General features: G+C 61.9%; 46 protein-coding genes, 2 tRNA genes and 1 pseudogene (1 of these 49 running past the window's edge). 39 read left to right on the forward strand and 10 right to left on the reverse strand.

Translation table 11 applies throughout. The features are described from left to right. Positions 1-351: 351 nt before the first annotated feature. From ASC85_RS03145 to ASC85_RS03170, 6 genes are all read left to right on the forward strand, one after another. Positions 352-960 (forward strand): YqiA/YcfP family alpha/beta fold hydrolase, encoded by a 609-nt coding sequence (locus ASC85_RS03145; protein ID WP_057448243.1) that lies wholly within the window; start codon positions 352-354, stop codon positions 958-960. 42 nt (positions 961-1,002) lie between these two features. Then, a complete protein-coding gene (gene parE / locus ASC85_RS03150) occupies positions 1,003-2,907 on the forward strand; it encodes a DNA topoisomerase IV subunit B (protein WP_057448244.1) in 1,905 nt (634 codons plus the stop codon). Continuing rightward, entirely contained in the window at positions 2,907-3,893 is a 987-nt protein-coding gene (locus tag ASC85_RS03155; RefSeq protein ID WP_057448245.1) for an esterase-like activity of phytase family protein, read from the forward strand. The genes parE and ASC85_RS03155 overlap by 1 nt, the downstream gene beginning before the upstream one ends. Then, positions 3,890-4,411, forward strand: a complete 522-nt coding sequence (locus ASC85_RS03160; protein WP_057448246.1) for a retropepsin-like aspartic protease family protein — start codon at positions 3,890-3,892, stop codon at positions 4,409-4,411. Before ASC85_RS03155 ends, ASC85_RS03160 begins: the two co-directional genes overlap by 4 nt. A 10-nt stretch (positions 4,412-4,421) precedes the next feature. Beyond that, positions 4,422-6,686, forward strand: a complete 2,265-nt coding sequence (gene parC, locus ASC85_RS03165) for a DNA topoisomerase IV subunit A (RefSeq protein WP_003197182.1) — start codon at positions 4,422-4,424, stop codon at positions 6,684-6,686. 179 nt (positions 6,687-6,865) lie between these two features. Further along, positions 6,866-7,573, forward strand: coding sequence for a PqiC family protein (locus ASC85_RS03170; protein ID WP_046065562.1), 708 nt, complete (start codon positions 6,866-6,868; stop codon positions 7,571-7,573). 239 nt (positions 7,574-7,812) lie between these two features. Here the strand turns inward: ASC85_RS03170 and ASC85_RS03175 are convergent, their stop codons facing one another. Next, on the reverse strand, positions 7,813-9,327 hold the full coding sequence (locus tag ASC85_RS03175; protein WP_057448247.1) for an AhpA/YtjB family protein: 1,515 nt from the start codon (positions 9,325-9,327) through the stop codon (positions 7,813-7,815). A gap of 133 nt (positions 9,328-9,460) precedes the next feature. Between ASC85_RS03175 and serB the strand changes: the two genes are divergently transcribed. After that, complete coding sequence (serB, locus tag ASC85_RS03180; RefSeq protein WP_003197189.1) at positions 9,461-10,675, forward strand: phosphoserine phosphatase SerB; 1,215 nt, start codon at positions 9,461-9,463, stop codon at positions 10,673-10,675. Positions 10,676-10,836: 161 nt separating this feature from the next. On the opposite strand, the gene ASC85_RS03185 is transcribed toward serB, so the two are convergent. The 4 genes from ASC85_RS03185 to ASC85_RS03200 all read right to left on the reverse strand — a co-directional run bounded on the left by ASC85_RS03185 (position 10,837) and on the right by ASC85_RS03200 (position 16,085). Continuing rightward, entirely contained in the window at positions 10,837-12,597 is a 1,761-nt protein-coding gene (locus tag ASC85_RS03185) for a hypothetical protein (RefSeq protein ID WP_057448248.1), read from the reverse strand. Positions 12,598-12,808: 211 nt separating this feature from the next. After that, entirely contained in the window at positions 12,809-13,669 is an 861-nt protein-coding gene (asd, locus tag ASC85_RS03190; RefSeq protein ID WP_057448249.1) for an archaetidylserine decarboxylase, read from the reverse strand. A 19-nt stretch (positions 13,670-13,688) separates the two neighbouring features. After that, positions 13,689-14,504 carry a rhodanese-like domain-containing protein gene (locus tag ASC85_RS03195; protein ID WP_057448250.1) on the reverse strand — a complete coding sequence of 272 codons (816 nt, stop codon included), beginning with the start codon at positions 14,502-14,504 and terminating at the stop codon, positions 13,689-13,691. A gap of 42 nt (positions 14,505-14,546) precedes the next feature. Beyond that, positions 14,547-16,085 carry an HDOD domain-containing protein gene (locus ASC85_RS03200; protein WP_057448251.1) on the reverse strand — a complete coding sequence of 513 codons (1,539 nt, stop codon included), beginning with the start codon at positions 16,083-16,085 and terminating at the stop codon, positions 14,547-14,549. Between the two features lie 166 nt (positions 16,086-16,251). Here ASC85_RS03200 and motA point away from each other — a divergent pair, with 166 nt between their 5' ends. Both motA and motB read left to right on the forward strand, forming a co-directional pair. Next, positions 16,252-17,103, forward strand: a complete 852-nt coding sequence (gene motA / locus ASC85_RS03205) for a flagellar motor stator protein MotA (RefSeq protein ID WP_014336292.1) — start codon at positions 16,252-16,254, stop codon at positions 17,101-17,103. 164 nt (positions 17,104-17,267) lie between these two features. Then, positions 17,268-18,314, forward strand: a complete 1,047-nt coding sequence (gene motB / locus ASC85_RS03210; RefSeq protein WP_057448252.1) for a flagellar motor protein MotB — start codon at positions 17,268-17,270, stop codon at positions 18,312-18,314. 136 nt (positions 18,315-18,450) lie between these two features. Here motB and rsgA read toward each other — a convergent pair whose 3' ends face one another. Next, on the reverse strand, positions 18,451-19,482 hold the full coding sequence (rsgA, locus tag ASC85_RS03215) for a small ribosomal subunit biogenesis GTPase RsgA (RefSeq protein ID WP_014336294.1): 1,032 nt from the start codon (positions 19,480-19,482) through the stop codon (positions 18,451-18,453). A 109-nt stretch (positions 19,483-19,591) separates the two neighbouring features. Here rsgA and orn point away from each other — a divergent pair, with 109 nt between their 5' ends. Then, positions 19,592-20,134, forward strand: a complete 543-nt coding sequence (gene orn, locus ASC85_RS03220) for an oligoribonuclease (RefSeq protein WP_057448253.1) — start codon at positions 19,592-19,594, stop codon at positions 20,132-20,134. Between the two features lie 236 nt (positions 20,135-20,370). Next, complete coding sequence (locus ASC85_RS03225; protein WP_177343157.1) at positions 20,371-20,985, forward strand: trimeric intracellular cation channel family protein; 615 nt, start codon at positions 20,371-20,373, stop codon at positions 20,983-20,985. Here the strand turns inward: ASC85_RS03225 and queG are convergent. Next, positions 20,967-22,046: a tRNA epoxyqueuosine(34) reductase QueG gene (queG, locus tag ASC85_RS03230; RefSeq protein ID WP_057448255.1), complete on the reverse strand. Its 1,080-nt coding sequence runs from the start codon at positions 22,044-22,046 to the stop codon at positions 20,967-20,969. The two genes, ASC85_RS03225 and queG, sit on opposite strands and share 19 nt — an antisense overlap. Positions 22,047-22,109: 63 nt before the next feature. Between queG and ASC85_RS03235 the strand changes: the two genes are divergently transcribed. The 13 genes and pseudogenes from ASC85_RS03235 (at position 22,110) to ASC85_RS33720 (ending at position 37,118) form a co-directional block, all read left to right on the forward strand. Then, a complete protein-coding gene (locus ASC85_RS03235) occupies positions 22,110-23,609 on the forward strand; it encodes a bifunctional ADP-dependent NAD(P)H-hydrate dehydratase/NAD(P)H-hydrate epimerase (protein WP_057448256.1) in 1,500 nt (499 codons plus the stop codon). Further along, on the forward strand, positions 23,597-24,064 hold the full coding sequence (gene tsaE, locus ASC85_RS03240) for a tRNA (adenosine(37)-N6)-threonylcarbamoyltransferase complex ATPase subunit type 1 TsaE (protein WP_003197219.1): 468 nt from the start codon (positions 23,597-23,599) through the stop codon (positions 24,062-24,064). Before ASC85_RS03235 ends, tsaE begins: the two co-directional genes overlap by 13 nt. Before the next feature lie 3 nt (positions 24,065-24,067). After that, complete coding sequence (locus ASC85_RS03245) at positions 24,068-25,498, forward strand: N-acetylmuramoyl-L-alanine amidase (RefSeq protein WP_057448257.1); 1,431 nt, start codon at positions 24,068-24,070, stop codon at positions 25,496-25,498. Beyond that, complete coding sequence (gene mutL, locus ASC85_RS03250) at positions 25,495-27,408, forward strand: DNA mismatch repair endonuclease MutL (RefSeq protein WP_057448258.1); 1,914 nt, start codon at positions 25,495-25,497, stop codon at positions 27,406-27,408. The genes ASC85_RS03245 and mutL overlap by 4 nt, the downstream gene beginning before the upstream one ends. After that, the gene (gene miaA, locus ASC85_RS03255) at positions 27,408-28,379 is read left to right on the forward strand and encodes a tRNA (adenosine(37)-N6)-dimethylallyltransferase MiaA (protein WP_024618856.1); all 972 of its coding nucleotides are present in this window, start codon (positions 27,408-27,410) and stop codon (positions 28,377-28,379) included. The genes mutL and miaA overlap by 1 nt, the downstream gene beginning before the upstream one ends. Before the next feature lie 91 nt (positions 28,380-28,470). Next, complete coding sequence (gene hfq, locus ASC85_RS03260; protein WP_003186419.1) at positions 28,471-28,731, forward strand: RNA chaperone Hfq; 261 nt, start codon at positions 28,471-28,473, stop codon at positions 28,729-28,731. Between the two features lie 12 nt (positions 28,732-28,743). Continuing rightward, positions 28,744-30,045 carry a ribosome rescue GTPase HflX gene (gene hflX, locus ASC85_RS03265; RefSeq protein WP_057448259.1) on the forward strand — a complete coding sequence of 434 codons (1,302 nt, stop codon included), beginning with the start codon at positions 28,744-28,746 and terminating at the stop codon, positions 30,043-30,045. Between the two features lie 85 nt (positions 30,046-30,130). Continuing rightward, positions 30,131-31,303, forward strand: a complete 1,173-nt coding sequence (hflK, locus tag ASC85_RS03270; RefSeq protein WP_057448260.1) for an FtsH protease activity modulator HflK — start codon at positions 30,131-30,133, stop codon at positions 31,301-31,303. Next, a complete protein-coding gene (hflC, locus tag ASC85_RS03275) occupies positions 31,303-32,172 on the forward strand; it encodes a protease modulator HflC (protein ID WP_003197230.1) in 870 nt (289 codons plus the stop codon). Before hflK ends, hflC begins: the two co-directional genes overlap by 1 nt. A gap of 325 nt (positions 32,173-32,497) precedes the next feature. Beyond that, positions 32,498-33,685, forward strand: coding sequence for an ATP phosphoribosyltransferase regulatory subunit (locus tag ASC85_RS03280; RefSeq protein WP_003197238.1), 1,188 nt, complete (start codon positions 32,498-32,500; stop codon positions 33,683-33,685). A 54-nt stretch (positions 33,686-33,739) separates the two neighbouring features. Next, positions 33,740-35,032, forward strand: coding sequence for an adenylosuccinate synthase (locus tag ASC85_RS03285; protein ID WP_003186407.1), 1,293 nt, complete (start codon positions 33,740-33,742; stop codon positions 35,030-35,032). A 967-nt stretch (positions 35,033-35,999) separates the two neighbouring features. Next, positions 36,000-36,260, forward strand: a pseudogene (locus ASC85_RS33715) (HAMP domain-containing protein); the annotation flags it as partial. A 108-nt stretch (positions 36,261-36,368) separates the two neighbouring features. Next, on the forward strand, positions 36,369-37,118 hold the full coding sequence (locus tag ASC85_RS33720) for a methyl-accepting chemotaxis protein (RefSeq protein WP_373419639.1): 750 nt from the start codon (positions 36,369-36,371) through the stop codon (positions 37,116-37,118). Between the two features lie 247 nt (positions 37,119-37,365). Here the strand turns inward: ASC85_RS33720 and ASC85_RS03295 are convergent. Together ASC85_RS03295 and ASC85_RS03300 are read right to left on the reverse strand one after the other, a co-directional pair. Then, positions 37,366-37,452 (reverse strand) — tRNA-Leu (locus tag ASC85_RS03295). 176 nt (positions 37,453-37,628) lie between these two features. Beyond that, positions 37,629-37,715: transfer RNA gene (locus ASC85_RS03300), tRNA-Leu, on the reverse strand. Positions 37,716-37,941: 226 nt separating this feature from the next. Between ASC85_RS03300 and rnr the strand changes: the two genes are divergently transcribed. The 15 genes from rnr to ASC85_RS03375 all read left to right on the forward strand — a co-directional run bounded on the left by rnr (position 37,942) and on the right by ASC85_RS03375 (position 57,440). Then, positions 37,942-40,578, forward strand: a complete 2,637-nt coding sequence (rnr, locus tag ASC85_RS03305) for a ribonuclease R (RefSeq protein ID WP_057448262.1) — start codon at positions 37,942-37,944, stop codon at positions 40,576-40,578. Continuing rightward, positions 40,575-41,333: a 23S rRNA (guanosine(2251)-2'-O)-methyltransferase RlmB gene (gene rlmB, locus ASC85_RS03310; RefSeq protein ID WP_057448263.1), complete on the forward strand. Its 759-nt coding sequence runs from the start codon at positions 40,575-40,577 to the stop codon at positions 41,331-41,333. Before rnr ends, rlmB begins: the two co-directional genes overlap by 4 nt. A 315-nt stretch (positions 41,334-41,648) precedes the next feature. Beyond that, positions 41,649-42,077 (forward strand): 30S ribosomal protein S6, encoded by a 429-nt coding sequence (rpsF, locus tag ASC85_RS03315; RefSeq protein ID WP_003186395.1) that lies wholly within the window; start codon positions 41,649-41,651, stop codon positions 42,075-42,077. Between the two features lie 28 nt (positions 42,078-42,105). Beyond that, the gene (gene rpsR, locus ASC85_RS03320) at positions 42,106-42,336 is read left to right on the forward strand and encodes a 30S ribosomal protein S18 (protein ID WP_002551829.1); all 231 of its coding nucleotides are present in this window, start codon (positions 42,106-42,108) and stop codon (positions 42,334-42,336) included. Between the two features lie 36 nt (positions 42,337-42,372). Then, the gene (locus ASC85_RS03325; RefSeq protein WP_057448264.1) at positions 42,373-43,263 is read left to right on the forward strand and encodes a hypothetical protein; all 891 of its coding nucleotides are present in this window, start codon (positions 42,373-42,375) and stop codon (positions 43,261-43,263) included. An 18-nt stretch (positions 43,264-43,281) separates the two neighbouring features. Continuing rightward, positions 43,282-43,728, forward strand: coding sequence for a 50S ribosomal protein L9 (rplI, locus tag ASC85_RS03330; protein WP_003197251.1), 447 nt, complete (start codon positions 43,282-43,284; stop codon positions 43,726-43,728). A 117-nt stretch (positions 43,729-43,845) separates the two neighbouring features. After that, positions 43,846-45,243: a replicative DNA helicase gene (dnaB, locus tag ASC85_RS03335; RefSeq protein WP_027911801.1), complete on the forward strand. Its 1,398-nt coding sequence runs from the start codon at positions 43,846-43,848 to the stop codon at positions 45,241-45,243. A gap of 202 nt (positions 45,244-45,445) precedes the next feature. Next, positions 45,446-47,746 carry a YgiQ family radical SAM protein gene (locus tag ASC85_RS03340; protein WP_057448265.1) on the forward strand — a complete coding sequence of 767 codons (2,301 nt, stop codon included), beginning with the start codon at positions 45,446-45,448 and terminating at the stop codon, positions 47,744-47,746. A gap of 335 nt (positions 47,747-48,081) precedes the next feature. Further along, positions 48,082-49,002, forward strand: coding sequence for a hypothetical protein (locus tag ASC85_RS03345; RefSeq protein ID WP_057448266.1), 921 nt, complete (start codon positions 48,082-48,084; stop codon positions 49,000-49,002). Next, complete coding sequence (locus ASC85_RS03350) at positions 48,999-49,448, forward strand: hypothetical protein (protein ID WP_057448267.1); 450 nt, start codon at positions 48,999-49,001, stop codon at positions 49,446-49,448. Before ASC85_RS03345 ends, ASC85_RS03350 begins: the two co-directional genes overlap by 4 nt. Positions 49,449-49,558: 110 nt before the next feature. Beyond that, positions 49,559-49,840, forward strand: a complete 282-nt coding sequence (locus ASC85_RS03355) for a hypothetical protein (protein WP_177343156.1) — start codon at positions 49,559-49,561, stop codon at positions 49,838-49,840. Between the two features lie 174 nt (positions 49,841-50,014). Beyond that, entirely contained in the window at positions 50,015-53,305 is a 3,291-nt protein-coding gene (locus tag ASC85_RS03360) for a transglutaminase family protein (RefSeq protein ID WP_057448269.1), read from the forward strand. Positions 53,306-53,555: 250 nt separating this feature from the next. Continuing rightward, on the forward strand, positions 53,556-56,042 hold the full coding sequence (locus tag ASC85_RS03365) for a circularly permuted type 2 ATP-grasp protein (protein WP_057448270.1): 2,487 nt from the start codon (positions 53,556-53,558) through the stop codon (positions 56,040-56,042). Continuing rightward, a complete protein-coding gene (locus tag ASC85_RS03370; RefSeq protein ID WP_057448271.1) occupies positions 56,042-56,935 on the forward strand; it encodes a transglutaminase family protein in 894 nt (297 codons plus the stop codon). Before ASC85_RS03365 ends, ASC85_RS03370 begins: the two co-directional genes overlap by 1 nt. 127 nt (positions 56,936-57,062) lie before the next feature. After that, a complete protein-coding gene (locus tag ASC85_RS03375; RefSeq protein WP_057448272.1) occupies positions 57,063-57,440 on the forward strand; it encodes an NUDIX hydrolase in 378 nt (125 codons plus the stop codon). A gap of 73 nt (positions 57,441-57,513) precedes the next feature. Here the strand turns inward: ASC85_RS03375 and ASC85_RS03380 are convergent, their stop codons facing one another. Next, positions 57,514-57,671 carry the 3' portion of a hypothetical protein gene (locus ASC85_RS03380; RefSeq protein ID WP_057448273.1) on the reverse strand. It continues 31 nt past the right edge of the window, so 158 of the gene's 189 nt are visible here — the last part of the coding sequence; its start codon lies off the right edge, out of view; it ends in the stop codon at positions 57,514-57,516.

Consider the following 57,671-nt stretch of genomic DNA (forward strand, 5'->3'; position numbering starts at 1 on the left):
GGGAGCCGATAGGAACGGTGCTGCTAAACCCGGATCGGGAACAGCAGACCGAGAAAAAAGCGGCATAGCAAAACGGTTGACGCGACAACTACCTTGAAAAACGCCGTACTTTCGCTTTTCGAAAGTGACCCGCCGTCAGGGCGGAACCCTAAGCAGCCGTTACCGCAGCAATGGATATGTACCCAGCCAACAAAATCCTGGTCGGCTGTCAGACCGCCATCGCGAGCAAGCTTTGCTCCCACAGGTGCTGTGATCGACGATTCATGGGAGGCGATAACACGGTCAAATCCCCCCAACCACCGCAATCTCCCTGTAAACTCCGGCCTTTGCCCAACACCCAGGGAGTCGGCAATGTCGGGTTCGATCCTTTATATCCATGGCTTCAACAGCGCCCCGGCGTCGACCAAGGCCAGCCAGTTGACCGAGGTGATGGCACGCCTGGGCCTGAGCGACCAGTTGCAGGTGCCCGCCTTGCATCACCACCCCCGCCAGGCCATCGGTCAGTTGGAGCAGGCGATTACAGAACTGGGGCGCCCGCTGCTGGTCGGCAGCTCGCTCGGCGGCTACTATGCGACTCACTTGGCCGAGCGCCACGGCCTCAAGGCCCTGTTGATCAACCCTGCCGTCAGCCCGCATCGGATGTTTGACGGTTACCTGGGCACGCAAAAGAATTTGTACACCGACGAAACCTGGGAATTGACCCACGACCACGTCACGGCCCTGGCCGAGCTGGAAGTGCCGGCGCCCCGGGATCCACAGCGGTATCAGGTATGGTTGCAAACCGGTGACGAAACGCTGGATTATCGCCACGCCCAGCAGTATTACCGCGCCTGTGCCTTGCGCATCCAGGCCGGCGGCGACCACAGTTTCCAAGGGTTTGCCCAGCAGTTGCCGGCGCTGTTGAGTTTTGCCGGCATTGGCGCCGATTTGTACCAGGCGATCGACTTCACGTCGCTGTGAGCCCATCGCCCCTTTTTCATTGAACACTGACGACGAGACCCCATGGCCACTCCCAGCGCTAGCTCTTATAACGCAGACGCCATCGAAGTCCTCTCGGGCCTCGACCCGGTGCGCAAGCGCCCCGGCATGTACACCGACACCAGTCGGCCGAACCACCTCGCCCAGGAAGTCATCGACAACAGTGTCGACGAAGCCTTGGCCGGGCACGCCCGTTCGGTGCAGGTCATCCTGCACGCCGATCACTCGCTGGAAGTCAGCGACGATGGCCGCGGCATGCCGGTGGACATTCACCCCGAAGAGGGCGTGTCGGGCGTCGAGCTGATCCTCACCAAGCTCCACGCCGGCGGCAAGTTTTCCAACAAGAACTACCAGTTCTCCGGCGGTCTGCACGGGGTGGGTATTTCCGTGGTCAACGCTTTGTCGACCCAGGTACGGGTGCGGGTCAAGCGTGACGGCAACGAATACCAGATGACCTTCGCCGACGGCTACAAGGCCACCGAGCTGGAAGTGGTCGGCACCGTCGGCAAGCGCAACACCGGGACCAGCGTGTATTTCGCTCCGGACCCGAAGTATTTCGATTCGCCGAAGTTTTCCGTCAGCCGCCTCAAGCATGTGCTCAAGGCCAAGGCCGTGCTGTGCCCGGGGTTGCTGGTCAGTTTCGAGGACAAGGCCACTGGCGAGAAAGTCGAGTGGCATTACGAAGACGGCCTGCGCTCCTACCTGGTGGACGCGGTCAACGACTTCGAGCGTCTGCCCAACGAGCCGTTCTGCGGCAGCCTGGCCGGTAACAAGGAAGCGGTGGACTGGGCGCTGTTGTGGTTGCCCGAAGGCGGCGAAAGCGTTCAGGAAAGCTACGTCAACCTGATCCCCACGGCCCAGGGCGGCACCCACGTCAACGGCCTGCGTCAAGGCTTGCTCGATGCGATGCGCGAGTTCTGCGAGTTCCGCAACCTGCTGCCCCGTGGCGTGAAGCTGGCGCCGGAAGACGTCTGGGAACGCATCGCCTTCGTGCTGTCGATGAAGATGCAGGAACCGCAATTCTCCGGCCAGACCAAGGAGCGCCTGTCGTCCCGCGAAGCCGCGGCGTTTGTCTCCGGGGTGGTCAAGGATGCGTTCAGCCTGTGGCTCAACGCCAACCCGGAAACCGGTTTGGCCCTGGCAGAACTGGCGATCAACAACGCCGGCCGTCGTCTCAAGGCCAGCAAGAAAGTCGAGCGCAAGCGCATCACCCAAGGGCCGGCATTGCCGGGCAAGCTCGCCGATTGCGCCGGGCAGGACCCGATGCGTTCCGAGCTGTTCCTGGTGGAAGGTGACTCCGCCGGCGGCTCGGCCAAGCAGGCGCGGGACAAGGAGTTCCAAGCGATCCTGCCGCTGCGGGGCAAGATCCTCAACACCTGGGAAGTGGACGGCAGCGAAGTGCTGGCCAGCCAGGAAGTGCATAACATCGCCGTGGCCATCGGTGTCGATCCGGGCGCCGAGGACATGAGCCAACTGCGCTACGGCAAGATCTGCATCCTCGCCGACGCCGACTCCGACGGCCTGCACATCGCCACGTTGCTCTGCGCCTTGTTCGTCCAGCATTTCCGCCCGCTGGTGGATGCCGGCCACGTCTATGTGGCGATGCCGCCGCTGTATCGCATCGACCTGGGTAAGGAAATCTACTACGCCCTGGACGAAGCCGAGCGCGACGGCATTCTCGATCGCCTGGTGGCCGAGAAGAAACGCGGCAAGCCGCAGGTCACTCGATTCAAAGGCCTGGGCGAGATGAACCCGCCGCAACTGCGTGAAACCACCATGGATCCGAACACCCGCCGACTGGTGCAGTTGACCCTGGATGATTTCGAAGCGACGTCGGAAATGATGGACATGCTGCTGGCGAAGAAGCGTGCCGGCGATCGCAAGTCCTGGCTCGAATCCAAAGGGAACCTGGCCGAGGTGCTGGCCTGATGCGCAACGGTTTCGCCCTGGCGTTGTTGCTGTGGGCGGGGGTTGTGGTCGCAGGGCCTGCACCGGAACTGAAGTTGCTGTCCGAGCATGCCGTCGATGGCATGCGCGGCGGTAATCTGTCCGGTTTGGCGCTGTGCGGCAGCGAAATGTGGACGGTATCCGATCGCGACGATGACCGGATCTATCGCCTCGTGCCCTCCGAGTCTCCGCTCTGGCAGGCCGAGGTGGTTGAAATCGAGGTGCCGGATGTTCCCGACAGCGGTTTGCCCTGGGGCTTGAAGTCCCGAACCTGGGCAGCCTCGTTCCTGCGTGGTGGCGAGCTGGATTTCGAAGGCATCAGTTGCGACAGTGCTGGCAATCGCTATGTGGTCAGCGAATCCCATGCCGCCGTGTTGCAGGTGCCGCCGATGGGGCCGGCGTCGTGGTTGAAAATTGCACCAACAATGATCCGTCAGGCCCGCGCGAGCGGCATGTTGTTGCATTTCAATGCGCTATTCGAAGGCTTGGCGGTCAACCCGGCCGGTGACCAACTGTGGTTGGCGGCCGAGCGTGAGCGTCGCGGGCTTTTGTTGGTCAAGCGCCAGCAAACGGTGTGGGACTGCGATGGCAATTGCGTGCTGCTGAGCGAAGCGGGGCTGGAGATGCAGCCGGCGCAATTCCCCAAGGCCAAGGCGGTTTCGCGGGATTTTGCTGATTTGTCATTGTTCAATGGCAAGCTGTTTACCCTGGAACGCAACGCCTTTCAGATCTGCCGGCGTGACCCGCAGACCGCCCAAGTGGAGCGGTGCTGGTCGTTCGCCGCCGAGGCGCTGCAGGACAATCGCCGTTACCCGCAGGCCTATGGGTTGGCCGAAGCGCTGGTGGTGGACGCCGAGGGTGCCTGGGTTGGCCTGGACAACAACGACGGTGCCCGCGCCGACGGCGAAACGCGGCCGATCGTCTGGCGCTTTGCTGCGCCCGAGGGTGGCTGGAGCGCCGCGCCATGAGTCAGTCGCCGCCGGGCAAGCGTGCTGGCCGGGTGTTGATGATATTGGCCTGGTGCGCGGCGCTGTTTCTGGCGACGCGGTTTTTTGCTCAATGGGAGCAGCGCCAGCAAAATCCCAATACCCAGGTGTATTCGCAAAAAGGCGAAGGTTTTATCGAGGTGAAGCTGGTCGGCAATCAACAGGGGCATTTTGTCGCCAGCGGCCAGATCAACGGCCAGCCGGTGGACTTCATGCTCGACACCGGCGCCACCGACGTGGCGATTCCGGTGGAGTTGGCCGAGCGCCTCAAGCTGGAAAAAGGTTTCGGCGTGACGTTGAGTACCGCCAACGGTTTGAGCGAGGGCTATCGCACTCGCATCGACCGGCTGCAATTGGGTGACATCGTCTTGCGCGATGTCCGTGCCCTGGTGGCGCCAGGCCTGGGTGGCACGCAAGTGCTGCTGGGCATGAGCGCCCTGAACAAACTTGAATTTACCCAGCGCGACGGCACCATGCTGCTGCGCCAGACAACGAACTGATGAGGCCCGCATGAGCGACATTCTTGCAGACAGCTTAGACGGCGTAGAACGCCGATCGCTGGCTGACTTCACCGAAAATGCCTACCTCAATTACTCCATGTACGTGATCATGGACCGCGCCTTGCCGCACATCGGCGACGGTTTGAAGCCGGTTCAGCGGCGGATCATCTATGCCATGAGTGAGCTGGGGCTGGATGCGGATTCCAAGCACAAGAAATCGGCGCGTACCGTCGGTGACGTGCTCGGTAAGTTCCATCCCCACGGCGACTCGGCCTGCTATGAAGCCATGGTGCTGATGGCCCAGCCATTCAGCTATCGCTACACGCTGGTGGACGGGCAGGGTAACTGGGGTGCGCCGGACGATCCCAAGTCCTTTGCGGCCATGCGTTACACCGAGGCGCGGCTGTCGCGCTATTCCGAAGTGCTGCTCAGCGAGCTGGGCCAGGGCACCGCGGACTGGGGACCGAACTTCGACGGGACCCTCGACGAACCCCTGGTTTTGCCGGCGCGTTTGCCGAATATTCTCCTCAATGGCACCACCGGCATTGCCGTGGGCATGGCCACCGACGTGCCGCCTCACAACCTGCGGGAAGTGGCCACGGCGTGCGTGCGTCTGCTGGACGAGCCCAAGGCCACGGTGGAACAACTCTGCGAACACATCCAGGGCCCGGACTATCCGACCGAAGCGGAAATCATCACCCCGCGTGCCGACCTGCTGAAAATCTACGAGACCGGTCGCGGTTCGGTGCGCATGCGCGCCGTGTATCACGTTGAAGACGGCGACATCATTGTCACGGCGCTGCCGCATCAGGTCTCCGGGGCCAAGGTCTTGGAGCAAATTGCAGCGATGATGCAGGCAAAACCGTCGAAAGCACCGCAAGTGGCTGACTTGCGCGACGAATCCGACCACGAAAACCCGTGCCGCATCGTCATCATCCCGGTCAACAGCCGGGTCGACCACGACGCGCTGATGCAGCACCTGTTCGCCAGCACCGACCTGGAGTCCAGCTACCGGGTCAACATCAACATCATCGGCCTGGACGGCAAGCCGCAGTTGAAAAACCTGCGGGCATTGCTGGTCGAGTGGCTGGAGTTCCGGGTCAAGACCGTGCGCCGGCGCCTGCAATTCCGCCTGGACAAGGTCGAGCGTCGCCTGCACCTGTTGGACGGTTTGCTGATTGCCTACCTCAACCTCGATGAAGTGATCCACATCATCCGCACCGAGGAGCATCCCAAGGCCAGCCTGATCGCCCGTTTTGCCCTGAGTGAAATCCAGGCCGACTACATCCTCGACACCCGCCTGCGGCAGTTGGCGCGGTTGGAAGAGATGAAGCTGCGTGCCGAACAGGATGAACTCCTCAAGGAACAGGCCAAGCTGCAAGCCCTGCTGGGCAGCGAAGCCAAGCTCAAGAAACTGGTGCGCACCGAACTGCTCAAGGACGCCGAAACCTACGGCGACGACCGTCGCTCGCCAATCGTCGAGCGTGCCGAAGCCAAGGCGCTGAGCGAGCACGATCTGCTGCCGAACGAGAAAGTGACTGTCGTCCTGTCAGAAAAAGGTTGGGTGCGCTCCGCCAAAGGTCATGATATTGACGCGACGGGGCTTTCCTACAAGGCCGGTGACGGCTTCAAGGCCTTGGCGGCCGGGCGTTCCAACCAGTTTGCGGTGTTCGTCGACTCTACTGGGCGCAGCTATTCGGTGCCGGCCCACACCCTGCCGTCGGCTCGTGGCCAGGGCGAACCGCTGACCGGTCGTTTGACGCCGCCGCCGGGTGCAACTTTTGAATGTGTGCTGATGCCTGATGATGATGGACTGTACGTAATTGCATCGGACGCGGGCTACGGGTTCGTGGTCAAGGGCGAGGATCTGCAAGCCAAGAACAAGGCGGGCAAGGCCTTGTTGAGCCTGCCGAACAACGCCAAGGTGATCGCGCCGCGGCCGGTGGCCGATCGGGAGAGCAACTGGCTGGCTTCGGTCACCACCGAAGGCCGGTTGCTGGTGTTCAAGATCAGTGACCTGCCACAACTGGGTAAAGGCAAGGGCAACAAGATTATTGGTATTTCCGGCGAACGGGTTGCCAGTCGTGAGGAATATGTCACGGATATTGCAGTGTTGCCGGAAGGCGCCACGCTTGTGCTACAGGCAGGCAAGCGTACGCTTTCGTTAAAGGCGGACGATCTTGAGCATTACAAGGGTGAACGTGGTCGGCGGGGCAACAAGCTTCCAAGGGGCTTTCAGCGAGTCGATGCGCTGCTCGTCGAAAACCTCAATTAGGCGTGCTAGAGGGCTCGGTCTGCGATTAAATGCCGCAGATCGATACTTTCGCGCTGGAGTCGGCGCGCATATTCACGGATGATAGGCCCTTTCAAGCGCCGGCGTGGCCGAGCGTTCTTCATAATGACCGAGTATTTTTTCACTGTGGTAAGCCTTGTGGCTGCCACCTGGACGGAACGATGACTGCTCTGCGCCTCCCTATTTTGTGGCTCGCCGGCCTGCTTGGCCTGGCGGGCTGCAGCATGAACCAGCCGGTGTCGCTGTACCAACTGGACAGCGGAACCCCGGCCCAGCCTGCGCAAAGCACAGGCATGGCAGTATTGCTGGGGCCGGTCCTGATCGCCGACTACCTGCAACGCGAAACCCTATTGCAACGCCAACCGGACGGCAGCCTGCAGGCCGCCACTGACGGTCGTTGGGCTGGCAGCCTGTCTTCCGACATCGATCAGTTGCTGCTGCGCCAGGTCGCCGGGCATCTGGACAGCCAGCGTGTCGTGCTGGCACCCGCGACCCAAGGCTTCACCCCGGATGTACAGGTGCTGCTGTCGATTACCCGCCTGGACTCGGGTAAAGCCCAGCCGGCTGTGCTCGATGCCCAATGGCGATTGATCGACCGTCGTGGCAAGGTGCGTGAGAACCGCATCGTTCATCTGCAAGAGCAACATGCCGGCACCACGGCGGCACAGGTCCAGGCCCAGGGCGTGCTCCTGCAACGCCTGGCCGAACAGTTGTCCGTGTCGCTCAAGCCTTTGGCCAACCAGCCTCCTGTTGCGGCTGAAGTCCCGCGCAAGGCTGCTCCTGCCCCGGCCAAGCCGGTAGAAAAGGAAAAGGACAAGATTCCCATGGCCTTGCCAATTCGCACGGACATGGAAGTGTTCAGGTTCTGACGCCAGGACTGGATGCAAAACAAAGCCCGCGTTGATGCGGGCTTTGTTGTTTCTATCAGTTGGATTTCCGGTGTCTGTCCTGGCCCTATCGCGAGCAGGCTCGCTCCCACAGAGGGTCTGTGGTCGTACAGAGAACTTTCTGTGGGAGCGAGCCTGCTCGCGAAGAGGCCAGCGAAGGCAACAAAAAAGCCCGCAGACAATCACTCATCTGCGGGCTTCGTCATTTCAAGTACTGAGACTCAGGCCTGGCGCTCATGCATCCGTGCCAGTTGCCGTTCCAGCATCGATGGATAAGGTTCCATCAAGCGTTCCACGCAGCACGCGCCTTCGGGGCTGGCGATGGGGCGGATACGGGCGCGCTGGCGGATCAGGGCGTCGTCGTTGATCTTGCGTTCCACCAACAGCAGGTTGCGGCTGTGTTGCGACAGCGCCAGGGCGTCCTGGGCGGTTTCGGTCAGCAGCAGGTCGATCTGGCTCAGGCCGAACAAGCCATCGCCCAGGGTCAGGCCCAATTGCAGTTGCAGGGTGATACCGCTGTCGGCGACTTCGATCTGCAACTGATGACCCAGTGCGCGCAGCAACTCACCGCAGCAAATGGCGTTGGTCAGGTAGTCGTCACCGCTGTCTTCGGTGTGGAACAGCATCAGCGTGCTGCCATCGTTCAGGGTGTGCAGTTCGCCCTGATAGAGCGATGCGGCCTGGTCGAGGCAGTCGCGGTAGCGCTCGAGCAATTCCTTCAGGCGCGCCTGGGGCAGGCGGCGCAGTTGGTCCTGGGCGCCCAGTTGCACGGCCAGTACGGCACTGTGCTGGGGCAGGTTCGAGGCGACTGGCCTGGTGACCGGCTGAGGTGTTCCATCGACCGATTCGTCCCGCAGGTCGGCGAACGCGTCGTCGTCTTCCTCGTCCTCTACCGTGCGTACCACGTGACGTGGAGCCGCTTTGGAAGCAGGCATTGGCTGGCTTTCATCGAAGCCCGGGTCGCGCAGGTTACGCACTTCGAAGCCCGGCTCGGCATCGTCGTCCACGTAGTCGATGTCTTCAGGTTCCGGCACGGGCTCAGGCTCCGGCGCGAAGCTGGCGTGCAGTTGCCGGGCCAGGTCGCCGATTTCGTCCTGGCGCTGGGTGGCCGGTGTATGTTCGTCGATGTCCCGCAGCCAGACGCGCAATTGCAACAGCGGCGTGGAGATGTGCCGTCCCAGGCGCAGGCTCAAGGCCAGTGCCAGTGCCAGCAGGATCGCGCTGAGGATACCCATGCTTTGCAGGCTGATGGTCATCGGTTGCTGGAACTGGTCCATGTCCAGGCTGATGCGCAGCTGTCCGGCGGTCACGTCCTGGAAGGTGATCTTGCTCTGGTACATGCCGCCGGACTCGCCCAGCAGGCCTGGCTTGGGACGCTGGCCGGCCTCGGCGAGGATGCGGTTGTCCACGCTGTAGATGGCGGCGTGGGCCACCAGCTTGTTCTTGGTCAGGTTGTTGAGCAGCACGTTGAGGCTGAGGATGTCATTGGACACCAGCAGCTCGGTGGCGGACGTGGCGGTCTGGGTGGTCAGGCTTTCACCCAGGGCATCGGCCTGCTCGTGCATCGCCTGCTTGAACTGCAAACCCATCACGCAGGCATAGATGACCAGGGCCAAGGCGACCAGAATCACGTTATGGCTGGCAATGCGCAATGCAATCGGCACACGACGGTGACGCAGTGCACGGAAGATCAGCAGGAAGAAGTTGTCGGTTTTGACTGGCGTGGGCCGGTTCACTGAGCTCGGCTCTTTGTCCGTGAAATTGACGCGCAGTATAGCGACAGCCCCATGACCGGCAAAGCACTGGCGGTGCCCGATGGTCACTGAATGTGGGTAGAATGCGGTTTTTTTCCACCTGCGGGGGTGCGCCTTGCGCGAAATCGTCCTGATAAACATCACTGGCAGCGACCGTCCGGGTCTGACTGCGGCCATTACCGGCGTTCTGGCCCAGGGTGGTGTGAACATTCTCGACATCGGTCAGGCGGTGATCCACGACACGCTGTCGTTCGGCATCCTGGTTGAAATCCCGGACGCCGAACAAGGCAAGTCGGTGCTCAAGGACATCCTGTTCACCGCCTACAAGCTCGACCAACAGGTGCGCTTCACTCCGGTGTCCGAGGACGATTACCGGCATTGGGTGGCCGGCCAGGGCAAGAAACGCCACATCGTTACCCTGTTGACCCGCAAGGTAACCGCCGAGCAGTTGCAGCGTGTCAGTTCGATCACCGCCAAATATGACCTGAACATCGACCACATCGACCGATTGTCCGGGCGCATGCCGCTGGACACCCCGGACGACAAGGGCAAGGGCTGCATCGAGTTTTCGGTGCGCGGCGAGCCGGCCGATCCCCAGGCGTTGCGTGCCGAGTTCCTCAGCGTGGCCCAGGAACTGAACGTCGACATCGCCTTCCAGGAAGATTCGCTGTTCCGCCGTAACCGCCGCCTGGCGGTGTTCGACATGGACTCGACGCTGATCGAAGCCGAAGTCATCGACGAACTGGCCAAGGCGGCCGGCGTGGGCGACAAGGTCTCGGCCATCACCGAGCGAGCCATGGCTGGCGAATTGGATTTTCGCGCCAGCTTCAAGGAGCGCCTGGCGCTGCTCAAGGGGCTGGACGTCAGCGTGCTGGATTCCATTGGCGCTTCCCTGCGCCTGACCGAAGGCGCCGAGACGCTGTTCGCCGAACTCAAGCGCCTGGGCTACAAGACCGCCATCCTGTCCGGCGGCTTCACCTACTTCGCCAAGCAGTTGCAGGCCAAACTCGGCATCGACTATGTGTTCGCCAACGAGCTGGAAGTGGTGGATGGCAAGGTGACTGGCGTGGCCGTCGAGCCGATCGTCGATGCCCAGCGCAAGGCGGACCTGCTGCGTGAACTGGCTGAAAAAGAAGGCCTGCGCCTTGAGCAGACCATCGCCGTGGGCGACGGCGCCAACGACTTGCCGATGCTGGCGATAGCGGGCCTGGGCGTGGCGTTCCGCGCCAAGCCGCTGGTCAAGCAGTCGGCCAGGCAGGCGATTTCAACCTTGGGGCTCGATGGGGTGTTGTACCTGTTGGGCTTCAGGGATCGTGACGGGCAGCTCTGAGTCTGGCGCAATCTTTGTGGCGAAGAGATCTAGCTGTGGGAGCAAGGCTTGCCCGCGATAAACGATAACGCGGTCTATAAAAGAACCGCGGTGCCAGCATCGCGAGCAAGCTTTGCTCCCACAGAGAATTCTCTCTTCACAAAGGGTTACGCGTTGGCTGCCTACAGCGATTTCCACAACGAGTCAAAATTCCCCTCTTGGTCGTCGCCATCCCCAGTCTCGGCTGAGTCTTCCGGGTGATAAGCAAACTGATTGAAACTGTGAGTGCTGGTGACCCGGCGGTCCAGGCCGGCGCGGCGTTCCTGGCCGTTGGTGTTGATCAACACCCGCTGGCCCTCCTGGAACGGCAGGCGCGGGGCGATCATGGTGGGGGGGAGGTCAATGGCGCTGATCTCGGGAAGTAACAGCCCGCGCAGGTAGTGACCGTGCTCATTTTCTTCCCGGACCAGCTGCAGCCCGCAAGGCTGGGCATGCGGTGCGACCAGCTCGATGCCCATTTGCATGGCGCCGTTGCGCACCTGCCGGATCCAGCGCACCACGGCAACGCTCCAGGCTTGGTCGCTGGTGTCCCGAATGCCGATCATTTCCCCGGCTTGCAATTGTTCCGGCACTTCCTTGGGCCAGCCGAGGCAGTAGCCGCCGGGGCTGTGGTTGATGATTGGCAGGTCGTAGGTGGGGAAGTGATGCTGGTTGTCGGAGCTGGTGCCATCGTCATCGGCCGGGTTGACCGGGTACTCGATTTCTTCATAGGGCAGCAGGTCGCTGTCGCCAGCGGGGGCGGCGTCGAAGGCCTGGCCCCAGGTGTCGTTTGTCTTGCTTGGCGAGGCTTCGAAGCGGGCCTTGCGGGTGCCGGGGCTTTTCAGTATTTCGTTGAAAGAGCGCTCGCCGCCGAGGTAGTAGTGCAGCGCGCTCATGCCCACGCACAGGGTCAGCGTGCCGTTGCCCTCGGTGCGCTGGAAGCTGCGTTCGGCCGCTTCGCCCCAGGCGGCTTGCAGGTGATGCAACGTATCGATGCTCATGCCGCCCGGTACCGGCAGGCTGTGCTCGGCAGGTTGTTCCAGGTGTGTGGCGATTGCGCGCACCAGGGGCTGTGGATCGAAGCCCTGTAAGGTTGGCTGCTGTTCGGCGCGGAACTTGGAGCGGTAGCGTGGCCCGACATCCAGCTGCGGAGCGACCGCGAACAGGCTGGCAGCGCTGGAGGTGGGATCGAGCTTGACCCACTGGCTCCAGGATTCGAGCGCCTGGGTCAGCCACCCTATTTGGCTCTGGCGCAGCTGATTGCTGCGTGACGCTCCCAGCAACAGGGCGACGACGTAGGTCTGTTCGGGGTTCAATTGATGAACCTGGCTGGCCAGTTCGTCACTCACGCTCTGGTGTTGCAACTGGTGCAGGCAGGCGATCCGGTACAACTGATGCAAATCGAGCCATAGCCCTTCAGGCACTGGGCTATACAACTGGCAGGCACGCAGCAGCGGGCCATTGAGGGCATGCATCGCCCGTTGTAGCGCGGTGCTCAGCAGGCGGGCACGGTCCTTGGTGTATTTCGACGCGATACGCGCCACGATCTGTTTGTAGCCCGTCGCCAGCTGGGTTTGCAGCGCCTGGCACAGGTTGACGATCTTGCGCGAGCGTTCATCCAGCACGATGGCCTGTTGCAGGAAGTGCCGCTCCAGGTGCTTGCAGACGTAATACACCTCGGGCCGCAGCAGCTCGAGCAGTTGCAGGCGATTGTCGCTGGGGGTGAGCAGTTGGTTGAGTTCGCCAAGGGCTTGGTACAAAAGGCGGGCTGTTTCGCCGATGTTGGCCTTGGGCAGGTTGGCGATCCAGCGCTTGAGGTCCCGTGGCGTAGCATCGCAGAACGACAGGCGTGATTGTGTCGGGGTCAGGACGCGCAATAGCTGGAGAGGGCTGGTCTCATTCATGCCGTGTACGGGCTCCGGCGGGAAATAAACGTGTTGTTTCCAACTCTAGCAGCTGACAGGCCGGCGTGTTGGCCTGAGTGTGCTGTGGGAGCAAAGCTTGCTCGCGATGCAGGCGCCGCGGTTTCTTTTGGACCGCGTCATCGTTCATCGCGGGCAAGCCTTGCTCCCACAACCCTGCTCCCGCAGGCCTGCTTCAAAGGACGGGCGTGAATCAGGCTTTCGGCAGCGCCAGGCCCTGGCCCATCTGCACTGGCGAACCGGCTACCAGGCCCTCGGCCCATTTCACCTGGTCTGGCCCAAACAGCACGATGGCGGTCGAACCCAGCTTGAAACGCCCCAGTTCGGCGCCTTTTTCCAGATGAATCGGCGCGCGGGCGGCTTCGTCATAACGGAAGGTTTTCAGCTGGCGCTTGGGTGGTGTCACCAGCCCGGCCCAGACGGTTTCGATGGACGCCACGATCATCGCGCCCACCAGCACCACGGCCATCGGCCCGCGTTCGGTGTCGAAAATGCACGCCACGCGCTCGTTGCGGGCGAACAGCTCCGGAACGTTTTCGGCGGTGGTCTGGTTGACCGAGAAAATCCGCCCGGGGATGTAGACCATCTCCCGCAGGGTGCCGGCCAGCGGCATGTGCACGCGGTGGTAGTCCTTGGGGGAGAGGTAGATGGTGGCGAAATCGCCGCCCATGAACGGCGCCGCGTTGGCCGCGTCACCGCCCAGCAGTTCCAGCACGCTGAAGCTGTGGCCCTTGGCCTGGAATACCCGGCCGTGCTCGATCGGGCCGAGCTGGCTGACGGCGCCGTCGGCGGGGCTGAGGATCGCGCCCGGGGCGTCGTCCAGCGGGCGTGCGCCGTCTTTCAGGGCACGGGTGAAGAAGGCGTTGAAGTGCTCGTAGGCAGTCAGGTCTTCTACCAGGGCCTGGGACATGTCCACTTGGTAGCGCTTGGCAAACCATGCAGTGAAGGCGTTCTTGAACCAGCGCACGCGGCATTCGGCAATGCAGCCGGCCAACCGCGAGAGCAGGTGGTGGGGCAGCAGGTATTGAGTGAGGATGAACAAACGGTTTTTCATTAACTGTCCTTAAGAACCTTCAAAGCTCGATGGGGGTGTCGGGGTGATTGCCCCATTCGCCCCAGGAACCGGCATAGCCTTTGACCCGTGGATAACCGAGCGCCTTGGCCACCAGGTAGGTGAAGCCGGAGCGGTGGTGAGTCTGGCAGTGGGTGATGATTTCTTTGTCAGGCGTGATGCCCAATCGTTCGAGGATTTGCGGCATGTCCTTGCGGATGCGCAGGTTGCGCGCCTGGTCCATGCCGGCAGTCCATTCGAAATTGACCGCGCCGGGAATGTGCCCACCTCGGGCTGCGACGACTTTCTCGCCGGAATATTCCAGCGGGCCGCGAGCGTCCCAGATCGCCAGGTCGGCTGCGCCGAGGCGGCTTTGCAGGTACTCGCGGGTGGCGGTGGGGGCTTCGTGCAGCGTCAGGCTGACCGGGCCTGCGACGGGTGCAGGCACTTCGATGGACACCGGCAGGCCTTCGTCCAGCCACGACAGCAAGCCGCCGTCGAGGTAGTGGTAGTTCGAGTGGCCGATCACGTCCAGCAGCCAGATAAACCGCCCGGCCCAGCCGCCGCCTTCATCGTCATAGACCACGTAGACCGTATCCGGGTTGTGCCCGAGCTCGCCGAACAGGGCTTCGAGGTCGGCTTTGGCCGGCAGCAGGCCCGGCGCCGGCGGTTGACCGAGCTGGGTACGCTTGGGGTCGACGAAGCGTGCGCCAGGGATATGGCCGGTGCTGTAGCGGGCGGCGCTGGTCAGGTCCACCAGAATCAGTTCGCGGGCGTCGAGGCGCGGCAGCAGCTCGCTCGGCTCGATCACCAGCGGCAAGCCAGAGAAGTCAGGCATGTGAGGTCTCCAGGGGCGCAAAGGGAAAAGATTGTAGCAAGTTCAGCGGCCGCGGTTGGTAAAGGTATGCAGGGCCCGTTCGATGCATTGCACGGTTTTGCCGAAGGCTTGCACGGTCACGTCCGAGAACGGCCCGCCGCCCTGGTCCACCACCACCAGCATGATCACCCGGCCATTGCAGGTCAGCGAGCGCAGCAGCAGGTGCTCCCCGCGGAACAGGTTGCGCAGGCCCGGTGGCAGCAGCGCCGAAAACTGCGCGTTGTTGTCCGGGTTCAGGCGAACCTGGGCCTGCTGGGCCAGCAACCGTTGCACTATTTTGCTCTGGCTGATGGTAAAACTCATGGCCGCGGCTTCCTTGGGCAGGCCGGCGGTCTGGTGTACACGCACGCTGGTCTGGTTGCGGTCGGCCATCAGGATCATCACCCGGCGCATGCCGCAGGCCACCAACACGTCCCGTGCCGAGGTGGTCAGGTGCATGGCATTGCTGAAGGGGCTCGGTTCCACCAGCAGTGCGGAACATTGCTTGCGCCACTGGCTCAGGTCCTCGGCGCTGGGTGGGGGAGGCGGTAGCAAGCCGGGGTGGATGCGACGGCTGCCCCAGGGCCAGAGCAACGCCACGGCCGGATGCCAGAGGTCCGGCATGGCGTCATGACGGGCGCTGGTGACGGCTTGTTGGTGCAGCTGTTGCTGAACCTCATCCATCGGCATCTGCAGGTACAAACTGGTGAGGTATTGCCAGCGGGCACTGTGGGGGCCGTCCCAGGCCTGTTGCGCTGAGAGTGCCAGGCCGTTGGCCAGCAACACGGTATTGGCCGGTTGATTGAGCCAGCGCCGCAGGGTTGGATCGTCGTCCAGGCGATTCTGCTGGCGCAGCGGGTGCTCGCTGTCCCGGGCGATGCGCAGGACCTGCACCAGCTCGCGGCGTTCATTGAGCAGCAGGCGATAACCTTGCATCACCCAGATCGGCAGGCGCCAGGTCTCCACCAGCGCCAGGCATATTTTCAGCAGGCTGACGCCGAACAATTCGCGCTCTACCTTGCGTGCGGGCTCGCGTTTGTGGACGACCCGCAATTCCCACTCCCCCAGTAACCGCGGGTGAGTCAGGGCCAGTGGCCAGAGCGGCGAGAGAAACAACAGGCTGCCCCAGTGAATGTCCTGCCACAGCCGCGCCAGGCGGCTGGCAAAAAAGCCATTGGCCTGTTGCGTGGCGTGTTGGCTGATCAATTGCAGCTGGCGCAAGGCGATGGGGATTTCGTGCCCCGGCAACGACGGCAGGCGAGCGAGCAGTTCCTCGGTACGCTTGAGACCGAGGCGGTTGATGGCCACTTCGAGATTTTCCGCAGGTTCGGCGAGGCTGCCATGGGTGTGATGGTTGGCCTCGCGGATGACGCTCAGGGCCAGGGCGGGGCTGTCCTGCATCAATTCGGCGATGTCACGCAACGAGCGGCGGCTGTCGGCAATGGCCTTGCAGACCAGGTCATGGCTGGCCTGAGGCACCGGCAGGTGCACGCCATCGAGCAGCTTCACCCAGCCTTCGAGGGTGGTCGGTCGTGGCGTTGGAACCTTCGTTTCGTTAGTCATGGTTGGACGTGATCATCGTATGAATTCTCTACGCCCGGAACGGGGCAAATTGGCTTTTCGCCAGAACAGCCTATAGTCTGGCGCAGTTTTGCCGATAAGGAGAAGAAGAGATTTTTAAGCTTCCGAATATGACCTTGAACCCGACTTAAGTAAGTACTTTCTATCTATGGCTAAAATTATCGGCATCATCGTCGTGTTCGCGAGCGTGCTCGGCGGATACGTACTCTCCCATGGCAAGATTGCCGCGCTGATCCAGCCCTTCGAGGTGTTGATCATCGGCGGCGCGGCCCTCGGTGCATTCCTGCAGGCCAACCCCGGCTATATGACAATGCATGTGCTCAAGAAGTCCTTGAGCATGTTCGGCTCGCGCTTCAGCCACACCTTCTACCTGGAGGTGCTGGGACTGATCTATGAGATCCTCAACAAGAGCCGCCGCGAAGGCATGATGGCGATTGAGGGCGATATCGAAGACGCCGCCGCCAGCCCGATTTTTGCCAAGTACCCTTCGGTGCTGAAGGACGCCCGCATGACGGCGTTCATCTGTGATTATCTGCGCATCATGTCGTCTGGCAACATGGCCCCCCATGAGCTCGAAGGCCTGTTCGACATGGAGCTGTACAGCCTCAAGGAAGACCTGGAGCACCCGTCCCACGCGGTCAACGGCATTGCCGACGGCATGCCTGGTTTCGGTATCGTCGCGGCGGTATTGGGCATCGTGGTGACCATGGCGTCCCTGGGCGATGGCGACCAGAAATCCATCGGCCTGCACGTCGGTGCGGCACTGGTAGGTACCTTCTTCGGTATTTTGGCCGCGTACGGTTTCTTCGGCCCCTTGGCCCACTCCCTGGCCCACGACGCCAAGGAAGAACTCAACGTGTACGAAGCCATCAAGGCGTCCCTGGTGGCTTCGGCCTCGGGCATGCCGCCATCGCTGGCGGTGGAGTTCGGTCGCAAGGTCCTGTACCCGGCGCACCGTCCAAGCTTCGCCGAGCTGGAACAAGCGGTTCGCGGTCGCTAGTGCTTTGCTTTGCAAATACGTTCCTTTTTTGGCGAGTGACTGTTGCTGCCAGACAAGGCGCCGCGACGAGTCATAGCCCGCTATGGCGAGGAGCGGCAAAGCAGTATGGCAGCAACAGGCACCGTCAAAATGGAACAGTATTTGTGAAGCAGAGCACTTAGGTCATGGAAAATAACCAGCCGATCATCGTCAAGCGCGTCAAGCGCATTGCCGGCGGGCACCATGGCGGTGCCTGGAAAATTGCCTTCGCCGACTTCGCAACGGCGATGATGGCGTTCTTCCTGGTGCTGTGGCTGCTGTCCACCGCGACCCCGGAACAGAAAATCGCCATCGCCGGTTACTTCAAGGACCCGGTCGGGTTTTCCGAAAGCGGTACGCCCTACATCATCGACCTGGGCGGTTCGCCGACCCTGGCGCCGGAAAATACCCTCAACCCCGAGGTCAAGTCCCAGCCCCAGCCCGACAAGGTGACGGTGGATTCCGAGCAGGTCGAAGGCATGGCCGAGCAGATCGAGCGCGAGCGCCTGGAATTGTTGTTGCAGGAATTGCAGAACAAGGTCGAAGAGAATCCTGAGCTGCAGAAGTTCAAGGACCAGATCCTGTTCGAGATCACGCCGAACGGCTTGCGCATCCAGATCATGGACGCCGAGAACCGGCCGATGTTCGACTCGGGCAGTGCGCGCCTGAAGCCTTATTTCGAAGACATCCTGCTGGCCATGGCCGACACCATCAAGGCGGTGCCGAACAAGATCAGCATCAGCGGCCATACCGATGCCAAGCCCTACGTTGGCAAAGGTGATTTCGGTAACTGGGAACTGTCTGCCAACCGCGCCAACGCGGCACGTCGCGCCCTGGTGGCCGGCAGTTATCCGGACGAACAGGTGGCGCGGGTGGTCGGTTATGCGTCTTCGGCGTTGTTCGACCGCAAGGACCCGTTCAACCCGGTCAACCGGCGTATCGATATCGTGGTGTTGACCAAGAAGGCCCAGCAAGCGATCGAAGGTTCGCAAACCGATGACCCGGCGCCGGATCCGGCCCAGGGCCAGGGCGCACCGGGGGAAACTCCTGCTTCGCCCGTCACACCTGGCGCGGCGGTCGATCCGAACGCGTTGCCGGCGGACCAGCAACCCGTACCGGCCCATGAGTTGCGCGAGCGCTTGAACCTGTTCGACGACGTGGCGCCGAAACCGGCCGAACCGCCGGCGCAGTGACCTAAGAGCCGATCCAGACCTGTGGGAGCAAGGCTTGCCCGCGATGAAGGCGATACGGTCTTTCAACGACCGAGGTGCCTATTTCGCGAGCAAGCTTTGCTCCCACAGATTCTCTCGACTCACATTCCCTTTAGAATCAGTAACTGCTTTCCGGCAAGCTGGCGATGATCGAGCGGTAGCTGTTCATCCGTTGCTGATGCACGCGGCCTTCTTCCAGGGCCTTGAGCAGGGCACAGCCAGGCTCGCGGTCGTGCTTGCAGTCGCGGAAGCGGCAGGTGCCGATCAGTTCGTTGAACTCGATGAACCCGGCTTCCACATCGGCCCGGCTGACGTGGCCCAGGCCGAACTCGCGGATGCCCGGTGAGTCGATCAATTCACCGCCGCCGGGGAAGTGGAACAGCCGTGCGGTGGTGGTGGTGTGGGTGCCCTGGCCGGACAGCTCGGACAACGGCCCGACGCGCGTCTCGACCTCCGGCAGCAGGCTGTTGACCAGCGATGACTTGCCGACGCCGGACTGGCCGACGAACACACTGATGCGCCCGTCCAGTTGCTGTTGCAATTGCTCCATGCCGTTGCCGTGGTGGGCCGAGACTTCCAGCACCGGGTAACCCAAATCGCGATAGACCGACAGCAGGGCGTTCAGCGCCGGGGCGTTGTGCTCGTCGATCAGGTCGAATTTGTTGAGCAGCAACAGCGGACGGATGCCTGCGTGTTCGGCGGCCACCAGGTAGCGGTCGATCAGGTTGGCGTGGGGCTCGGGCAGCGGGGCGAACACGATGACGATCATGTCGACGTTGGCGGCCACGGGCTTGAGCTGGCCCCGGCTGTCCGGACGGCACAGTTCGGTGTGGCGCGGCAATTGCGCGACGATCACGCCGATGCCCTGGTTGCCGGCACGCCAGACCACCTGGTCGCCCGTCACCAGCGCCGGCAGGTTGGCGCGTAGGTGGCAGCGGAACACCTGGCCGGCCAATTCGCCTTCCCGGGCCTCGACCTCGACCTGCACGCCGAAGTGGGCGATTACCAGGCCTGTCTGTTCAGGGCCCAGGTCGCCACCCTCCAGGGCTTCGACAGCACTGGATTCGCGTTTGGCGGCGCGGGCGGCGCGCTCGCCCTGGATCTTTTCGATGCGCCAGTTCTGACGACGATTGAGTTGGCGTTTGGCCATGGGTGTTCCGTATGAAGAAATGCAGCGAATAGGGTAAAACGGCCGCGAGTTTAGCACGCCCAAGGGGCGGCCTAGGCTAAACTGCGTGGCTACGCCGAGGAGCTTCCCTATGCAAAACCCGCAGAACCTGATCTGGATCGACCTGGAAATGACCGGTCTGAACCCAGACACCGACGTCATCATCGAAATGGCCACCATCGTCACCGACAGCGACCTCAACACCTTGGCCGAAGGCCCGGTCATCGCGATCCATCACAGCGACGCGATCCTGGCCGGCATGGACGAGTGGAACACTCGCCAGCACGGCGGCTCGGGCCTGACCCAGCGGGTGCGCGAGAGCAAGATCAGCATGGCCGAGGCCGAAGCCCAGACCCTCGCCTTCCTGGAGCAGTGGGTGCCCAAGGGCAAGTCGCCGATCTGCGGCAACAGCATCTGCCAGGATCGTCGCTTCCTGTACACCCACATGAAGTCCCTGGAAAGCTACTTCCACTACCGCAACCTGGACGTCTCCACCCTCAAGGAGCTGGCCGCCCGCTGGGCGCCGCAAGTACGCGACAGCTTCCAGAAGGGCGGCAGCCACCTGGCCCTGGACGACATCCGCGAGTCCATTGCCGAGTTGCAGCATTACCGTAAGCACTTCATCAAGTTCTGATTCCAGCGCGCGGCGCTCTTGTGCCGCGGGGATTTGTGGGAGCAAAGCTTGTGGGAGCAAAGCTTGCTCGCGAAACAGGCGACTCGGTCCCTGGAGGACCGCATCGCCTTCATCGCGGGCAAGCCTTGCTCCCACAAACCTTCTCGCCACGGGTTCTGTGTTGGACATGTCGGAGCTGCCCTCTTTTGGTGCCTGCCTGAAATGGCTAGACTGCGCGCCTTCTCGTAAGGACCGCCATCATGTTGCTGATGCTTTATCTGATCGCCATCACCGCTGAAGCCATGACTGGCGCCTTGTCTGCCGGGCGTCGGGGCATGGACTGGTTCGGTGTGGTGCTGATCGCCTGTGTCACGGCGTTGGGTGGCGGTTCGGTGCGTGACGTGCTGCTCGGGCATTACCCGCTCACGTGGGTCAAGCACCCCGAATACCTGGTGCTGACCACGGCGGCGGCGATGTTGACGGTGTTCCTGGCGCGCTGGATGCGCCATCTGCGTTCATTGTTCCTGGTGCTCGACGCCGCGGGGCTGGTGGCGTTCACCCTGATCGGCTGCATGACGGCCCTGGAAATGGGCCATGGCATGTTGGTGGCGTCGGTCAGCGGGGTGATCACCGGGGTGTTCGGCGGTATTCTGCGGGACATCTTCTGCAACGATATTCCGCTGATCTTCCGTCGGGAGCTCTACGCCAGCGTTTCGTTTGCCGCGGCGTGGTGTTATCTGCTGTGCGTCTTCCTGCAACTGCCGAGCGAACAGGCGATCCTTATCACGTTGTTCGGCGGTTTCCTGCTGCGGCTCCTGGCGATTCGTTTTCACTGGGAAATGCCGAAGTTCGTCTACAACGACGAGGTTTGACGCTCGGCATGTTGCCGCAGCGCCCATTCCACGTGCTCGCGCACCAGCTCCGAGGGGTAGTCGCGCCGCGCCTCCAGCGCTTGCAGCACGGGAATCGTTGACGGCGCATTACCCAGGCCCACCGCCAGGTTGCGCAGCCAGCGCTCGTAACCGGCACGGCGCAGCGGTGAACCTTCGGTGCTGCCGAGAAATTTGTCCTCGTCCCACATGAACAGCTCGGCCAGCCCGGCATTGTCCAGATTGTGCCGTGGCTTGAAGTCGCTTTCCCCGGACGGCCGGGCGAAGCGGTTCCATGGGCAGACGATCTGGCAGTCATCGCAGCCGAACACCCGGTTGCCGATCAACGGCCGCAGTTCTTCGGGGATGGCGCTTTTCAGCTCGATGGTCAGGTAGGAAATGCAGCGGCGGGCATCGAGCACGTAGGGCCCGACGAAGGCATTCGTAGGACAGATGTCCAGGCACGCGGTGCATTTTCCGCAATGTTCGCTGGCATGGGGCGGGTCCACCGGCAGCGGCAGGTCGACAAACAGCTCGCTCAGGAAAAAATAGCTGCCGGCCTTGCGGTTCAATACCAGGGTGTTTTTACCGATCCAGCCCAGGCCGGCCTGTTCGGCGATGGCTTTTTCCAGGACCGGCGCGCTGTCGACGAAGGCGCGATAACCAAAGGGACCGATCACCGCCTGAATTTTTTCTGCCAGTTGCTGCACACGTTTACGGATCAATTTGTGGTAATCGCGGCCCAATGCATAACGCGAGACGTAGGCTTTCTCCGGTTGGCCGAGCATCTGCGCCATGTGCGTGTCGCCCGACAGGTAGTCCATGCGCAGGGAAACCACCCGTAGCGTACCCGGCACCAGTTCCTCGGGGTGCGAGCGTTTGCTACCGTGGGCGCCCATGTAGTCCATTTCGCCGTGGTAGCCGGCATCAAGCCAGCGTTGCAGGTGTTGCTCATGCTCGGCAAGGTCCAGGCCGCTGATGCCGACCTGCTGGAAGCCCAGCTCGCGGCCCCACTCCTTGATGGATTGGGCGAGGGCGGGGAGGTCTGTGGGAATGGCAGGCATGAGGCGAGAGAAACCAGAGCTGAGATGCGTATAATTCTGCCAGACATCGGAGCCCGAAGACGCATGCCGCACACTAAAGATGATTTTCCCGACGCGCTGTACAGCGCCGCGCAGGTTCGGGCCCTCGACGCACAACTGATCGCGGCCGGCACCACCGGGTTCGAATTGATGCAGCGCGCCGCCCGCGCCACTTGGCGAGCTATCGTCCGGCGCTGGCCTGATGCCCACGAGCTGACGGTGCTGGCCGGGCATGGCAATAACGCTGGCGATGGCTACCTGGTCGCGACCCTGGCCCGGCGCGCCGGCTGGTCGGTGCGGGTGCTGACGGTGGGCGAACCCCGGCGCTTGCAGGGCGACGCCGCCAATGCCCACGCCGAGGCGGTGGCGGTGGGCGTGCCGATGGAACCGTGGTCGGATGAGGCAGAGTTGCGCGGCGTGTTGCTGGATGCGCTGCTCGGCACGGGCCTGAGTGGTGATGTGCGCGAGCCTTATGTGCGGGCTATCGATACGATCAATGTCAGCGCTCTGCCGGTCGCGGCGGTGGATATCCCCTCGGGGTTGTGCGCCGACACCGGTCGGGTACTGGGCACGGCGGTGGTGGCCGACCTGACCGTGACCTTTATTGGCTTGAAGCTGGGCCTGTTTACCGGCGAAGCGGCGGATCGGGTCGGTGAGCTGGTGTTCAACGACCTGCACGCCGATCCGGATATTGTTGACGCGGCACCGGCCAGTGCCCGATTGCTCTCACCCCATAATCTGCCACGTCTGACGCCTCGCGCCGCCACGTCCCACAAAGGCAAGTTCGGTCACGTGCTGTTGATCGGTGGCGACCGGGGCTTTGGCGGCGCGATCCAGATGAGCGCCGAAAGCGCCCTGCGGTGCGGTGCGGGGATGGTTTCGATGGCGACCCGCAGCGAGCATGTGTCCGCCGCGCTGACGCGTTTGCCGGAAGTGATGGTGCAAGGCACCCATTCGGCGAACCAATTGATGGGCTTGCTCCAGCAGGCCAGCGTGCTGGTGGTCGGGCCGGGCCTGGGCCAGGCCGCGTGGGGCCGCAGCCTGTTGTCGGCGGCGGCCAATGCGCCGCTGCCGCAAGTATGGGATGCCGATGCGCTGAACCTGCTGAGCAGCGGCGATGTCCGCCTGCCTGAGCAGTGTGTCATCACCCCGCACCCGGGCGAGGCGGCGCGATTGTTGGAGTTATCCACAGCCCAGGTGCAGGCCGACCGTCCGGCGGCGGCCCATGCATTGAGCCAGAAATACACCGCCACGGTGATCCTCAAGGGCGCCGGCAGCCTGATTGCCAGCCCGGACGGTCGCCTGGCGGTTTGCAGCCAGGGCCATCCGGCCATGGCCACGGCTGGCCTGGGGGATGTGCTGGCCGGGGTGGTCGGTGCCTTGCTGGCCCAGGGCATGGAGGGCTTCGAGGCCGCCTGCCTGGCGGTCTGGCTGCATGCCAACGCCGGTGCCCAGGCCGGTCGCTCGGGTCGGGGAGTGGCGGCCACCGATCTGATTCCGGCCATTCGTCAGTTGTTGGAGGAGCATTCACCGTGTCTGAAGTAACCCTGTACGTGGCGGACGAACAAGCCATGACACAATTTGGCGCCCGCATCGCGCAGATCACCGCCGGCCACGGCCTGATTTTTCTCGAGGGCGACCTCGGCGCGGGGAAAACCACCCTGTCCCGTGGCATCATTCGCGGCCTCGGGCACGTTGGCTCCGTCAAGAGCCCCACGTTCACCCTGGTCGAGCCCTACGAGATCGGCGACATTCGCGCCTTCCATTTCGACCTGTATCGACTGGTGGATCCTGAAGAGCTGGAATTCCTCGGTATTCGCGATTATTTCGAAGATGATGCCTTGTGCCTGATCGAATGGCCCCAGAAGGGTGCAGGCTTTTTGCCAAAGCCCGACCTGACCATTACCATTGGCGCGCAGAACGGCGGGCGTTCGCTGAAACTGACGCCGCAAGGTTCGCGTGGCGAGTCGTGGTGTGCCGCTTTGGCATTGGAAAACTAATTGATGATGGGGTTTGGTATGCGCTTTCGCGCGGTGGTTGCTGTCGTAGGACTGTTGCTTACGGCACTGGCCGTCGATGCTGTGGCTGAGACAAAGGTCAACAGCGTTCGCCTCTGGCGGGCGCCGGACAACACACGGCTGGTGTTCGACCTGACGGGCCCGGTGCAGCACAGCGTATTCACCCTGACCGCCCCGGATCGCCTGGTGATCGACATCAACGGTGCGTCCCTGGGCGCGCCATTGAACGTGGCGACCGCCAACACGCCGATTACCGCGATGCGCTCGGCGCAGCGTACGCCGACCGACCTGCGGGTGGTCATCGACCTGAAAAAAGCCGTGACCCCGAAAAGCTTCACCCTGGCCCCCAACGCCCAATACGGCAACCGGCTGGTGGTGGACCTGTTCGACAATCCGGCCGATGCGGCGCCACCTCCGCCGCCGCCGACCAATGTCGCCACGGTACCAGCGGTTCCGGTGACCCCGACCGAGCCTGCGCTCAAGCTGCCACCGGCCCCGGCCGGCAAGCGCGATATCATCGTGGTGATCGACGCCGGTCACGGCGGCGAAGACCCGGGCGCCTCGGGCTCGCGCGGGCAGCGTGAAAAAGACGTGGTGCTGTCCATCGCCCGGGAATTGCAGCGCCAGGTCAACGGCATGAAAGGCTTCCGCGCCGAACTGACCCGTACCGGCGACTACTTCATCCCCTTGCGCGGGCGTACCGAAATCGCCCGCAAGAAAGGCGCCGACCTGTTCGTCTCCATCCACGCCGACGCCGCGCCTTCGGCGGCGGCGTTCGGGGCCTCGGTGTTTGCCCTGTCCGACCGCGGTGCCACGTCCGAGACCGCCCGTTGGCTGGCCGACAGTGAAAACCGTTCCGACCTGATCGGCGGTGCCGGCAACGTCAGCCTCGATGACAAGGACCGGATGCTCGCTGGCGTATTGCTCGATTTGTCGATGACGGCCTCGTTGACCTCCAGCCTGAACGTCGGCCAGAAAGTCCTGAGCAACATCGGTCGCGTCACGCCGCTGCACAAGCAGCGCGTCGAGCAGGCCGGGTTCATGGTGCTCAAGTCGCCGGATATCCCGTCGATCCTGGTGGAAACCGGCTTTATCTCCAACGCCAACGAAGCGTCCAAGCTATCGTCTTCCAACCACCAGCAGGCGCTGGCCCGTTCCATCAGCAGCGGCGTGCGGCAGTTCTTCCAGCAGAACCCACCGCCTGGCACCTACATTGCCTGGCTGCGCGACTCCGGCAAGATCGCCCAGGGTCCGCGGGACCATCGGGTCAATCCCGGCGAAACCCTGGCGATGATCGCCGTGCGTTACCAGGTGTCCCCCGCGACCTTGCGCAGCGCCAACAACCTCAAGAGCGATGAGCTCAAGATCGGCCAGACCCTGACCATTCCCGGCAATGACGTGGCGGTCCAGCAATGAGTGATGAAGTGATCGGCGGCAACGCCCGCATCGAACTGCTCAGCCCCCGGCTGGCGAACCAGATCGCCGCCGGTGAAGTGGTCGAGCGCCCGGCGTCGGTCATCAAGGAACTGCTGGAAAACAGCCTTGACTCCGGGGCCAAGCGTATCGACGTGGATGTTGAGCAGGGCGGCGTCAAGCTGCTGCGGGTCCGCGATGACGGTGGCGGTATTTCTTCCGACGACCTGCCGCTGGCCCTGGCGCGTCACGCCACCAGCAAGATCCGCGACCTGGAAGACCTCGAACGGGTCATGAGCCTGGGGTTTCGGGGCGAGGCGCTGGCGTCCATCAGTTCGGTGTCGCGCCTGACCCTCACCTCCCGCACCCGCGACGCCGAGCAGGCCTGGCAGGTCGAGACCGAGGGCAGGGACATGGCCTCTCGCGTGCAGCCTGCGGCCCATCCGGTCGGCACTTCGGTGGAAGTGCGCGACCTGTTCTTCAATACCCCGGCCCGGCGCAAGTTCCTCAAGGCCGAGAAGACTGAATTCGATCACCTGCAAGAAGTCATCAAGCGCCTGGCCCTGGCGCGTTTTGACGTGGCGTTTCATTTGCGCCACAACGGCAAGACCATCCTCAGCCTGCACGAGGCCCACGATGATGCGGCTCGTGCCCGCCGTGTCGGCGCGGTGTGCGGCGCAGGTTTCCTGGAGCAGGCATTGCCCATCGAGGTGGAGCGCAATGGCCTGCACTTGTGGGGTTGGGTCGGGTTGCCGACCTTTTCCCGCAGCCAGGCGGACTTGCAGTATTTCTACGTGAACGGTCGTGCGGTGCGCGACAAACTGGTGGCCCACGCGGTGCGCCAGGCGTATCGCGATGTGCTGTTCAATGGCCGGCACCCGACCTTCGTGCTGTTTTTCGAAGTCGATCCAGCCGTGGTCGACGTCAACGTGCACCCGACCAAGCATGAGGTGCGTTTCCGTGACGGGCGCATGGTCCACGATTTCCTCTACGGCACCTTGCACCGCGCCTTGGGCGATGTGCGCCCGGAAGATCAACTGGCGGCCCCGGCGGCGGTGAGCGGCATGGTCCGGCCAACGGGGTTGGACGCTGGCGAATTCGGGCCCCAGGGCGAAATGCGCCTGGCGGCCAATGCACTGCTGGAGCAGCCCCAGCCTCAGCCGAGCTACAACACGGCCGGGAGCGGTGCTGGCAGCGGCTATCAGTATCAATACACTCCGCGCCCGCAATCCAACGTGCCGGCAGCCGAGGCCCAGGCGGCCTATCGCGAGTTCTTCAAGCCCTTGCCGGAAGCCGGAGCGGCGGCGATGCCCGACGGCCAAGGCGATATCCCGCCGCTGGGCTATGCCCTGGCGCAACTCAAAGGCATCTATATCCTCTCGGAAAATGCCCAGGGCCTGGTCCTGGTGGACATGCACGCGGCCCATGAGCGGATCATGTACGAGCGGCTGAAAATCGCCATGGCCAGCGAAGGCTTGAGCGGCCAGCCATTGTTGGTGCCCGAGTCCCTGGCGGTCAGCCAGCGCGAAGCCGATTGCGCCGAAGAGCATGTGGTCTGGTTCCAGCGCCTGGGCTTCGAATTGCAGCGCCTGGGCCCGGAAACCCTGGCGATCCGTCAGATTCCGGCCTTGTTGAAGCAGGCCGAGGCCAATCGCCTGGTCAGCGACGTGCTGGCGGACTTGATGGAATACGGCACCAGCGACCGCATCCAGGCGCACCTGAACGAACTGCTCGGCACCATGGCCTGCCACGGCGCGATCCGCGCCAACCGGCGCCTGGCCCTGCCGGAAATGAACGGCCTGCTGCGGGACATGGAAAACACCGAGCGCAGCGGTCAATGCAACCATGGCCGGCCGACCTGGACCCAATTGGGCCTGGACGACCTGGACAAACTGTTCCTGCGCGGTCGTTGATGAGCCAGTTGCCACCCGCGATTTTCCTGATGGGGCCGACCGCCGCCGGCAAGACCGACCTGGCCATCGAATTGACCAAGGTCCTGCCCTGCGAGTTGATCAGCGTCGATTCGGCCCTGGTCTACCGGGGCATGGACATCGGCACCGCCAAGCCGTCGAAAGAATTGCTGGCCGAATTTCCCCATCGCCTGATCGATATCCTCGACCCGGCCGAGGCTTATTCGGCGGCCGATTTCCGCCGTGATGCGCTCCAGGCCATGGCCGAGATCACCGCGCGGGGCAAGATTCCGCTGCTGGTGGGCGGCACGATGCTGTATTACAAGGCCTTGGTCGAGGGGTTGGCGGACATGCCGGCGGCCGATCCCGAGGTACGCGCGCAGATCGAAGAAGAGGCCGCGCGCCTTGGCTGGCAAGCCTTGCACGAGCAATTGGCGATCATCGATCCGGAATCGGCGGCGCGTATTCATCCCAATGACCCTCAGCGGCTCAGTCGGGCCCTGGAGGTTTATCGGGTCAGCGGCCAGAGCATGACCGCCCTGCGCCAGCGACAATCTGCGCAAAGTACTGAAGCAGCCGCTTCGGGACTGCAACAATTGCCCTATACTGTCGCGAATCTGGCCATCGCTCCGGCGAACCGGCAAGTGCTGCATCGGCGAATTGAACAAAGATTCACATTAATGTTGGAACAGGGGTTCATAGACGAGGTCGTAGCCCTGCGTGAGCGAAGTGACCTGCATGCCGGGTTGCCGTCTATACGTGCGGTAGGTTATCGACAAGTCTGGGATTACCTGGACGGCAAGCTGACGTCAGCCGAGATGCAGGAGCGTGGGATCATTGCCACGCGCCAATTGGCGAAACGCCAGTTCACCTGGCTGCGCAGCTGGACTGACTTGCATTGGCTCGACAGTCTCGATTGCGACAATCTGCCACGCGCCTTGAAATACCTTGGGACCATCTCCATATTGAGCTGAGTCCTTGCAATTGCCGTCTATCCTTGGGGGTGTGACGGCCCAAGCCATCTGATTCCGATTTTTATTATTGATCCTTAAAGGAGTGCGGCACATGTCAAAAGGGCATTCGCTACAAGACCCTTACTTGAACACTTTACGTAAAGAGAAAGTTGGGGTGTCCATCTATCTGGTCAACGGGATCAAACTGCAAGGCACGATCGAGTCTTTCGACCAGTTCGTCATCCTTCTGAAAAACACCGTCAGCCAAATGGTCTACAAGCACGCGATCTCGACAGTCGTGCCAGTTCGTCCAATTCGTCTGCCTAGCGCAACCGAATCCGAAGGCGGTGACGCTGAACCGGGTAACGCCTGATAGGAGCCTCCTTTGTTCTTTGAGCGCCACGGTGGTGGTGAACGGGCCATTCTCGTTCACTTGGATGGACAGGACCCTGAGGCGCGCGAAGATCCGCAGGAGTTTCAGGAATTGGCACTTTCGGCCGGCGCCGAGACCGTCGCGTTTTTCAACGTGCCGCGTCATCGGCCAACCGCCAAGTTCCTGATCGGCAGTGGCAAGGTCGAGGAGTTGCGCGACCTGGTCAAGGCCGAACAGGTCGATCTGGTGATTTTCAATCACATCCTCACGCCCAGTCAGGAACGTAACCTCGAACGTGTCTTCGAGTGTCGCGTGATCGACCGTACGGGGCTGATTCTCGATATTTTCGCCCAGCGCGCCCGCACCCATGAAGGCAAGCTCCAGGTCGAACTGGCCCAGCTTGAGCACATGAGTACGCGGTTGGTTCGCGGCTGGACTCACCTTGAGCGGCAAAAAGGCGGTATCGGCCTGCGCGGCCCGGGTGAAACCCAGTTGGAGACCGACCGGCGCTTGTTGCGGGTCCGCCTGCGCCAGATCAAGGGGCGGCTGGAAAAGGTCCGCAGCCAGCGCGAGCAGTCGCGACGCGGCCGCAAGCGCGCGGATATCCCGACGGTTTCACTGGTGGGTTATACCAACGCCGGCAAATCGACGCTGTTCAATAACGTCACCCAATCCGATGTCTACGCCGCCGACCAATTGTTCGCCACGCTCGACCCGACCCTGCGTCGGCTCGACCTGGACGACCTCGGGCCGATCGTGCTGGCCGACACCGTGGGCTTCATCCGTCACCTGCCGCACAAGCTGGTCGAGGCTTTCCGGGCTACGCTCGAAGAGTCGAGCAACTCCGACCTGCTGCTGCACGTGATCGATGCCGCCGAACCGGACCGGATGCTGCAGATCGAGCAGGTGATGGTGGTGCTGGGCGAGATCGGGGCCCAGGACTTGCCGATCCTCGAGGTATACAACAAACTCGATTTGCTCGAAGGCGTGGAGCCGCAGATCCAGCGCGATGCCGACGGCAAGCCGCAACGGGTCTGGCTGTCGGCCCGTGATGGCACCGGCCTGGACCTGCTCAAGCAGGCCGTGGCCGAGCTGTTGGGCAACGATCTGTTTGTTGGCACCCTGAAGTTGCCACAACGTTTCGCCCGGCTGCGTGCCCAGTTCTTTGAGCTGGGGGCCGTGCAAAAAGAAGAACACGACGAAGATGGCGTCTGCCTGCTGGCTGTTCGCCTGCCTCGGGCGGAGCTCAATCGGCTGGTCAGCCGCGAAGGGCTGCAACCGATGGAGTTCATCGAGCAACACACTTTGCAATAAAAGCCTGAGAAAGCTGTGTCAGGCATTCTGTAGCATTGGTCGGCGCGCCGTGGGTGCGTCTTTGCTTTATCAGATGGAGAGCGCTATGGCTTGGAATGAGCCGGGTGGCAACTCGAATAATCAGGATCCTTGGGGTGGCAAGCGTCGTAACAACGGCGACCGCAAGGGGCCACCGGATCTCGACGAGGCCTTCCGAAAGCTGCAGGAAAGCCTGAACGGTTTGTTCGGTGGCGGTAAAAAACGCGGTGACGAGGGTGGCGGTCGTCCGGGCAAGGGTGGCGGTTTCGGCTTGCTCGGCATCGGTCTGGTCGTGCTGGCGGCTGTCTGGCTGTACAGCGCGGTCTATGTCGTGGACGAGCAGGAGCAGGCCGTAGTGCTGCGCTTCGGCAAGTACTACGAGACGGTTGGGCCGGGCCTGAATATCTATTTCCCGCCGATCGACCAGAAGTACCTGGAAAACGTCACGCGTGAGCGGGCGTACACCAAGCAGGGCCAGATGCTGACCGAAGACGAGAACATCGTCGAAGTGCCGCTGACCGTGCAATACAAGATCACCAACCTGCAGGACTTCGTGCTGAACGTCGACCAGCCGGAAATCAGCCTGCAGCACGCGACCGAAAGTGCCTTGCGCCATGTGGTGGGTTCCACCGCCATGGACCAGGTGCTGACTGAAGGTCGTGAACTGATGGCCAGCGAAATCAAGGAGCGCCTGCAACGGTTCCTCGATACCTATCGCACCGGTATCACCGTCACCCAGGTCAACGTCCAGAGCGCGGCAGCCCCGCGTGAGGTCCAGGAAGCCTTCGACGACGTGATCCGTGCCCGTGAAGACGAGCAGCGTTCGCGTAACCAGGCCGAAACCTATGCCAACGGCGTCGTGCCGGAAGCCCGTGGTCAGGCCCAGCGCATCATCGAGGATGCCAACGGTTACCGTGACGAAGTGGTCTCCCGCGCCAAGGGTGAGGCTGATCGCTTCACCAAGCTGGTGGCCGAATATCGCAAGGCTCCAGAAGTCACCCGCGAGCGTCTGTACCTGGACACCATGCAGGAAGTCTTCAGCAACACCAGCAAGGTCCTCGTGACCGGCAACAAGAACGGCCAGAGCAATCTGCTGTACCTGCCGCTGGACAAGATGGTCGAGAGCGGTCGCAACACCAGCACGCCACCGACCAGTTCGGCGGCCGTCAGCAATGAAGCCAACGCTCGCGCGGCGGCGGACCTGCAGCAACAGCAAGCACGTACCAGGGAGAGTCGCTGATGAGCAATAAATCGCTGATCGCCCTTATTGTCGGTGTCGTCGTGGCGATCGCTGCCTGGAACTGCTTCTACATCGTGGCTCAGACCGAGCGCGCGGTGTTGCTGCAATTCGGTCGCGTGGTCCAGGCTGATGTCCAGCCGGGGCTGCATGTGAAGGTGCCGTACGTCAACAAGGTGCGCAAGTTCGACGGCCGCCTGATGACGCTGGACGCGCCGACGCAACGCTTCCTGACGCTGGAAAAGAAAGCCGTGATGGTGGATGCCTATGCCAAGTGGCGCGTGAAGGATGCCGAGCGCTTCTACACCGCGACCTCGGGCCTGAAGCAGATCGCCGACGAGCGCCTGTCCCGTCGTCTGGAGTCGGGCCTGCGTGACCAGTTCGGTAAGCGCACGTTGCATGAAGTGGTGTCCGGTGAGCGTGATGCGCTCATGGCCGACATCACTCGTTCGCTGAACACGATGGCGGAAAAAGAGCTGGGTATCGAAGTGGTCGATGTCCGGGTCAAGGCCATCGATCTGCCGAAGGAAGTGAACCGCAGCGTGTTCGAGCGGATGAGTACCGAGCGTGAGCGTGAAGCCCGCGAGCACCGCGCCAAGGGTAACGAGCTGGCCGAAGGCATCCGTGCCGACGCCGATCGTCAACGCCGTGTGCTGCTGGCCGAAGCCTATCGTGAATCGGAAGAGGTCCGTGGTGATGGTGATGCCCAGGCCGCTGCGATCTACTCCAAGGCTTATGGTCAGGATCAGGAGTTCTACGGGTTCTACCGTAGCCTGCGTGCCTACCGCGAAAGCTTCGCGAACAAATCCGACGTCATGGTCCTGGACCCAAGCAGTGACTTCTTCCGCTACCTGGAAAAGGCCAAGCCTTGATGCGACGTTGACCTGAGACACTCCGCCCGGCGGCTAAAGCGTCGGGCGGGGTGATCCTTTGGGAAAACGTGTGTATGATGCGGCAGCCGGGAAATTCCCGGCTTTTTTGCGTCTGCACGTTCGATTGCGGTTCATAGGTGCAGGCGTCGGGTTGAACGACTCGACAGGTTTTTCGAGGGAAGTGCTGGGCGAGGCCGATTACGGGCCATTCGTCACGTCGCTCTTGCGCGTTTTTTGCCTGGGATGCGCGCCTGGCGCAGGCATTTTCTGCTTCACTCAAGGCCAGCCCGAAAGCTGGCCGCCCGGACCATAGGGGAATGGCGTAATGGCAACGGTAGACCGCTGGCTGCTGCCAGATGGCATCGAAGAAGTACTGCCACCGGAAGCTGCGCGTATCGAAGTAGCGCGTCGGCAGGTGTTGGATCTGTTCCAGAGTTGGGGTTACGAGTTCGTCGTCACCCCGCATATCGAGTACCTGGAATCCCTGCTCACCGGCGCGGGCCAGGACCTGGACCTGCGCACCTTCAAGGTTATCGACCCGCAGTCGGGCCGGCAGATGGGCTTTCGTGCCGATATCACGCCGCAAGTGGCGCGCATCGATGCACACACCCTGCGCCGCGAAGGTCCGAGCCGCCTGTGCTACGCCGGCAGCGTGCTGCATGCCCAGCCGCGTGCCTTGTCGTCTTCGCGCAGCCCGATCCAGTTGGGCGCCGAGTTGTATGGCGACGCCAGCCCGAGCAGCGACGTAGAAGTCATCAGCCTGATGTTGGCCATGCTGCAACTGGCTGACGTGCCGGATGTCCACATGGACCTGGGGCATGTCGGCATCTATCGCGGCCTGGCCCGTGCGGCCGGTTTGTCCGGTGAAGTGGAGCAACAGCTGTTCGATGCCCTGCAGCGCAAGGCCATCGACGAAGTCATCAGCCTGACCGAGGGCCTGCCGGCCGATCTGTCGGACATGCTGCGGGCGCTGGTGGGCCTGTGTGGCGGACGTGAAGTATTGGCCGCTGCCCGTGAACGCCTGGCCCATGCGCCGGCGCCTGTGTTGGCGGCGCTGGACGACTTGCTGGCGATTGCCGAGCGTCTGTCGGTGCGTTTCCCCGAGTTGCCGTTGTATTTCGACCTGGGTGAGTTGCGCGGTTATCACTACCACACGGGTGTCGTGTTCGCCGTGTTCGTCCCGGGCGTGGGCCAGTCCATCGCCCAGGGCGGCCGTTATGACGACATCGGTGCCGACTTCGGTCGTGCCCGTCCGGCGACCGGTTTCTCTACCGATTTGAAAACCCTGGTGACCCTGGGGCGTGCTGAAGTCGAGCTACCGTCTGGCGGTATCTGGATGCCTGACAGTACGGATGCGGCACTCTGGCAAGCAGTCTGCCAGTTGCGCAGTGAGGGTCAGCGTGTCGTCCAGGCCTTGCCTGGGCAACCTTTGGCCGCCGCCCGTGAAGCGGACTGCGACCGGCAATTGATTCAGCAGAACGGGCTTTGGCAAGTATTGCCGCTGGCTTCTTGAGTTTTCCTGCCGGCCGTGGCCGGCACCAAGTTTGCGCGAATGAGGACAAGTGTTATGGGTAAGAATGTCGTAGTCCTGGGCACCCAGTGGGGTGATGAGGGCAAAGGCAAGATCGTTGATCTGCTGACCGAACATGCTGCCGCCGTAGTGCGCTACCAGGGTGGCCACAACGCAGGTCACACCTTGGTGATCGACGGTGAAAAAACCGTTCTGCACCTGATTCCGTCGGGCGTACTGCGCGAAGGCGTCCAGTGCCTGATCGGCAACGGTGTGGTGGTTGCTCCCGACGCCTTGCTGCGGGAAATCATCAAGCTGGAAGAAAAAGGCGTGCCGGTGCGCGAGCGCCTGCGTATCAGCCCGTCCTGCCCGCTGATCCTGTCCTATCACGTCGCGCTGGACCAGGCCCGTGAAAAGGCCCGTGGCGAGCTGAAGATCGGCACCACCGGTCGCGGCATCGGCCCGGCCTACGAAGATAAAGTTGCCCGTCGTGGCCTGCGCATCGGTGACCTGTTCCACCGTGAGCGTTTCGCCGCCAAGCTGGGCGAGTTGCTGGACTACCACAACTTTGTCCTGGTCAATTACTACAAAGAACCGGCCATCGACTTCCAGAAAACCCTGGACGAGTGCATGGAGTACGCCGAGCTGCTCAAGCCGATGATGCTCGACGTCACTGCCGAGCTGCACGAGCTGCGTCGCGCTGGCAAGGACATCATGTTCGAAGGTGCCCAGGGTTCGCTGCTGGACATCGACCACGGTACCTATCCGTACGTCACCAGCTCCAACACCACCGCCGGCGGCATCGCCACCGGTTCGGGTTTCGGTCCGATGTATCTGGATTACATCCTGGGTATCACCAAGGCCTACACCACTCGCGTGGGTTCGGGTCCGTTCCCGACTGAGCTGTTCGACGACGTCGGCGCCTTCCTGGCCAAGCGTGGCCACGAGTTCGGTGCTACCACCGGCCGTGCCCGTCGTTGTGGCTGGTTCGATGCCGTCATCCTGCGTCGTGCCATCGACGTCAACAGCATCTCGGGCCTGTGCCTGACCAAGCTGGACGTGCTGGACGGCTTGGAAACCATCAACATCTGCGTGGGCTACAAGAACCAGGACGGCGCCGTCATCGACGCACCGACCGACGCCGACAGCTACATCGGCCTGGAGCCGGTGTACGAGCAGATGCCGGGCTGGACCGAATCGACCGTGGGCGCCAAGACCCTGGAAGAGCTGCCAGTGGCGGCTCGCAACTACATCAAGCGCGTTGAAGAGTTGGTCGGTGCGCCGATCGACATTATTTCGACGGGGCCGGATCGCAACGAAACCATCGTTCTGCGTCACCCGTTTGCCTGATAAGTCGTTGATGTAAAAAACAAAGGCCCCTCGTTTGGGGCCTTTGTCGTATCTGCCTGCCGAACGGCACGACCTTTGCTATGCATCGTTAACAATAAGTACTTCTTTGAAGTGCCATCAATTTAATGGCGTTTAGTAGAGGGATTCCCCTGTGTCGGCCGTTCTCTCACTGTTACAAAGCCGTCTATTGCGGCCTGTGTTCGTTACCCTGGGTATCGCCCTTTTGGTGCAAGTGCTCGTGGCTGTCGCGCTGACTCGAAGCACGGTCACCGCGCTGGAGGCCGAGCTAGGGGCCCGGCTGGGGGGTGATAGTCAGAAGCTGTCTGGCGAGCTGGAGCAGGCCGGACGCGAGGTCACCTCAAGCCTGGACAGTTTGTCTGTCAGCACTCGTCAGCGCCTCACCGCCGGTTTATCGACGCGCCTGAAGGACGAGCAGGCGCAGTTGCGCACGACCCTCGAGAAATCGCTCAAGGATTCCGCCAACGATATGGCGCAACTCCTGGCCTCGGTCGCGCCACGCGCCATGTGGGACAGCGACATACCGACCCTTTCCGAATTCGCCCGCCGGGCCCAGCGCAACCCCAATGTGTTGTTCGTTATTTATGACGATGCCAATGGTGAGCACCTGACTCGCTACCTGAATCGGGAAAACCCGATCAACAAGGCGCTGCTGGAGAAAGGCAAGGGCGAGCGGGCGTTGGACAAAGTGCTGGATGCGGCGAAGAGCGACCCGTCGGTGTATTACCTTGAGGCCTCGATCAGCCCCAACGGCGTAGAGATTGGCAAAGTATTGATGGGCGTTTCCACGGCTTCCGTTGACGCTGACCTGAAGGCGCTGGACCAACGCTTTTTGGCCTTGATCGCCAGCAGCGACCAGTTGGTCGGTGACAGCCTCAAGGGGGCGGCGGCCGACAGCGCCACCGCCATGCGCGGTCGTCTGGAGTCGGCCCAGGCCACCGCCACGCAGATGCAGACCAATACCGCCAGCACCGTGCAGGAAGCAGCAGGCACCTTGCGCTGGCGCATCGGCCTGGGCCTGGCGCTGGTGGGCTTTGGCGTGCTGGTGCTGCTGGCTGTGGTGCTGGGGCGTCGGGTGGTCAATCGCTTGAAGTTGCTGATCGCGGCCATGAATGACTTGGCGGCGGGCGAGGGTGACCTGACCAAGCGTGTGCAAATCAACAGCAAGGACGAAATCGGCGACATGGCCTCAGCGGTCAATCGCTTTGTGGATAAGTTGCAACCCATCGTGCGCGAGGCGGGTGATGTGGCCCAGCGTACCGGTGTGGAAATCGGTGCGATGACCTTGCGCAACTCTGGTGCCGATGCGGCGGCCGGGATGCAGCGAGATGAGGTGGCCGAGAGCCTGCGTGCGCTGTCGCAAATGGCGGATGAGGCTCAATCGGAAAGCCAGGCGATGCAGGCGGCTTTGCAGCAGGTGGTGGAGATCCGCCAGGCCACCGATGAAAACACCCGCACTTCGGCCAAGGTCGGTAGCTTGATCGAGGCGTTGGCCGGGCAGGTGGACACTGGGGCGAAAGTGATCGAGCGGCTGGCGCAGCAGAGCGAACAGATCGAAGTGGTGCTGACGGTGATTCACGGCATCGCCGAGCAGACTAACTTGTTGGCCTTGAACGCGGCCATCGAGGCGGCGCGGGCCGGGGAAACCGGGCGCGGGTTTGCTGTGGTGGCGGATGAGGTGCGGGCTCTGGCGAGCAAGACCCAAAGCTCAACGGGCGATATCCAGGCGCATATCGTGGCTTTGCAGCAGGGGGCTCGCGAGGCGGTGGCCGCTATCGGCCAGGCCGGGCGCCAGGCCAGCGAAGGCTTGTTGGTACTGCGAGACAGCGCGCGGTTGCAGCAGTCGGTGCAGGCATCCGTAGAGCAGGTGCATGCGGCCATCGGCTTGGCGACTCAGGCGGCGGCTCATCAGGCCCAGGGTGCGCAAGCGGTGCGCGGGCGGGTGGAAACCATTCACGCCCAGGCCGAGAAGGCGGCCCAGGCCGTGGTCGAGACCACCGCCAGCGGCAAGGTGCTCGACAACCTGGCGGCGCAGTTGAAGGCCAGCCTGGGGCAGTTCAGGGCCTGATCGGGCGGCTGGGCTGACCTCATCGCGAGCAAGCTCATGATGAGCTCTGTAGGAGCTGGCGAAGCCTGCGATCTTTTGATCTTTCACTCGCGATTCAATTGCCCGGAGAAAGATCGCAGCCTCGTTGCACTCGGCAGCTCCTACGGTTCGTGTTTGGCGGGAGAGAAGGGGTAAGGAGGCCAGAAACGCAAAAACCCGCTTTCGCGGGTTTCTGTGAGGTTCAAGGCCGTAACCTTGAAGCTTGAATTGGTGCCCAGAAGAAGACTCGAACTTCCACGACCTTGCGGTCACCAGCACCTGAAGCTGGCGTGTCTACCAATTTCACCATCTGGGCAGCATCTTCAGCGTTGCCGCTGTTGATGTGGCGCACTATACGGAGCGCATTTTGATCTGTAAACCCCTGTTTTTGTTTTAGTAATTGCCAAACGCAATTGCAGGGGCCAAAAATGCAAAAACCCGCTTTCGCGGGTTTTTGTTGAGCCTGCAGGCCATTGACCTGTTGCTCGAAATTGGTGCCCAGAAGAAGACTCGAACTTCCACGACCTTGCGGTCACCAGCACCTGAAGCTGGCGTGTCTACCAATTTCACCATCTGGGCAATATCGACATCGTGTGTACGTCGTCGATGGCGCGCACTATACGGAGCGTCTTTTTAACTGTAAACCCCTCCTGAGAAAAAAACCGCTAAATTTCACGAGCGGTGCTTTTCCGGGCTTCCAAGGCAGGCCAAATGGCTTTAGAAAAGCGATCGGATGCTTGAAATTTCCCGTTTCATTAAGCCTATGCCAAACTAACCCGCATATAGACAAGGTGAAAACTCTCTAATGGCCGATTGGCAGTCCCTCGATCCCGAGGCCGCTCGTGAAGCGGAAAAATATGAAAACCCTATTCCTAGCCGCGAACTGATCCTGGCGCATCTCGCCGATCGGGGTTCGCCTGCTAGCCGCGAGCAGTTGGTCGAAGAGTTCGGTCTGACCACCGAGGACCAACTCGAAGCCCTGCGCCGCCGTCTGCGCGCCATGGAGCGCGACGCTCAACTGATCTACACCCGGCGCGGCACCTATGCGCCGGTGGACAAGCTCGACCTGATCCTGGGCCGCATCGCCGGTCACCGTGACGGCTTCGGTTTCCTGATCCCGGACGACGGCAGCGACGACCTGTTCATGAGCCCGGCGCAAATGCGCCTGGTGTTCGACGGTGACCGTGCCCTGGCCCGTGTTTCCGGCCTGGACCGTCGTGGTCGCCGTGAAGGCGTGATCGTCGAAGTGGTGTCTCGTGCCCACGAATCCATCGTCGGCCGTTACTTCGAAGAAGGCGGTATCGGTTTTGTTGTGCCGGATAACCCGAAGGTCCAGCAGGAAGTGCTGATTACCCCGGGCCGTAATGGCGCCGCCAAGGTGGGTCAGTTCGTCGAGGTGAAAATCACCCACTGGCCGACTGCGCGCTTCCAGCCCCAGGGCGATATCGTTGAAGTGGTCGGCAACTACATGGCGCCGGGCATGGAGATTGACGTCGCGCTGCGCACCTACGACATCCCTCACGTCTGGCCCGAAGCTGTGCTCAAGGAAGCCGCCAAGCTCAAGCCGGAAGTTGAAGAGAAAGATAAAGAAAAACGCATCGACCTGCGCCATCTGCCGTTCGTCACTATTGACGGCGAAGATGCCCGCGACTTCGACGATGCGGTCTACTGCGAAGCCAAGCCTGGCAAGCTGCGCCTGTTCTCCGGCGGCTGGAAGTTGTTCGTCGCGATTGCCGACGTGTCCAGCTACGTGAAGATCGGTTCGGCTCTGGATAACGAAGCCCAGGTGCGCGGCAACTCCGTGTATTTCCCTGAGCGCGTGATCCCGATGCTGCCCGAGCAGCTGTCCAACGGCCTGTGCTCGCTGAATCCGAAAGTCGACCGTTTGGCCATGGTGTGCGAGATGACCATCTCCAAAACCGGCGAAATGACCGACTACCAGTTCTACGAAGCGGTGATCCACTCCCAGGCGCGCCTGACCTACAACAAGGTCAGCACCATCCTGGAAACGCCGAAGACCAGTGAAGCCAAGGCCCTGCGTACCGAATACGCTGGCGTGGTGCCGCACCTCAAGCAGCTGTACTCGCTGTACAAGGTGTTGCTGGGTGCCCGTCACGTGCGTGGCGCGATCGATTTCGAGACCCAGGAAACCCGGATTGTCTTTGGTTCCGAGCGCAAGATCGCCGCAATCACCCCGACGACCCGCAACGATGCGCACAAGCTGATCGAAGAGTGCATGCTGGCGGCCAACGTGGCCACCGCGGAATTCCTCAAGAAGCACGAGATTCCTGCGTTGTACCGCGTGCACGACGGCCCGCCGCCGGAGCGTCTGGAAAAACTGCGCGCCTTCCTCGGCGAGCTCGGCCTGTCCCTGCACAAAGGCAAGGATGGCCCGACGCCGAAGGACTACCAGGCACTGCTGGCCAGCATCAAGGACCGTCCGGATTACCATGTGATCCAGACCGTGATGCTGCGCTCCCTGAGCCAGGCGGTTTACAGCGCCGACAACCAGGGCCACTTTGGCCTGAATTACGAGGCGTACACCCACTTCACCTCGCCGATTCGCCGTTACCCGGACCTGCTCACGCACCGCGCGATCCGCAGCGTGATCCATTCCAAGCAGAACACCCCGCACGTCAAGCGCGCCGGTGCCATGACCATTCCGAAGGCACGGATCTATCCGTACGACGAGGCGGGCCTGGAGCAGTTGGGCGAGCAGTGCTCCATGAGCGAGCGCCGCGCCGACGAAGCTACCCGCGACGTGGTGAACTGGCTCAAGTGCGAGTTCATGAAAGACCGCGTGGGCGAGTCGTTCCCTGGCGTGATCACTGCAGTGACCGGCTTTGGTTTGTTTGTCGAGCTGACCGACATCTACGTCGAGGGCTTGGTGCACGTCACCGCCTTGCCGGGTGATTACTACCACTTCGATCCTGTGCACCACCGCCTGGCGGGCGAGCGCACCGGTCGCAGCTTCCGTCTGGGCGACACCGTGGAAGTGCAGGTCATGCGCGTCGACCTCGATGAACGCAAGATCGACTTCGGGATGTCTGACAAGCCCGCCGAAGCACCGACTGGCCGTAAAAAGCGTGGCAACGAGACGGCAGCGCCTGCGACCAAAGGTAAAGGTAAAGGTGCTCCTGCAAAAACCGCAGAGCCTGAGCCAGCCAGGGCCGGTCGCCGTTCGTCTGTCAAGGACAAGGCTCCCGAAGCCTACCGCCCCAGCGACGCTGCGGCGAAAAACGCCGAACTGCGCAAGAGCCGCGAGTTGAAGCAGCAGTTGCTCAACGAAGCCAAAAGCGGTGGTAAAGCGGCGTCTGGGGGAAAGTCCCACGGGGCGGAAAAACCGTCGAGCAAGCCAAGTAAACACCGTAAAGGCCCGCCAAAAGCGGGTTCGGCCCCCGCGAAAAGCGGTGGGTCGCGCAAACCGAAGGCCAAGTCATGAGTCTGGAAAAAATCTACGGCGTGCACGCCGTAGAAGCACTGCTGCGTCACCACCCTAAACGTGTCAAGCAAGTATGGTTGGCGGAAGGTCGCAGCGAGCCGCGTGTGCAAGCGCTGGTCGAACTGGCCACCCAAAACAAGGTCGCCATCGGCCAGGCCGAGCGTCGTGAAATGGACGTGTGGGTCGAAGGCGTTCACCAGGGTGTGGTTGCGGACGTAAGCCCGAGCCAGGTCTGGGGCGAGGCGATGCTCGACGAACTGCTCGATCGCACCGAAGGCGCGCCCTTGCTGCTGGTGCTGGACGGCGTGACCGACCCGCATAACCTCGGCGCGTGCCTACGTTCGGCGGATGCGGCGGGTGCGTTGGCGGTGATCGTGCCTAAAGACAAGTCGGCAACCTTGACGCCGGCTGTGCGTAAGGTCGCCTGCGGCGCGGCGGAAGTGATTCCGCTGGTGGCGGTGACCAACCTGGCGCGCACCCTGGAAAAACTCCAGCAGCGCGGCTTGTGGGTGGTCGGCACGGCAGGCGAAGCCGAGGTCAGCATTTATGACCAGGACCTGACGGGCCCGACGATCCTGATCATGGGGGCCGAAGGCAAGGGCATGCGCCGCTTGACCCGCGAGCATTGCGACTACCTGGTCAAGCTGCCGATGGTCGGCAGCGTCAGCAGCCTCAACGTTTCGGTTGCGACTGGCGTGTGCCTGTTCGAAGCGCTGCGCCAGCGCAGCGTCAAGCCTGCTACCAAAAAGCCCTGACATACCCATGTAGGAGCTGACGAGTGCAACGAGGCTGCGATCTTGTCCCTGACAGTTGAGTCTCAAGCGAAAGATCAAGATCAAGATCAAAAGATCGCAGCCTTCGGCAGCTCCTGCATTTTTCAGCCTCGCAATCGTCAGTGGCTGTTCAAATAATCGCCAATTGCCTTGCACCTCTCTCAGCCCTTCTCTACAATTGCGCCCCTTGCTGTGATGGCAGGCACTTATGTGTCTAGCGTCCACAAGTCCATAAGTGTCATTCACTCCTTGTCTGACCGTTTTTGAGCGGCAGGCTACAACCCGTAAGGAGCATTCATGCGTCATTACGAAATCATCTTTTTGGTCCACCCGGATCAAAGCGAGCAAGTCGGCGGCATGGTTGAGCGTTACACCAAGCTGATCGAAGAAGACGGCGGCAAAATCCACCGTCTGGAAGATTGGGGCCGTCGTCAACTGGCCTACGCAATCAACAATGTTCACAAGGCTCACTACGTGATGCTGAACGTTGAGTGCACTGGCAAGGCCCTGGCCGAGCTGGAAGACAACTTCCGCTACAACGATGCAGTGATCCGTAACCTGGTCATCCGTCGCGAAGAAGCCGTCACCGGCCAATCCGAGATGCTCAAGGCTGAAGAAAACCGCAGTGAGCGCCGTGAGCGTCGCGACCGTCCTGAGCACTCTGACAGCGCCGATGGCGATGACAGCGATAGCGACAGCGACAACAGCGATAACGCTGACGAGTAATCCACGGACCTTTTAAGGAGCCAATCACATGGCACGTTTCTTCCGTCGTCGTAAATTCTGCCGCTTCACCGCTGAAGACGTGAAAGAGATCGATTACAAAGATCTCAACACTCTGAAAGCCTACGTATCCGAGACCGGCAAAATCGTTCCAAGCCGTATCACCGGTACCAAAGCTCGTTATCAGCGTCAGCTGGCCACCGCTATCAAGCGCGCCCGCTTCCTGGCCCTGCTGGCCTACACCGACAGCCACGGCCGCTGAGACCGGGCAGTCGACGAGTAGTAAGGGATTGAATGCATGCGCGCCTTAGCTGACTTCATCATGCGGGGACGTGTGCAGGCCACGTTGGTTGTGGCCGGATCCGCGGCATTGCCGCTGTTGTTCTGGTTGAGTGCCGCCGCTGGGTGCCTTGTGCTCCTGCGGCGCGGTTCGGACGCCTTGAGCGTCCTGGGTATCGGGATGTTGTCAGCGTTGGTGAGCTGGTACTTCCTGAAAGACCCGACAACACTCCTGGTGTTGCTCGGGGCTTGTGGCCTGGCGTTGGTTCTGCGCGCCGGACATACCTGGAACCGCGTGCTGCTATGCAGCGTGGCCGTGGGGTTGTTGTGTGCGGTGAGCCTGGGAACTGTATTCAGTTCCTTCATCGAGTCACTGGCGCAGACGTTCGAAGACGTCCTGCCGCTGGCGATGGGTGGGGTCTACGAGACGTTCTCGGCAGACCAGAAGGCGTTGTTCACCGCCCTGAGCGCTCCGCTGATGATCATCTCGATAGCGTTATCGTCGCAGATCTTTAGCGTGCTGTGCCTGATTCTTGGGCGCTATTGGCAGGCGTTGTTGTATAACCCCGGTGGTTTCGGTCGCGAATTTCGCGCCATCCGATTCCCCAAGAGCGTGGCGCTGTCACTGCTGGCCGTCATGTGTGTTGCCCCGTTTTTCGGGCTGCATGCACTGATCCTGTTGCCGTTGTGCGGTGTACCGCTGGTCTTCGCCGGCCTGGCCCTGATTCACGGGCTGGTGGCGCAGAAACGACTGGCCACTTTCTGGCTGGTGGGGATGTACGTGACGTTGTTGCCTTTCATGCACTTGCTCGGTCCGTTGCTCGTGGTCATGGCCATCGTTGACAGCCTGATTGATTTTCGCGGTCGTATGGCGTCGAAAGACGCCGACAACGCGAACGGTGAAGGTTAAAAGTTAGAGGATTTTCACATGCAACTGATCCTTCTGGAAAAAGTCACCAACCTGGGCAACCTGGGTGACAAAGTAAACGTTAAGGCCGGTTACGGTCGTAACTACCTGCTGCCTTACGGCAAAGCCACCGCTGCGACCGCTGCCAACCTGGCTGCGTTCGAAGAGCGTCGTGCTGAGCTGGAAAAAGCTGCCGCAGACCGTAAAACCTCGGCTGAAAGCCGTGCTGCCCAACTGGCCGAGCTGGAAGTGACCATCACTGCCACCGCTGGCGACGAAGGCAAGCTGTTCGGTTCGATCGGTACTCACGACATCGCTGACGCACTGACCGCCTCCGGCGTTGAAGTTGCGAAAAGCGAAGTTCGTCTGCCGAACGGCACCATCCGCAACGTAGGCGAATTCGACGTAGCCGTGCACCTGCACGCCGAAGTTGAAGCCACCGTACGCGTTGTCGTGGTAGCAGCCTAAGCAACACCTGTCGGTTGGCACCCTCGGGTGCTTGCCGGTAACATCGGGCACGATCCTGTTTACAGGTCGTGCCCTTTGTCTTTCTGCAATTCCTGATTTTCATAACCAGAAGTGGCCATGAACGAAATCACCGCTCCCGAGCAATACGATCTGCAAACCGCTGCCCTGAAGGTGCCTCCGCATTCCATCGAGGCCGAACAGGCTGTGCTCGGTGGCCTGATGCTGGACAACAACGCCTGGGAGCGTGTGCTCGATCAAGTCTCCGACGGCGATTTCTACCGGCATGACCACCGTCTGATTTTCCGTGCGATCGCCCGTCTGGCCGATCAGAACATGCCGATCGACGTCGTGACCCTGGCCGAGCAATTGGACAAGGAAGGGCAAACGTCCCAGGTCGGCGGCCTCGGTTACCTGGGCGAACTGGCGAAAAACACGCCGTCGGTCGCCAACATCAAGGCCTATGCCCAGATCGTGCGTGAGCGGGCGACCTTGCGCCAGTTGATCGGCATCAGCACCGAAATCGCCGACAGCGCCTTCAACCCGGAAGGCCGCACCGCCGCCGAGATTCTTGACGAAGCCGAACGGCAGATCTTCCAGATCGCCGAGGCCCGCCCGAAAACCGGCGGCCCGGTCAGCGTCAACGACCTGTTGACCAAGGCCATCGACCGCATCGACACCTTGTTCAACACCGACAACGCCATCACCGGCCTGTCCACCGGTTATACCGACCTCGATGAGAAGACCAGCGGCCTGCAACCGTCCGACCTGATCATTGTCGCCGGCCGTCCGTCCATGGGTAAGACCACCTTTGCGATGAACCTGGTGGAAAACGCCGTGCTGCGCAGCGACAAGGCGGTCTTGGTGTACTCCCTCGAGATGCCAGGCGAATCGCTGATCATGCGTATGCTTTCGTCCCTGGGGCGTATCGACCAGACCAAGGTCCGTTCCGGCCAGCTGGAAGACGACGACTGGCCGCGCCTGACGTCGGCGGTCAACCTGCTCAACGATCGCAAGCTGTTCATCGACGATACAGCCGGTATCAGTCCGTCGGAAATGCGCGCCCGGACCCGTCGCCTGGTGCGTGAGCACGGTGACATCGCGCTGATCATGATCGACTACCTGCAGTTGATGCAGATCCCTGGTTCCAGCGGCGACAACCGGACCAACGAGATTTCCGAAATCTCCCGTTCCCTCAAGGCCCTGGCCAAGGAATTCAACTGCCCGGTGGTGGCACTTTCCCAGTTGAACCGTTCCCTGGAACAGCGCCCCAACAAGCGTCCGGTGAACTCCGACTTGCGGGAATCCGGAGCGATCGAGCAGGACGCCGACGTCATCATGTTCGTGTACCGCGACGAGGTGTATCACCCCGAGACGGAGCACAAGGGCATCGCCGAAATCATCATCGGCAAGCAGCGGAACGGCCCGATCGGCTTCATCCGCCTGGCGTTCATCGGTAAATACACCCGCTTCGAGAACCTGGCGCCGGGTAGCTACAATTTTGACGACGATGAGTAAGTTCTTCATCGTCTGATCCGGCCTTATCGTCGGAACGCCGCCCGGAGCAGGCTCGCTCCCACCTTGGAATACATTCCTCTGTGGGAGCGAGCCTGCTCGCGAAAGGTGCGCCACCAATTTCCGACCATAGCCGTCGGAATTGGTTATTTTTTGTGCTATATTCCGCGCCCGCGATTTTTCATCTTTTATACCGGTTATCGACATGCAAGCAGCCAAGCCGTTATTTGACTATCCCAAGTACTGGGCCGAATGTTTCGGCCCGGCACCGTTCCTGCCCATGAGCAGGGAGGAGATGGATCAGCTCGGCTGGGATTCGTGCGACATCATCATCGTGACCGGTGATGCCTACGTCGATCACCCGTCGTTCGGCATGGCGATCATTGGCCGTTTGCTGGAAGCCCAGGGCTTTCGCGTCGGGATCATTGCCCAGCCGAACTGGCAGTCCAAAGACGATTTCATGAAGCTTGGCGAGCCCAACCTGTTTTTCGGTGTCGCGGCCGGCAACATGGACTCGATGATCAACCGCTACACCGCCGACAAGAAAATCCGCTCCGATGACGCCTACACCCCGGGCGGCATGGCGGGCAAACGGCCGGACCGTGCGAGCCTGGTCTACAGCCAGCGCTGCAAGGAAGCCTACAAGCATGTGCCGATCGTGCTGGGTGGCATCGAAGCGTCGCTGCGCCGTATCGCTCACTACGATTACTGGCAGGACCGGGTCCGCAACTCGATCCTGATCGATGCCTGTGCCGACATCCTGCTTTACGGCAACGCCGAGCGGGCGATCGTCGAAGTCGCCCAGCGCCTGTCCTACGGCCACAAGATCGAAGACATTACCGATGTACGCGGTACGGCCTTCATCCGTCGTGATACGCCGAAAGACTGGTACGAAGTCGACTCCACGCGCATCGACCGTCCGGGCAAGATCGACAAGATCATCAACCCGTACGTTAACACCCAAGATACCCAAGCCTGCGCCATCGAGCAGGAGAAGGGGCCGGTTGAAGACCCGAGCGAAGCCAAGGTCGTGCAGATCCTGGCGAGCCCGAAAATGACCCGCGACAAGACCGTGATCCGTCTGCCATCGGTGGAAAAGGTTCGTGGCGACGCGGTGCTCTACGCTCACGCCAACCGCGTGCTCCACCTGGAAACCAACCCAGGCAATGCCCGCGCCCTGGTGCAGAAGCACGGCGAAGTCGATGTCTGGTTCAATCCGCCGCCCATTCCGATGACCACCGAAGAAATGGACTACGTGTTTGGCATGCCTTACGCACGTGTCCCCCATCCGGCGTATGGCAAGGAGAAGATCCCGGCCTACGAGATGATCCGTTTCTCGGTGAACATCATGCGTGGCTGCTTCGGCGGCTGCACGTTCTGCTCGATCACCGAACACGAAGGCCGGATTATCCAGAACCGTTCCGAAGAGTCGATCATTCGCGAGATCGAAGAGATCCGCGACAAGGTCCCGGGCTTCACCGGAGTCATTTCCGACCTCGGCGGCCCGACCGCGAACATGTACCGCATCGCCTGCAAGAGCCCGGAAATCGAATCCGCGTGCCGCAAGCCATCGTGCGTGTTCCCCGGCATCTGCCCGAACCTGAACACTGACCATTCTTCGCTGATCCAGCTGTACCGCAGCGCCCGGGCCTTGCCTGGGGTGAAGAAGATCCTGATTGCCTCCGGCCTGCGTTACGACTTGGCGGTCGAGTCGCCGGAATACGTCAAGGAACTGGTGACCCACCACGTCGGCGGTTACCTGAAGATCGCTCCGGAGCATACCGAGGAAGGCCCGCTCAACCAGATGATGAAGCCGGGCATCGGCAGCTATGACAAATTCAAGCGGATGTTCGAGAAGTACACCAAGGAAGCCGGGAAAGAGCAGTACCTGATTCCGTACTTCATCGCCGCCCACCCGGGCACCACCGACGAAGACATGATGAACCTGGCGCTGTGGCTCAAGGGCAACGGTTTCCGGGCCGACCAGGTGCAGGCGTTCTATCCGTCGCCGATGGCCACGGCGACCGCCATGTACCACTCGGGCAAGAACCCGCTGCGCAAGGTCACCTACAAGAGCGACGCGGTGACCATCGTCAAGAGCGAGGAGCAGCGCCGCCTGCACAAGGCCTTCCTGCGCTATCACGACCCCAAGGGCTGGCCGATGCTGCGCGAAGCGCTGACCCGCATGGGCCGTGCCGACCTGATCGGGCCGGGCAAGAACCAACTGATTCCGTTGCACCAGCCGGCCACCGACAGCTACCAGAGCGCCCGTCGCAAGAACTCGACGCCAGCCGGCAGCCACAAGGTGGGCAAGGAAACCACTAAGATCCTGACCCAGCACACCGGCCTGCCACCGCGCGCCAGCGACGGCGGCAACCCGTGGGACAAGCGCGAGCAGGCCAAGGCTGCGGCCTTCGCCCGCAACCAGCAGGCCGCCAAGGAACGCAAGGACGCCGCCAAGGGCAAGGGCCCAAAACCGGCGCGCAAGCCTGTCGTGCCACGCTGATCGCCACGCCGCCTCGCAAAACGCCAGCCTTAAGTGCTGGCGTTTTGCTTTCTAGCGGCGGTGCTGGCCGTTTGTTATCGTGGCGCCCGCGTAGCCCTTGCTCCCGCTCGGCGGCGTAGGAACTGTGTAGAAGCTATGTAGGAGCTATGTAGGAGCTGTCGAGTGCAACGAGGCTGCGATCTTTCCCCAGCCACTTGAATCTCAAGCGAAAGATCAAAAGATCAAAAGATCGCAGCCTTCGGCAGCTCCTACAGAGCCCAGCGAGAGCAAGCTCCCTCGCCACAGGGTTCAGTGTGGATAAAGATTCACCCCTCCGATTCTCAAGGACGATTCATATGAGCACTCCGTTACCCGGCATCGGCATGGACAACAGCATCTCCCAGATGATGGCCCGCCGCCGTATTGAAAGCCAAATCAACCTGCCGCGGCTGTTCGCCGCCATTGACGCCGATCCGAGTATCGTCGGTGCAGGTGTGGTGTATATCGATGCTGAGTTCAATGTAGTGACCCTGCGTGAGTTCAAGCCGATCTGCAGCATCAAACCCAAACGGATCATCTTGCGCGAGGCACAGAAGTACATTGCACCGGCTCAGTTTGCCCAGCAGGTACAGGACAATCCTCGTGAATCGCGATTGGTCGGTGAAGCTATCAATACCACCTTGTCGTGTGCGGGGGCCGTTATCGGTTGGGTAGTGGTGCTCAGTGGCTCTGTGGCTATCCCGTTTTCAGCGGGGGCCAGTACCGTGATCGCAGCTCTGGGCTATACCGCTGCCGCGGCGAGCACCGCCCAGTGTTTTGCGAGCGGTTATCGCGCGCGCAATGAAATAGTTAATCCTGCCCGAAATGATCAACTCGACAGTGAAGAGTGGTACCAGTACACGATGATCGCGCTGGATGCCGCGTCGTTGGTGGGGGTGGGGGCATCTTCGCTGACGACCCTCAAACTGGTCAGGTTGAATAAGGCTGCAACGGGCAAAAGTGTCAGAGAGGTGCTCAGGGGCTTGAATCGACAGGAGCGAGCCAAATTGACCAAGGAGCTGTTGAGTATCAACGACCCTCGCTTGACCTCAAAGATGCTTAAGTTGAAGCAGTTGTCTGGTGAGTTACCCAAGCGTTTCACACCCACTCAGGTCAAGCACGCAACTGTCACGCAGATACGGGACGCCCTGGGAGCCTCTATCGGCTTCACTGGAAGTGCGATTTCCGGAAATGTTCGAACTATCGCTGTAGGCCTGTACGAGGAGATCGATCAGTGAATGATCTGCCCAGCATCCGTGGTTTTTTGTCCAGGTACTTCCCCGTCTTCATGGGGGCAATCTTTGCATCGGTCTTTTCCCTGATTTTTGCTGTTCCGTTGTTTTTTGAAAGCTATTTTCGAGACCTCTCCTTGGCTGACAGCACCAAGTGGTCTTTTCTGGTGGGGATCGCGCTTACCTTCATCCTTGTGCATTGCAACTTCATGATTGCGCGCGGGCGTCCACAATGGGTGTGGCCGTTGGCGGTGGTGTTGGGACTTTGTTTTTTATGTGTGCTGCCCACAATCGAATATCGGCCTAATAAGCTTATTTATAGTTTGAGTTTGCTTTTTCCATTGCTTGCTCTGTTGCTGCTCAACAGCAAGCGCCATCGCGAAATGCGCCAGAAATTATTGGAAGTCCGTCATCTGCGCCAAGCCGCTATCGCCAAGCACAGAGCCCGATAGGCATCACCCGGGAACAGGTAGCAGTTTGTCGGGGAAACCTGCGGACAATCGCCGTGGGCTTATATAAGGAAGTTGCATAATGGATCGAAAGTCTTCCTTGGGCGCTTTCCTTGCTCACTATTTTCCAGCCTTCATCTGTGCCTTTTTTATGGAGGTCATGGGGTGTCTGGGTGATCGTCGCGTTTTACGTGCTTTGCTTCCTTACGGTCCTTCCCAGCCATGGCTACGAGCCGCATCCCGTCGTCTATATGACGGGTGTATTGTTTCCATTACTAGGACTGCTACTCCTCAACAGCAAACGCCACCGCGAGATGCGCAGCAAACTGCTAGAAATCCGCCGCCAACGCGAACTCATCATCCAGGCTGCCAAGGCCCCACGCACGCGCCGCTGAGTCGATTCGCTACCTCTGCGCCACATTTATGTGCGCCTCTTTGCACCCGAATGCGAGCAGCGCGCGTTTTTAGTGCTCTACTGCCTTGAGTAGACAAAGAAAGTGTCCGACCTGCCTGCATGGCATAAGTCTTGCGCCGCTTTCGATAACGCCCAGGCTCGCAGGAGGCACGTCGTGTCGATCCATGTCGCATTGCATCACGTCACGCATTACCGCTACGACCGCGCCGTCGAACTCGGCCCGCAGATCGTTCGCCTGCGCCCGGCGGCCCACAGCCGCACGCGGATTCTTTCCTATTCGCTGAAGGTTTCGCCCGAGCAGCATTTCATCAACTGGCAGCAGGACCCCCAGGGCAATTACCTGGCGCGGTTGGTGTTTCCCGAGAAAACCCGGGAGATGCGCATCGAGGTCGATCTGTTGGCGGAAATGGCGGTGTTCAATCCGTTCGACTTCTTCCTCGAGCCCTACGCCGAAAAGATTCCGTTCGCCTACGCGGCCGACGAGCGCAAGGAGCTGGCGCCTTACCTGGAAACCCTGCCGCTGACGCCGAAATTCCAGGCCTATCTGGACGGCATCGACCGCACGCCGTTGCCCGCGGTGGATTTTTTGGTGGCGCTCAACCAGCGCCTGAGCGAAGACATCAATTACCTGATTCGCATGGAGCCGGGCGTGCAGACCCCGGAGCATACCCTTGAGCACGCGTCCGGCTCTTGCCGCGACTCGGCCTGGCTGTTGGTGCAGCTGTTGCGCAACCTTGGCTTGGCTGCGCGTTTCGTTTCCGGTTACCTGATCCAGTTGACCGCCGATGTGAAAAGCCTCGATGGCCCGTCCGGCACTGACGTGGATTTCACCGACTTGCATGCCTGGTGCGAGGTCTACCTGCCCGGTGCCGGCTGGATCGGCCTGGATGCGACGTCCGGGCTGTTCGCCGGTGAAGGCCATATCCCGTTGGCCTGTAGTCCCGATCCGTCCTCGGCGGCCCCGATCAGTGGCTTGGTGGAACCTTGCGAATGTGAGTTCAGCCACGAAATGTCCGTCGAGCGGGTCTGGGAAGCGCCGCGGGTGACCAAGCCTTACACCGATGCACAGTGGCTGGCGATCCAGGCACTGGGACGGCAGATCGATGCCGACCTGTTGGAAGGCGACGTGCGCCTGACCATGGGTGGCGAACCGACCTTTGTCTCCATCGATGACCCGGATGGCGCCGAGTGGAACACCGCGGCACTCGGGCCGGACAAACGCCGGCTCTCCGCCGAGCTGTTCCAGCGCATGCGCAAGCACTATGCGCCCAAGGGGCTGGTGCATTTCGGCCAGGGCAAGTGGTACCCCGGCGAGCAATTGCCGCGCTGGTCGCTCAACTGCTATTGGCGGCGCGACGGGGTGCCGATCTGGCACAACAGCGCGTTGATCGCCGATGAGCAGGAGGACTACGGCGCCGATGGCGAACTGGCCGGGCGTTTCCTGGCGAGCGTTGCCGAGCGTTTGAAAATTCCTGCGCGGTTCGTGTTTCCGGCCTACGAAGACAACTTCTATTACCTCTGGCGCGAAGGTGCATTGCCTTCGAATGTCACGGCCGAGGACCCACGCCTGGAGGACGCCCTGGAGCGTGCACGGTTGCGCAAGGTCTTCAACCAGGGCCTGGACAAGGTCATCGGCCAGGTCCTGCCGTTGGCCCGTACTGCCAAGGGCGATCAATGGCAAAGCGGTCGCTGGTACCTGCGCGATAACCACTGCCGCCTGGTGCCGGGGGATTCGCCCCTGGGCTATCGACTGCCACTGGCCTCCCAGCCTTGGGTGACGGCGGCCGAGTACCCGTTCATCCACCCCACCGACCCGAACCAGGACTTGCCCGAGCTGCCCGGCACCGAGCAACTGGCGCGTCACGGCGAGCCGGCGGCCGAGCAGGAGCGTGTCCCGGAGATCGATAAATCCGCCGACTGGCTGACCCGCACCGCCTTCTGTGCCGAGGCCCGCGAAGGCCGGTTGTACCTGTTCATGCCGCCACTGGAGCGGGTCGAGGATTACCTGGAACTGGTCAGCGCCATCGAGGCGACGGCTGAGGAACTGCACTGTCCGGTGCTGTTGGAGGGCTACGAGCCACCGAGCGACCCGCGCCTGGGCAATTTCCGCATCACCCCCGACCCGGGTGTGATCGAGGTCAACGTGCAGCCCTCGGCGACCTGGGATGAGTTGGTCGAGCGCACTGAGTTTTTATACGAAGAAGCGCGACAGACCCGACTGACCACCGAGAAATTCATGATCGATGGGCGGCACACTGGCACCGGCGGCGGTAACCATTTCGTACTGGGTGGCGCGACACCGGCTGACTCGCCGTTTCTGCGGCGTCCCGACCTGCTGCGCAGCCTGATCAGTTACTGGCATAACCATCCGTCGTTGTCCTACCTGTTTTCCGGATTGTTCATCGGCCCGACCTCCCAGGCGCCTCGCGTGGACGAGGCGCGCAACGACGCGTTGTACGAACTGGAAATCGCTTTCGCGCAAATGCCACAGCCCGGCGAGGAATGCCCACCGTGGTTGGTCGATCGCCTGTTGCGCAACCTGTTGATCGACGTGACCGGCAATACCCACCGTGCCGAATTCTGCATCGACAAACTCTATTCACCAGACGGTGCCACCGGGCGTCTAGGCCTGTTGGAGTTGCGTGCTTTCGAGATGCCACCCCACGCCCGCATGAGCCTGGCCCAACAATTACTGCTGCGGGCGCTGGTGGCGCGGTTCTGGCGTGAGCCTTATGCGCCGGCGAAACTGGCGCGCTGGGGCACCGAGCTGCATGACCGGTTCCTGTTGCCGCACTTTATCGAGCAGGATTTTGCCGACGTCATCCATGAGCTGAACGCCGCCGGCTACCCGCTGCGGGCCGAGTGGTTCGCCGCGCACCTGGAGTTCCGCTTCCCCAAGGTGGGCGATTACGCGGTCAGCGGTATCGAGCTGCAATTGCGCCAAGCCCTCGAGCCTTGGCATGTGCTGGGGGAAGAGGGCGCGGTGGGCGGCACCGTGCGTTATGTGGACTCCTCCCTGGAGCGCTTGCAGGTCAAGCTCAGCGGCCTGGCGCCGCAACGCTACCTGCTGACCTGCAATGGCGTGCCCGTGCCGTTGCAACCCACCGGTCGGGTCGGCGAGTTCGTCGCCGGGGTGCGTTTCCGCGCCTGGCAACCGGCCAACTGCCTGCAACCGACCATCCCGGTGCATGCGCCGCTGGTCTTCGATTTGCTCGACACCTGGATGCAACGTTCCGTGGGCGGCTGCCAGTATCACGTGGCCCATCCGGGCGGGCGCAACTACGACAGCCTGCCGGTGAATGCCAACGAGGCCGAGAGCCGGCGGATGGCGCGTTTCTTCCGTATCGGACACACGCCTGGGAAACTTCCGATACCCAGCCTGGCCATGGATGACGAGTTTCCGCTCACACTCGATCTGCGACGTTTTCCAAAAGCTTCAATGTAGGAGCTGTGTAGGCGTAGGCGCTGTGTAGGAGCTGTGTAGGAGCTGTGTAGGAGCTGTCGAGTGCAACGAGGCTGCGATCTTTCCCCTGCCAATTGAGTCTGGAGTGAAAGATCAAGATCAAGATCAAAAGATCGCAGCCTCCGGCAGCTCCTACAGGGCACGCCTCAGCGTCTGGTCACACTCTTCCACCTATCCGGGCGTCATGCGCTTGCGCTAGTCTCACCTTTTATTGCCGTCTGCCGAGCTTTCCATGCCTGACCTGCTTGACCGTTACCCGCTGACGACGGGCACCTATCACGAACTGTTGGACGACAACGGTGCGGTGCGTCCGCACTGGCGGCGGTTGTTCGATCAGTTGCAGCGCAGCACGCCGGCTCACCTGATCCAGCGTCAGGCGCTGCTGGCTCGGCAGATCCAGGAAAACGGTGTCACCTATAACGTCTACGCCGATCCGAAGGGCGCCGACCGGCCGTGGGAGCTGGACCTGCTGCCCCACGTGATCGACCCGCAGGAATGGAAACATCTGGCGGCCGGGATCGCCCAGCGTGCGCGGCTGCTCAATGCGGTGCTGGCCGATCTGTATGGGCCACAGCGGCTGATCAGCGAAGGGCTGCTGCCGGCAGAGCTGGTATTCGGGCACAACAATTTCCTTTGGCCCTGCCAGGGCATCGCGCCACCGGACGGCAGCTTCCTGCACTTGTATGCGGTTGATCTGGCGCGCACGCCCGATGGCCGTTGGTGGGTCACGGCGGATCGGACCCAGGCGCCTTCGGGGGCCGGTTATGCGCTGGAAAATCGCATGATCGTTTCCCGCGCGTTCCCCGATTTGTATCGCGACTTGAAGGTGCGGCACTTGTCCGGTTTTTTCCGCACCTTGCAGGAAACCCTGGCACGCCAGGCACCCAGCGACGGTGAGTCGCCACTGGTGGTGCTGTTGACGCCGGGGCGGTTCAACGAAAGTTATTTCGAACATCTTTATCTGGCGCGCCAGCTCGGCTATCCGCTGGTAGAGGGAGGCGACCTGACCGTGCGGGACGCCACGGTCTACCTCAAGACCCTCAGTGGCCTGCGCCGGGTCCACGCCATCATGCGCCGGCTCGACGACGATTTCTGCGACCCCCTGGAGCTGCGCACCGATTCAGCCCTCGGCGTGCCGGGACTGCTGGAAGCGGTGCGCCAGGGCCGGGTGCTGGTGGCCAATGCCCTGGGCAGCGGCGTGCTGGAGTCGCCGGGCCTGCTGGGGTTCCTGCCGAAGATCAACCAGTATCTGTTCGGCGAGGAATTGATACTGCCGTCCATCGCCACCTGGTGGTGCGGTGAGCCGCCGGTGCTGGCCCAGGCCCTGGAAAAGCTGCCGCAACTGTTGATCAAGCCGGCGTTTCCGTCCCAAAGCTTCACCCCGGTGTTCGGCCGGGACCTGGACGAGGCGCAGCGCGGCCAACTGGCGGCGCGCATGCAGGCTCGGCCCTATGCCTATGTCGCCCAGGAGTTGGCGCAACTGTCCCAGGCCCCGGTCTGGCAGGCCGAAGACGGGCACATCCAGCCTCGGGCCATCGGCATGCGCGTGTATGCCGTGTCCGGGAAGGATGATTATCGGGTGCTGTCGGGTGGCCTGACCCGCGTGGCCGCCGAGGCCGACGCCGAAGTGGTGTCGATGCAGCGCGGCGGCGCCAGCAAGGACACTTGGGTGTTGGGCGAGCAGGCGCCCGGCGGTGAACAATGGACGGCCCAGCGAACCGTCGGCGTCCACGACCTGGTTCGACGCGATCCGTACCTGCCTTCGCGGGTGGTGGAAAACCTGTTCTGGTTCGGCCGTTACTGCGAGCGCTGCGACGACAGCGCGCGGCTGCTGCGGATCATGCTGGGGCGTTACGTCGATGGCGACGACCCGCAGGCCCTGCAGTCGGCGGTGTCCCTGGGCGAAAGCCTGATGCTGCTGCCTGAAGAGGGCGAGCTGCACGAGCGTTTGCTGGCGGCGCTGTTGGGGGACGACTGGTCGTTCAGCCTGCGTTCCAACCTGCAGCGCTTGCAGTGGGCGGCCTCGCAGGTTCGCGGCAAGCTGTCCCGGGAGAACTGGCAGGCGCTGGTGGAGTTGCAGCGCGAAGCGATGGAGCTGGAAACCGAGGAGCCGGATTTCGGTGAGTTGCTGGATTTCCTCAATCGGCTAGTGATGTCCCTGGCGGCGTTGTCCGGATTTGCCTTGGACGACATGACCCGCGATGAGGGCTGGCGCTTCTTGATGATTGGCCGGCGCCTGGAACGCTTGCAGTTCCTCAGCAGCAGCCTGGCGGCGTTTTTGCGCAGCGATGCGGTGTTCGACCAGGCCGGGCTGGAGTGGCTGCTGGAACTGGGCAACAGCAGCATTACCTACCGTTCGCGCTACCTGGCGGTGGCGCAACTGATCCCGGTGCTGGACCTGTTGTTGCTGGACGAACAGAACCCCCACGCGGTGCTTTTCCAGTTAAAGCTGGTGGCCCGCACGCTCAAACGCCTGAACGACGATTTTGGCGCACCGAAGGAAACGGCCTTGCCAGAGTTGGTGACGCGTCTTTCTCGCTTTGACTTGCGTTGCCTGGAGAATCCCCTGTTTGGTGAGGCCAGTCTGCGCGCAGCACTTGATGGGCTGGCCGACCTGTTGCAGGAAGTGGCCGATGTCGGTGGCCAGGTATCCGATCGCCTGGCCTTGCGTCATTTCGCCCACGTCGATGACGTCAGCCAACGCACGGTGTCCGTCTGATGAGCGCTCGTTACCAGATCCTCCACGACACCCATTACCACTACGACAGCCCGGTATCGCTGGCCCAGCAGCTTGCCCATCTGTGGCCGCGCGCCTGTGACTGGCAGCGTTGCACCGAACAGCAATTGCTGATCAGCCCGGAGCCGACAACCCGTCGCGATGAGCAGGATGTGTTTGGCAACCCGCTGACCCGCCTGGCCTTCGAACGCCCCCACGACGAGCTGCTGGTCAATGCTCGCCTGAGCGTCGAGGTGCTGTCTCGCCCCGCGTTGGACTTCAACCTGTCCCCGGCCTGGGAGTCGACCTGCAACGCGCTGACCTACAGCGGCCGGCCACTTGCTGCGCCATTGCTGGAGGCGTGCCGTTTTCGTTTCGAGTCACCGTATGTGCACCTCAAGCGCAGCTTCGTCGAGTTTTCCGAAAGCTGCTTCCCGCCGGGGCGACCATTGATGGTTGGCGTGCGGGCGCTGATGGAAAAGATTTTCGAGGAGTTCACCTTCGATGCCGAGGCGACCCAAGTGGCCACGCCGCTGGTGGAGGTGCTGGAGCGGCGGCGGGGCGTGTGCCAGGACTTCGCCCACTTGATGCTGGCCTGCGTGCGCTCTCGCGGGCTGGCGGCGCGTTACGTCAGCGGCTACCTCCTGACCCAGCCGCCACCCGGCCAACCCCGGCTGATTGGCGCCGATGCGTCCCATGCCTGGGTCTCGGTGTATTGCCCGGTATTGGGTTGGGTGGACTTTGACCCGACCAACAACGTCCAGCCGGCCCTGGAACACATCACCCTGGCCTGGGGCCGGGACTTTTCCGATGTGTCGCCGCTGCGGGGGGTGATCCTGGGCGGCGGCAATCATGATCCCGAGGTGCGGGTGACGGTGATGCCGCTGGAGTCATGAATTAATACGTAGGAGCTGCCGAAGGCTGCGATCTTTTGATCTTTTGATCCTTTGCTCCAGACTCAATTGGCAGGGGAAAGATCGCAGTCTCGTTGCACTCGACAGCTCCTACACAGCGAGACCCATTATGTTCCCGGTGTCCATCAAAGGCGTACTGCAATCCCCCGAAGGCCTGGTCGTGCTGATGCTCAACGAACGGGATGAATGGGAGCTGCCCGGTGGACGGATCGAGCTGGGCGAAACGGCGCCGCAGTGCCTGGCCCGGGAAATTGCCGAGGAGCTGGCGGTTGAGGTGAGCGTGGGGGAACCTCTGGATTCGTACCTGTTCGAGGTCATTCCCGGCAAGCACGTCTTCATCTCTACGTACCGCTGCCAGTTGCTGGGCGGTTTCGTGCCGATGATCAGCCATGAGCACAAGCAGATCGGGTTGTTCGAGCCTGGCCAATTGCCGGCCAATCTACCTGCAGGCTATCGCCTGTCGATTATCAAGGCGCTGGGATTGTGAGGGCCGGCAGTAGGACTGCCGGCCCTGGACACGGAACCGGGGGGCCGGATCGAATCATCGGGCCCTGGGGGTATCAGGCGTCGGGCGCCTGATCTTTCGGTGCATCAACATCATCTTCTGCCGCCACTTCGCCTTCGGTATCCGGGGTCAGTGCGGCTTCTTCTTCAGCTGTGGCTTTCTTGCGCTGCAGCTTTTCCTCTTTCTTCTGCTCCTTGGCCAGGTCTCTCTGAC

Source organism: Pseudomonas sp. Root401, assembly GCF_001425105.1.
Taxonomy (GTDB): Bacteria; Pseudomonadota; Gammaproteobacteria; order Pseudomonadales; family Pseudomonadaceae; genus Aquipseudomonas; species Aquipseudomonas brassicacearum.

Coding starts and splice junctions, on each gene's coding strand:
- ASC85_RS03145 (WP_057448243.1), top strand. CDS start 352: ATGTCGGGTTCGATCCTTTATATCCATGGCTTCAACAGCGCCCCGGCG.
- parE (WP_057448244.1), top strand. CDS start 1,003: ATGGCCACTCCCAGCGCTAGCTCTTATAACGCAGACGCCATCGAAGTC.
- ASC85_RS03155 (WP_057448245.1), top strand. CDS start 2,907: ATGCGCAACGGTTTCGCCCTGGCGTTGTTGCTGTGGGCGGGGGTTGTG.
- ASC85_RS03160 (WP_057448246.1), top strand. CDS start 3,890: ATGAGTCAGTCGCCGCCGGGCAAGCGTGCTGGCCGGGTGTTGATGATA.
- parC (WP_003197182.1), top strand. CDS start 4,422: ATGAGCGACATTCTTGCAGACAGCTTAGACGGCGTAGAACGCCGATCG.
- ASC85_RS03170 (WP_046065562.1), top strand. CDS start 6,866: ATGACTGCTCTGCGCCTCCCTATTTTGTGGCTCGCCGGCCTGCTTGGC.
- ASC85_RS03185 (WP_057448248.1), bottom strand. CDS start 12,597: ATGAATGAGACCAGCCCTCTCCAGCTATTGCGCGTCCTGACCCCGACA.
- asd (WP_057448249.1), bottom strand. CDS start 13,669: ATGAAAAACCGTTTGTTCATCCTCACTCAATACCTGCTGCCCCACCAC.
- ASC85_RS03195 (WP_057448250.1), bottom strand. CDS start 14,504: ATGCCTGACTTCTCTGGCTTGCCGCTGGTGATCGAGCCGAGCGAGCTG.
- ASC85_RS03200 (WP_057448251.1), bottom strand. CDS start 16,085: ATGACTAACGAAACGAAGGTTCCAACGCCACGACCGACCACCCTCGAA.
- motA (WP_014336292.1), top strand. CDS start 16,252: ATGGCTAAAATTATCGGCATCATCGTCGTGTTCGCGAGCGTGCTCGGC.
- motB (WP_057448252.1), top strand. CDS start 17,268: ATGGAAAATAACCAGCCGATCATCGTCAAGCGCGTCAAGCGCATTGCC.
- rsgA (WP_014336294.1), bottom strand. CDS start 19,482: ATGGCCAAACGCCAACTCAATCGTCGTCAGAACTGGCGCATCGAAAAG.
- orn (WP_057448253.1), top strand. CDS start 19,592: ATGCAAAACCCGCAGAACCTGATCTGGATCGACCTGGAAATGACCGGT.
- queG (WP_057448255.1), bottom strand. CDS start 22,046: ATGCCTGCCATTCCCACAGACCTCCCCGCCCTCGCCCAATCCATCAAG.
- ASC85_RS03235 (WP_057448256.1), top strand. CDS start 22,110: ATGCCGCACACTAAAGATGATTTTCCCGACGCGCTGTACAGCGCCGCG.
- ASC85_RS03245 (WP_057448257.1), top strand. CDS start 24,068: ATGATGGGGTTTGGTATGCGCTTTCGCGCGGTGGTTGCTGTCGTAGGA.
- mutL (WP_057448258.1), top strand. CDS start 25,495: ATGAGTGATGAAGTGATCGGCGGCAACGCCCGCATCGAACTGCTCAGC.
- miaA (WP_024618856.1), top strand. CDS start 27,408: ATGAGCCAGTTGCCACCCGCGATTTTCCTGATGGGGCCGACCGCCGCC.
- hfq (WP_003186419.1), top strand. CDS start 28,471: ATGTCAAAAGGGCATTCGCTACAAGACCCTTACTTGAACACTTTACGT.
- hflK (WP_057448260.1), top strand. CDS start 30,131: ATGGCTTGGAATGAGCCGGGTGGCAACTCGAATAATCAGGATCCTTGG.
- hflC (WP_003197230.1), top strand. CDS start 31,303: ATGAGCAATAAATCGCTGATCGCCCTTATTGTCGGTGTCGTCGTGGCG.
- ASC85_RS03280 (WP_003197238.1), top strand. CDS start 32,498: ATGGCAACGGTAGACCGCTGGCTGCTGCCAGATGGCATCGAAGAAGTA.
- ASC85_RS03285 (WP_003186407.1), top strand. CDS start 33,740: ATGGGTAAGAATGTCGTAGTCCTGGGCACCCAGTGGGGTGATGAGGGC.
- ASC85_RS33720 (WP_373419639.1), top strand. CDS start 36,369: ATGCAGCGAGATGAGGTGGCCGAGAGCCTGCGTGCGCTGTCGCAAATG.
- rnr (WP_057448262.1), top strand. CDS start 37,942: ATGGCCGATTGGCAGTCCCTCGATCCCGAGGCCGCTCGTGAAGCGGAA.
- rlmB (WP_057448263.1), top strand. CDS start 40,575: ATGAGTCTGGAAAAAATCTACGGCGTGCACGCCGTAGAAGCACTGCTG.
- rpsF (WP_003186395.1), top strand. CDS start 41,649: ATGCGTCATTACGAAATCATCTTTTTGGTCCACCCGGATCAAAGCGAG.
- rpsR (WP_002551829.1), top strand. CDS start 42,106: ATGGCACGTTTCTTCCGTCGTCGTAAATTCTGCCGCTTCACCGCTGAA.
- ASC85_RS03325 (WP_057448264.1), top strand. CDS start 42,373: ATGCGCGCCTTAGCTGACTTCATCATGCGGGGACGTGTGCAGGCCACG.
- rplI (WP_003197251.1), top strand. CDS start 43,282: ATGCAACTGATCCTTCTGGAAAAAGTCACCAACCTGGGCAACCTGGGT.
- dnaB (WP_027911801.1), top strand. CDS start 43,846: ATGAACGAAATCACCGCTCCCGAGCAATACGATCTGCAAACCGCTGCC.
- ASC85_RS03340 (WP_057448265.1), top strand. CDS start 45,446: ATGCAAGCAGCCAAGCCGTTATTTGACTATCCCAAGTACTGGGCCGAA.
- ASC85_RS03345 (WP_057448266.1), top strand. CDS start 48,082: ATGAGCACTCCGTTACCCGGCATCGGCATGGACAACAGCATCTCCCAG.
- ASC85_RS03365 (WP_057448270.1), top strand. CDS start 53,556: ATGCCTGACCTGCTTGACCGTTACCCGCTGACGACGGGCACCTATCAC.
- ASC85_RS03370 (WP_057448271.1), top strand. CDS start 56,042: ATGAGCGCTCGTTACCAGATCCTCCACGACACCCATTACCACTACGAC.
- ASC85_RS03375 (WP_057448272.1), top strand. CDS start 57,063: ATGTTCCCGGTGTCCATCAAAGGCGTACTGCAATCCCCCGAAGGCCTG.